This is a genomic window from Alteromonas sp. a30 (assembly GCF_026788005.1).
In the GTDB taxonomy this organism is placed as follows: domain Bacteria; phylum Pseudomonadota; class Gammaproteobacteria; order Enterobacterales; family Alteromonadaceae; genus Paraneptunicella.
In genome coordinates, this window is the sequence record NZ_JABEPE010000022.1 from 1 (window position 1) to 46,240 (window position 46,240).

43 protein-coding genes, 1 tRNA gene and 1 pseudogene are annotated in these 46,240 nt (G+C 41.9%); 22 read left to right on the forward strand and 23 right to left on the reverse strand.

All coding sequences use genetic code 11. The annotated features are described in order from the left end of the window. Window positions 1–23: 23 nt before the first annotated feature. Window positions 24–809, reverse strand: coding sequence for a hypothetical protein (locus HJG39_RS16545; protein ID WP_268410982.1), 786 nt, complete (start codon window positions 807–809; stop codon window positions 24–26). Between the two features lie 432 nt (window positions 810–1,241). On the opposite strand from HJG39_RS16545, the gene HJG39_RS16550 reads away from it, so the two are divergent. After that, window positions 1,242–2,060: a crotonase/enoyl-CoA hydratase family protein gene (locus HJG39_RS16550; protein ID WP_268410875.1), complete on the forward strand. Its 819-nt coding sequence runs from the start codon at window positions 1,242–1,244 to the stop codon at window positions 2,058–2,060. Window positions 2,061–2,124: 64 nt separating this feature from the next. On the opposite strand, the gene HJG39_RS16555 is transcribed toward HJG39_RS16550, so the two are convergent. Then, window positions 2,125–2,616: a GAF domain-containing protein gene (locus HJG39_RS16555; protein ID WP_268410877.1), complete on the reverse strand. Its 492-nt coding sequence runs from the start codon at window positions 2,614–2,616 to the stop codon at window positions 2,125–2,127. A 183-nt stretch (window positions 2,617–2,799) separates the two neighbouring features. Between HJG39_RS16555 and rpsT the strand changes: the two genes are divergently transcribed. The 6 genes from rpsT (at window position 2,800) to HJG39_RS16585 (ending at window position 12,406) form a co-directional block, all read left to right on the forward strand. Beyond that, on the forward strand, window positions 2,800–3,063 hold the full coding sequence (gene rpsT / locus HJG39_RS16560; protein ID WP_268410880.1) for a 30S ribosomal protein S20: 264 nt from the start codon (window positions 2,800–2,802) through the stop codon (window positions 3,061–3,063). A gap of 213 nt (window positions 3,064–3,276) precedes the next feature. After that, window positions 3,277–4,686, forward strand: coding sequence for a M20/M25/M40 family metallo-hydrolase (locus HJG39_RS16565; RefSeq protein WP_268410883.1), 1,410 nt, complete (start codon window positions 3,277–3,279; stop codon window positions 4,684–4,686). Between the two features lie 9 nt (window positions 4,687–4,695). After that, window positions 4,696–5,010, forward strand: coding sequence for a hypothetical protein (locus HJG39_RS16570; protein ID WP_268410886.1), 315 nt, complete (start codon window positions 4,696–4,698; stop codon window positions 5,008–5,010). 180 nt (window positions 5,011–5,190) lie between these two features. Continuing rightward, window positions 5,191–6,003: a UDP-2,3-diacylglucosamine diphosphatase gene (locus HJG39_RS16575; RefSeq protein ID WP_268410889.1), complete on the forward strand. Its 813-nt coding sequence runs from the start codon at window positions 5,191–5,193 to the stop codon at window positions 6,001–6,003. 106 nt (window positions 6,004–6,109) lie between these two features. Further along, window positions 6,110–7,831, forward strand: coding sequence for a lysophospholipid acyltransferase family protein (locus HJG39_RS16580; protein WP_268410892.1), 1,722 nt, complete (start codon window positions 6,110–6,112; stop codon window positions 7,829–7,831). Window positions 7,832–8,155: 324 nt separating this feature from the next. Beyond that, window positions 8,156–12,406: an alpha-1,6-glucosidase domain-containing protein gene (locus HJG39_RS16585; protein WP_268410895.1), complete on the forward strand. Its 4,251-nt coding sequence runs from the start codon at window positions 8,156–8,158 to the stop codon at window positions 12,404–12,406. A 118-nt stretch (window positions 12,407–12,524) separates the two neighbouring features. Here the strand turns inward: HJG39_RS16585 and dapE are convergent, their stop codons facing one another. Then, a complete protein-coding gene (gene dapE / locus HJG39_RS16590) occupies window positions 12,525–13,781 on the reverse strand; it encodes a succinyl-diaminopimelate desuccinylase (RefSeq protein WP_268410898.1) in 1,257 nt (418 codons plus the stop codon). A gap of 401 nt (window positions 13,782–14,182) precedes the next feature. Between dapE and HJG39_RS16595 the strand changes: the two genes are divergently transcribed. Together HJG39_RS16595 and HJG39_RS16600 are read left to right on the forward strand one after the other, a co-directional pair. After that, window positions 14,183–14,428, forward strand: coding sequence for a type II toxin-antitoxin system CcdA family antitoxin (locus HJG39_RS16595; protein ID WP_268410901.1), 246 nt, complete (start codon window positions 14,183–14,185; stop codon window positions 14,426–14,428). Next, window positions 14,428–14,745: a CcdB family protein gene (locus HJG39_RS16600; protein ID WP_268410904.1), complete on the forward strand. Its 318-nt coding sequence runs from the start codon at window positions 14,428–14,430 to the stop codon at window positions 14,743–14,745. Before HJG39_RS16595 ends, HJG39_RS16600 begins: the two co-directional genes overlap by 1 nt. A gap of 736 nt (window positions 14,746–15,481) precedes the next feature. Here HJG39_RS16600 and HJG39_RS16605 read toward each other — a convergent pair. The 9 genes from HJG39_RS16605 to HJG39_RS16645 all read right to left on the reverse strand — a co-directional run bounded on the left by HJG39_RS16605 (window position 15,482) and on the right by HJG39_RS16645 (window position 24,757). Then, the gene (locus tag HJG39_RS16605; RefSeq protein WP_268410908.1) at window positions 15,482–16,129 is read right to left on the reverse strand and encodes a hypothetical protein; all 648 of its coding nucleotides are present in this window, start codon (window positions 16,127–16,129) and stop codon (window positions 15,482–15,484) included. 94 nt (window positions 16,130–16,223) lie between these two features. Continuing rightward, window positions 16,224–16,715: a hypothetical protein gene (locus tag HJG39_RS16610; protein WP_268410911.1), complete on the reverse strand. Its 492-nt coding sequence runs from the start codon at window positions 16,713–16,715 to the stop codon at window positions 16,224–16,226. A gap of 166 nt (window positions 16,716–16,881) precedes the next feature. Continuing rightward, entirely contained in the window at window positions 16,882–17,904 is a 1,023-nt protein-coding gene (locus tag HJG39_RS16615) for a pentapeptide repeat-containing protein (protein ID WP_268410914.1), read from the reverse strand. Window positions 17,905–17,997: 93 nt separating this feature from the next. Next, complete coding sequence (locus tag HJG39_RS16620; protein ID WP_268410917.1) at window positions 17,998–18,756, reverse strand: NYN domain-containing protein; 759 nt, start codon at window positions 18,754–18,756, stop codon at window positions 17,998–18,000. A gap of 93 nt (window positions 18,757–18,849) precedes the next feature. Further along, window positions 18,850–19,194, reverse strand: coding sequence for a hypothetical protein (locus tag HJG39_RS16625; RefSeq protein ID WP_268410920.1), 345 nt, complete (start codon window positions 19,192–19,194; stop codon window positions 18,850–18,852). A gap of 107 nt (window positions 19,195–19,301) precedes the next feature. Continuing rightward, window positions 19,302–20,669 (reverse strand): hypothetical protein, encoded by a 1,368-nt coding sequence (locus HJG39_RS16630; RefSeq protein WP_268410923.1) that lies wholly within the window; start codon window positions 20,667–20,669, stop codon window positions 19,302–19,304. A gap of 848 nt (window positions 20,670–21,517) precedes the next feature. Continuing rightward, the gene (locus tag HJG39_RS16635) at window positions 21,518–22,645 is read right to left on the reverse strand and encodes a sodium ion-translocating decarboxylase subunit beta (protein WP_268410926.1); all 1,128 of its coding nucleotides are present in this window, start codon (window positions 22,643–22,645) and stop codon (window positions 21,518–21,520) included. 3 nt (window positions 22,646–22,648) lie between these two features. Beyond that, window positions 22,649–24,460 carry a sodium-extruding oxaloacetate decarboxylase subunit alpha gene (oadA, locus tag HJG39_RS16640; RefSeq protein ID WP_268410929.1) on the reverse strand — a complete coding sequence of 604 codons (1,812 nt, stop codon included), beginning with the start codon at window positions 24,458–24,460 and terminating at the stop codon, window positions 22,649–22,651. Window positions 24,461–24,496: 36 nt separating this feature from the next. Beyond that, window positions 24,497–24,757 carry an OadG family protein gene (locus tag HJG39_RS16645; RefSeq protein WP_268410932.1) on the reverse strand — a complete coding sequence of 87 codons (261 nt, stop codon included), beginning with the start codon at window positions 24,755–24,757 and terminating at the stop codon, window positions 24,497–24,499. A gap of 938 nt (window positions 24,758–25,695) precedes the next feature. Here HJG39_RS16645 and HJG39_RS16650 point away from each other — a divergent pair. After that, window positions 25,696–25,953, forward strand: a complete 258-nt coding sequence (locus HJG39_RS16650) for a helix-turn-helix transcriptional regulator (RefSeq protein ID WP_268410934.1) — start codon at window positions 25,696–25,698, stop codon at window positions 25,951–25,953. Window positions 25,954–26,273: 320 nt separating this feature from the next. On the opposite strand, the gene HJG39_RS16655 is transcribed toward HJG39_RS16650, so the two are convergent. Next, window positions 26,274–28,733 (reverse strand): TonB-dependent receptor plug domain-containing protein, encoded by a 2,460-nt coding sequence (locus HJG39_RS16655; protein ID WP_268410936.1) that lies wholly within the window; start codon window positions 28,731–28,733, stop codon window positions 26,274–26,276. A gap of 258 nt (window positions 28,734–28,991) precedes the next feature. Between HJG39_RS16655 and HJG39_RS16660 the strand changes: the two genes are divergently transcribed. Both HJG39_RS16660 and HJG39_RS16665 read left to right on the forward strand, forming a co-directional pair. After that, window positions 28,992–29,891, forward strand: a complete 900-nt coding sequence (locus HJG39_RS16660) for an NAD(P)-dependent oxidoreductase (RefSeq protein ID WP_268410939.1) — start codon at window positions 28,992–28,994, stop codon at window positions 29,889–29,891. A gap of 318 nt (window positions 29,892–30,209) precedes the next feature. Continuing rightward, window positions 30,210–30,286: transfer RNA gene (locus HJG39_RS16665), tRNA-Ile, on the forward strand. A gap of 323 nt (window positions 30,287–30,609) precedes the next feature. Here HJG39_RS16665 and HJG39_RS16670 read toward each other — a convergent pair. The 3 genes from HJG39_RS16670 to HJG39_RS16680 form a co-directional block, all read right to left on the reverse strand. Then, window positions 30,610–30,999 carry a hypothetical protein gene (locus HJG39_RS16670; protein ID WP_268410942.1) on the reverse strand — a complete coding sequence of 130 codons (390 nt, stop codon included), beginning with the start codon at window positions 30,997–30,999 and terminating at the stop codon, window positions 30,610–30,612. A 68-nt stretch (window positions 31,000–31,067) separates the two neighbouring features. Next, window positions 31,068–31,745: a hypothetical protein gene (locus HJG39_RS16675; protein ID WP_268410944.1), complete on the reverse strand. Its 678-nt coding sequence runs from the start codon at window positions 31,743–31,745 to the stop codon at window positions 31,068–31,070. A gap of 131 nt (window positions 31,746–31,876) precedes the next feature. Next, the gene (locus HJG39_RS16680; RefSeq protein WP_268410947.1) at window positions 31,877–32,290 is read right to left on the reverse strand and encodes a hypothetical protein; all 414 of its coding nucleotides are present in this window, start codon (window positions 32,288–32,290) and stop codon (window positions 31,877–31,879) included. Window positions 32,291–32,646: 356 nt separating this feature from the next. Between HJG39_RS16680 and HJG39_RS16685 the strand changes: the two are divergent. Continuing rightward, window positions 32,647–33,606 (forward strand): annotated as a pseudogene (locus HJG39_RS16685) (integron integrase). A 74-nt stretch (window positions 33,607–33,680) separates the two neighbouring features. Here HJG39_RS16685 and HJG39_RS16690 read toward each other — a convergent pair. After that, window positions 33,681–33,911, reverse strand: a complete 231-nt coding sequence (locus tag HJG39_RS16690) for a helix-turn-helix transcriptional regulator (RefSeq protein ID WP_268410948.1) — start codon at window positions 33,909–33,911, stop codon at window positions 33,681–33,683. 146 nt (window positions 33,912–34,057) lie between these two features. Further along, window positions 34,058–35,041 carry a hypothetical protein gene (locus tag HJG39_RS16695; protein ID WP_268410950.1) on the reverse strand — a complete coding sequence of 328 codons (984 nt, stop codon included), beginning with the start codon at window positions 35,039–35,041 and terminating at the stop codon, window positions 34,058–34,060. A gap of 1,272 nt (window positions 35,042–36,313) precedes the next feature. Here HJG39_RS16695 and HJG39_RS16700 point away from each other — a divergent pair. The 7 genes from HJG39_RS16700 (at window position 36,314) to HJG39_RS16720 (ending at window position 41,706) form a co-directional block, all read left to right on the forward strand. Continuing rightward, window positions 36,314–36,562: a hypothetical protein gene (locus tag HJG39_RS16700; protein WP_268410953.1), complete on the forward strand. Its 249-nt coding sequence runs from the start codon at window positions 36,314–36,316 to the stop codon at window positions 36,560–36,562. A gap of 230 nt (window positions 36,563–36,792) precedes the next feature. Next, window positions 36,793–37,053, forward strand: a complete 261-nt coding sequence (gene hxsD, locus HJG39_RS19445; RefSeq protein WP_442781036.1) for a His-Xaa-Ser system protein HxsD — start codon at window positions 36,793–36,795, stop codon at window positions 37,051–37,053. A gap of 2 nt (window positions 37,054–37,055) precedes the next feature. Next, window positions 37,056–38,459 (forward strand): His-Xaa-Ser system radical SAM maturase HxsB, encoded by a 1,404-nt coding sequence (gene hxsB / locus HJG39_RS16705; RefSeq protein WP_268410956.1) that lies wholly within the window; start codon window positions 37,056–37,058, stop codon window positions 38,457–38,459. Continuing rightward, complete coding sequence (gene hxsC / locus HJG39_RS16710) at window positions 38,452–39,552, forward strand: His-Xaa-Ser system radical SAM maturase HxsC (RefSeq protein ID WP_268410957.1); 1,101 nt, start codon at window positions 38,452–38,454, stop codon at window positions 39,550–39,552. Before hxsB ends, hxsC begins: the two co-directional genes overlap by 8 nt. After that, entirely contained in the window at window positions 39,549–40,112 is a 564-nt protein-coding gene (gene hxsA, locus HJG39_RS16715; protein ID WP_268410960.1) for a His-Xaa-Ser repeat protein HxsA, read from the forward strand. Before hxsC ends, hxsA begins: the two co-directional genes overlap by 4 nt. After that, window positions 40,109–40,474: a TIGR03982 family His-Xaa-Ser system protein gene (locus HJG39_RS19450; RefSeq protein ID WP_442781037.1), complete on the forward strand. Its 366-nt coding sequence runs from the start codon at window positions 40,109–40,111 to the stop codon at window positions 40,472–40,474. The genes hxsA and HJG39_RS19450 overlap by 4 nt, the downstream gene beginning before the upstream one ends. Further along, the gene (locus HJG39_RS16720) at window positions 40,474–41,706 is read left to right on the forward strand and encodes a His-Xaa-Ser system-associated MauG-like protein (protein WP_268410962.1); all 1,233 of its coding nucleotides are present in this window, start codon (window positions 40,474–40,476) and stop codon (window positions 41,704–41,706) included. The genes HJG39_RS19450 and HJG39_RS16720 overlap by 1 nt, the downstream gene beginning before the upstream one ends. A gap of 86 nt (window positions 41,707–41,792) precedes the next feature. On the opposite strand, the gene HJG39_RS16725 is transcribed toward HJG39_RS16720, so the two are convergent. The 5 genes from HJG39_RS16725 to HJG39_RS16745 form a co-directional block, all read right to left on the reverse strand. Beyond that, a complete protein-coding gene (locus HJG39_RS16725; RefSeq protein WP_268410964.1) occupies window positions 41,793–42,080 on the reverse strand; it encodes a helix-turn-helix domain-containing protein in 288 nt (95 codons plus the stop codon). Next, a complete protein-coding gene (locus HJG39_RS16730; RefSeq protein ID WP_268410966.1) occupies window positions 42,073–42,384 on the reverse strand; it encodes a type II toxin-antitoxin system RelE/ParE family toxin in 312 nt (103 codons plus the stop codon). The genes HJG39_RS16725 and HJG39_RS16730 overlap by 8 nt, the downstream gene beginning before the upstream one ends. 51 nt (window positions 42,385–42,435) lie before the next feature. Continuing rightward, complete coding sequence (locus tag HJG39_RS16735; RefSeq protein WP_268410969.1) at window positions 42,436–43,671, reverse strand: site-specific integrase; 1,236 nt, start codon at window positions 43,669–43,671, stop codon at window positions 42,436–42,438. A 607-nt stretch (window positions 43,672–44,278) separates the two neighbouring features. After that, window positions 44,279–44,773 carry a DUF2726 domain-containing protein gene (locus tag HJG39_RS16740; protein ID WP_268410973.1) on the reverse strand — a complete coding sequence of 165 codons (495 nt, stop codon included), beginning with the start codon at window positions 44,771–44,773 and terminating at the stop codon, window positions 44,279–44,281. Window positions 44,774–44,897: 124 nt separating this feature from the next. Continuing rightward, on the reverse strand, window positions 44,898–45,452 hold the full coding sequence (locus HJG39_RS16745; protein WP_268410976.1) for a hypothetical protein: 555 nt from the start codon (window positions 45,450–45,452) through the stop codon (window positions 44,898–44,900). Window positions 45,453–45,579: 127 nt separating this feature from the next. On the opposite strand from HJG39_RS16745, the gene HJG39_RS16750 reads away from it, so the two are divergent. Next, entirely contained in the window at window positions 45,580–45,828 is a 249-nt protein-coding gene (locus HJG39_RS16750; protein ID WP_140055900.1) for a type II toxin-antitoxin system Phd/YefM family antitoxin, read from the forward strand. Next, window positions 45,818–46,108 carry a type II toxin-antitoxin system RelE family toxin gene (locus HJG39_RS16755; protein ID WP_268410979.1) on the forward strand — a complete coding sequence of 97 codons (291 nt, stop codon included), beginning with the start codon at window positions 45,818–45,820 and terminating at the stop codon, window positions 46,106–46,108. Before HJG39_RS16750 ends, HJG39_RS16755 begins: the two co-directional genes overlap by 11 nt. Window positions 46,109–46,240: the final 132 nt, after the last annotated feature.

A 46,240-nucleotide genomic window follows, 5' to 3' on the forward strand; every position in this document is an offset into this window, starting at 1 on the left:
CTTTTTCATGTTCTGGCTCCTGCTTAGATGTCGTTACGGATGATAACGTCAAGATTGAAACAATCGCGACGAGACTGATGGTGGCTCAATGGCTCATCACCAGATGTACGCCATGTATCATAGAACCAAACACTCCCCGCGCCCGCTTGAGATGAGCAGTTTAAGAAGCCATCAGAACAGCCATCTAACCAGTTTTGCGTGGTTTCAAGACCGACCTGATACTGATAACCACCACAGTAGCTATCGCCATCGAACGGTGAAGATTCAACATCAGAACCCACAACCGATTTAAATGTTTTAGGTAACGAAGGACGACCAGACGTACCGAGTAACCAGTTAGCATTGTAATAAGCCATGTCTGCTTCACGTTGCATTTGTACCGCATCGCTCTGATAGCCTAAGATCCAGCCAAGTACATTTTCAAACACGTTACCGTCAATAACCGCATCAGCAAGAGGTGTTCCTTTGCTTGATGGCGCTAGCGCGATAACTTGTCTTGTTTTGCTGATGATGTTTGGATAGCGCGAATCCCACGTTGGGTTCGACATGATCCAGCGTACAACATTACCACCGTTAGAGTGAGTAATGATGTTTAGTGAAGTAATACCTTGGGCATTGATGAAGTTGGTCAACTGACCAGCTAAACAACCCGCTGCGGGATCCGTCCACATAAATTCTTCGAATTTACAGTTAACAACGGTGTAACGACTACCGTTACCTGACATAACAGAACGAACAAAATCGCCTGTCCAATAGTCATTATATGCATCCGTTTGGTTACCAGTACCATGTACGAATGCCACCCCCATGTTTGCACTACTAACGGCCGAGAAGCCTAAAAGTAGTAACGAGCCTACAATCTTGAAAATTTTCACGTTTTCACTCCAATCTTGTTGTGATAAACATGCCGCTAAACAAAAATAACGACAATATTTCACTTTTAGTTTTTAATGTACTCTACGCAGATAAGTGCCCGTCCCCAGCGTGTAATTCTCCCAATGCACCAGCGACTTAAAAAGCAACTGGTATGAGGTCCTATCTGGTAGAATATTAATTAAACATTAATTTCCAATTTTTACAAGATTTTTACATTCATATTAAACATAATTGATTACTTTTTTCTCTTAAAGGTGAGTTTTCGCTTAAACTAAAAGAGTGATTTACCAATAAAAAAATGGATTATTAAGGTTAAAATAAAAATTCAAATGCCCGTTTAAATCCTTTGCTCTGGAAGCCTAAAAATGAGCCACAAAAATACTGAAAATAGAACAAGTTGTGTTCTGCTTAATTTTGAGAATGATATTGCAATTGTTAGCTTAAATCGCCCCGACAAACACAATGCTCTGAATATGGATATGTTTTATCAACTTGATAAAATTTCTAAGCAATTGCGTAAGAATAAGAAAATTCGAGCCGTCATCGTGACAGGAGAAGGCGTCGACTTTTGCTCAGGCTTAGATATTAAATCCATCCTAAAAAAACCCTCTCGTGGTTTAAAACTACTGTGGAAATGGCTGCCTGGCCATTCCAACTTGGCTCAGCGTGTGAGCACAAATTGGCGCAAAGTACCTGTGCCCGTATTTATGTGCATCCATGGTCGTTGCTGGGGTGGCGGCCTTCAGATAGCACTTGGAGGGGATTTTAGAATTGCGACACCGGAATCAACACTTTCAGTAATGGAAGCTAAATGGGGGCTCATTCCTGATATGGGAGGCACCATTGGCATGCGTGAAGTGATGGCGTTAGATCAAGGACTAGAATTAGCAATGACAGCAAAAGTCATTGATGCTCAAGAAGCATTAGAAAACAAAATTTTGTCTTATATCAGTGATGACCCTAAAACAAAGGCAAAAAAAATAATTTCTGAAATAACTCAAAACTCGCCAGATGCAATTGCGAAAATAAAACAAGTATTCCATCAAGCATGGCATAAAAACGACGCTGCAATATTAGCAAGAGAAAGCTTTTGGCAATGGAAAATGCTATTAGGGAGAAATCAAAAAATCGCTGTTAAGCGTCACTCGGGAAAACCCGATCTTCCATATAAAGATAGATCCTAAAATCAAAATATAAAAAGTAGACAAACAGATATTTCAATGTATCTGTTTGTCCACATATACCAACCTAAACAAATTCAGAATTAATAATAAATAACACAGATGCCGCTAATTCTTTTAATACCATTAGGTCAACATCGCTAAATTCTCGAGGTACTCTGTCAATCACACACAAAGTACCCAGTCTGATATCTTGGCGCAGAATCAATGGTGCTCCTGCGTAAAAGCGAATGTAGGGTTCTCCAACCACCAGCGGATTAGTGGCGAACCGCACATCTTCTTTCGTATCGGGAACATATAACACATCATCGTGGTTGATAGCGTGTCCGCAAAAAGAAATATCTTTAGCGGTTTCAGACACAGATAATCCCTGTTTCGACTTAAACCACTGACGTCGGTCATCAACTAAGCTCACCAACGCAATTGGGAGCTTAAAATACGACTTAGCTTGTTCAGTAATATCGTCAAAACAAGATTCTGGTGGGGTATCAAGAATATTCAATTCATTAAGGGCACAGAGTCGTTCAGCTTCATTGCTGGGGACTTTAGGCTTCATCATACGCTGCATAAAATTAACTAAATAAGCTTAACTATACTAAAGGATTTACAAAATGAGTAACCTAAGAGCATTCAACTTTGTGCTAGCCTCACCTAAAAAGCAATAAAGCGATTGACAAATGTGCGGCGTCTAGGCAGAATTCGCACCCTTGAAATTATAGTGAATTGTTTTGGGAGTTATATCTTGGCTAACATCAAGTCTGCTAAGAAACGTGCGATTCAGTCAGAGAAGCGCCGTCAGCACAACGCAAGCCGTCGCTCAATGATGCGTACCTACGTTAAGAAAGTTCGTGCAGCTATCGAATCTGGTGACAAAGCGGCAGCAGAGCAAGCATATGCTGATGCAACACCAATTCTTGACCGTATGGCGACTAAAGGTTTGATCCACAAAAACAAAGCGGCACGTCAAAAAAGCCGTTTAGTTGCTCAAATCAAAGCTTTAGCCTAATCGTTATCGTTTCTAAAAAGCGCCTTAAGGCGCTTTTTTATTGCCTTTCATTTACCTTTATAGTGCCCAATTGGTAATAATCTCCACCACTTCATAACCTATTCTTCCCTAAATAATGCCTATATATTTTGTCACCAATTTTTTGCGGCATCGCGCTTCCTTTTTCTATACAATTCACGCACTTTTCACAAGTCTTAGGAAGTTTACAACAACATGGCAATGAAGTTCTCCTCTCTAACATCCATTCTCTTTACATTCGGGTTAATTGCCTCACCGTTAGGAGCTACTCTGGCAAATGAAGCCGATTTGCAACAGCTAACCAATGCATCAGAGTCTAGTGACCTCGCCTTTGACATTGTAAAATCGCTCACTATTGAAGTCGGTCCCCGTATCGCTGGTAGCGAAGGCGATAAAAAAGCGGTTGCTTGGGCAGAAGCTAAATTAAAGACTCTCGGTTTCGACAAAGTCTATAAACAACCTGTTCGTGTCCGCAATTGGTCAAGGGGCTTAGCGGAAGCCAAAATCATCTCACCATACGAACACAGCGTTGTTATTACCGCGTTAGGTGGCTCGGTAGCAACCCCAAAAGGAGGTCTCAAAGCCGAAGTGCTCATGGTCGAGTCGCTTGAAGCCTTGCAACAAACGCCCCCTGAAGATGTCTCCGGGAAAATTGTATTCATCAACAAGAAGATGCAACGAGATCGTGCGGGTAAAGGCTATGGTCCGGTTGTTGTAGGCCGTTCACAAGGCGCCATTGAAGCCGCTCGCGCGAATGCCCAAGCTATATTAATTCGTTCCGTTGGTACGGATAATTCACGTTTCGCCCATACCGGTGCAATGCGCTACAGCCCTGATGTGAAAAAAATCCCTGCGGGTGCTTTATCAAATGCCGATGCAGACACACTCGAGGCGATGTTTGACACTACCAACCCCGTCACTATGCATGTCAACATGCAAGCCAAAGAACATGGCTGGCAAACCTCTTATAATGTTATTGGCGAAATAACCGGTTCCGAAAAACCAAATGAGTTTATTCACTTAGCCGCGCATTTAGATTCATGGGACGAAGGTACCGGCGCATTAGATGATGGCGCAGGAGTCGGAATTGTTACAGCCGCTGCAACACTGGTAAAAAACACCCTTGGTCAACCAAAACGAAGCATTCGAGTTGTTCTTTATGCCAATGAAGAGTTCGGTTTAATTGGTGCCAAACAATACACCAAAGACAACGCAGACACGCTAGAGCAAATTATTGTTGCCGCAGAGTCAGACTTTGGCGCCGGTTCCATTTACCAAATTGATACTCGATTTGCAGCCCCGGCCCTACCTTTTGCTAAGAAGCTTGAAAAAGCGCTAAAACCTTTAGGTATTAAACTTGGTCCTAATACAGCAACAGGTGGACCAGACATTTATATGCTACCTGCGAAAGGCGTTCCTGTTGTATCTTTGCGCCAGGATGGAACCTATTACTTTGACTATCATCACACGCCCAACGACACCTTAGACAAAATTAATCTTGATGATATTCGCCAAAACCAAACCGCTTACGCTATTTTTGCCTATATGATGGCAAACTCTGATGTTGACCCTCGTCCAGCACCAGAACTTGAGCCAGCCCAATAAAAGGTCATAATGCGCAGATCTCACCTTATCAGCTTAATTACATTGGCGATTGTCATTCTGGCAATCGTCCTTGTTGTTCCAATGCCCCAATTACTCAAATACAAAAGTGCCAACATTGTCTCTGAAGCGATTTACTGGGACACCTTCGGGCAATCCGGTATATTATCCGACGCTCAAGCAGACTTCGTGAAATACGATAGAGACACTCAGCACCTCCATATTTGCTACGGGAAAAAAGAGCAAACCAATTGTCAGGACTACCGTGTAATTGAAAATAAAGGCGTAATTGCGGCACTCTTTCATTGGGTGAGCAAGCCCAATTAAACCTTCAAAGCTCATCTTCCCTCACAGTTAGACTCATCGCAAAACGTGTGCTGTCGCTCGCGTATGTCACCGTAGCTTCATACAAGATTCATGTGGTTGTCATGGCTGTTTTTTACGCTCTTTGCAGGCATTGCAAAGGTTTTGTAAAAGCTCAGTCAATAAACACATGGGGCAGCAGCCATGAAAACCACACAGCATTATCGCACCGTTTGGCTCTCAGACATCCACCTAGGGTATAAAGATTGTAAAGCAGAATACTTGCTAGATTTCTTGCAGCACACGCAAATCGACACCCTTTACCTTGTCGGTGATATTGTCGATATGTGGGCAATGAGCAAGCAGTTTATGTGGCCCAAATCGCACAACCAACTTTTCCATTATTTACTGAACTTGCCACAGGCTGGCACAAACGTGATCTACTTGCCTGGCAACCACGATGAACCCGCTCAGCAGTACGATGGCATGGTGTTTGGTGATATTGAAATCCATCGTCAGTACATTCATACCACCGCAGATGGTAAAAAGCTGCTGTTGCTACACGGCGATCAATTCGATGAAGAAGTCTGTTTTGGCCCAATCCATTCTTGGATTGGCGATAAGGGCTACGACTTACTGCTGTTTTTAAATCGATGGTACAACAAAGCAAGGCACTGGATGGGTTTCTCTTACTGGTCTCTCGCGGGCTACATCAAAAGCCGTATAAACGGTGCGAACAAAGCCATTGAGCGCTATCAACAAGCGTGTTTAAAACGCGCTCAAGAAATGGGGCTTGATGGTGTGGTTTGTGGTCACATTCATCACCCAGAGCAAATTGAACAGCAAGGTCGCACTTACTTTAATACAGGTGACTGGATTGAAAACTGCTCAGCGCTAGTTGAAGACCACCAAGGTCATATCCAATTGCAATTCTGGACTAACATTGCGACCACAGAAAATCCCACTAACGTGCTAAATATTAAAGATAAAAAAACAGTAAACAGCAAAGCGGCATAGTACCTTTTGGATAACGCATCGCTGTCACGGAATCGCCATATTTTTTGCATTTTTTCGTAATACGCAACCGCTACAGTTCGGCCGAAAGAGAATAAGGTGAGACCGAATGTTTACTGTTAATGATGTACTCAATAAGCATTATCCTAAACTGGCTGAGCGCCCGTGGCTTTATAAGTGCTCTGGCTTTATTTTGCGCCGATTACTGCATGAGTCAGAACTACGCGAATTTGGCGAACACTATCCTTACGTTCAAGGCGTTGATTTTGTTGAACAGGCGTTAGAATACTTCAATATCAGTTACACCGTTCGCGATAACGAGCGGCACAATATTCCCAGTGAAGGCCCGGTTGTCATCATCGCTAACCACCCGATTGGCACGGTCGATGGCTTGGCGTTAATTAAGTTGGTGAGCGAAATTCGCCCCGATGTCAAAGCCGTTGCCAACGAAATGCTAATGGCCATTGAGCCTATGCGCAGCATGCTATTGCCAGTGAACGTAATGACAGGCAACTCAAAACGCGAAGATATTCAGCGCATTCATGAACACTTAGAGTCCGGCTCGGCGCTAATTGTGTTTCCAGCAGGCGAAGTCTCCAGATTACGCCCGCAAGGCATCAGAGACACCAAATGGCATAGCGGATTTGTGCGTATGGCAAGTGCAGCCAAAGCGCCTATCGTTCCTATTTTCGTTGATGCTAAAAATTCCCCGACATTTTACGGGGCATCAATGCTTTACAAACCTTTAGCCACCCTGCTGTTGGTTAAAGAAATGTTCAAGCACAAAAACCGCAAAAGCCATCTTCCCATGCGCATCGGTAAGTTAATCCCTTATGAATCTTACGGTGACATGAAAATCTCGGCGCGCGCAAAAACCAAACTTTTCAAACGCCATTTATACAGAATTGCGAGCAATAAGCCCGGAATTTTCGAAACCCAAAACCCCATTGCAGGCCCAGAAGACAGAAAAGCGCTATGCAAAGCCATCAAAACCAGTTGCGAATTACTCGGCCATACATCCGATGGCAAAGAGATTCATCTATACCGTTACCAAGGTAGCTCGCCGCTATTAAGAGAAATTGGCCGCTTGCGGGAGATTGCGTTTCGCGCCGTAGGCGAAGGTAGCAACAAACGCCGAGATGTCGACCACCACGACACCCAATATTTGCACCTCATTCTATGGGATAAAGAAGATCTCGAAATAGTTGGCGCGTATCGTTTAGGCGATGCCAAATACCTCATTGAAAACAATGGGATGGACAGTTTATATTCTGCCAGTTTATTTAACTACGAAGCAGGTATGCAGCGCTACTTCGAGCAAGGCTTAGAGCTTGGGCGCAGCTTTGTACAGCCTAAGTATTGGGGCAAACGCAGCTTAGATTACTTGTGGTACGGCATTGGTGCGTTTTTATCTCGCTATCCACAATACCGTTATTTATTTGGCCCTGTCTCACTCAGCAACAATTTTCCTCAACCCGCTAAAGACCTGTTAGTCGAGTTTTATCAGTTATATTTTGGTTGCAGCCAAGATATTGCAAAATCTAACCATCCTTATCGCTTACCTAACGATTTACAGCAATCGTTTAGCGGCGAGAACTACAAGGAAGATTTCACCAAACTCAAGCATTTGTTGGCTAACATGGGCGTTGCCATCCCCACCTTGTACAAGCAATACACTGAGCTTTGTGAGCAAGGTGGAGTGCGCTTTTTAAGCTTTGGTGTTGACCCTGATTTCAACGACTGCATTGATGGTTTAATTTTGGTAGACCTTAGCAAACTCAAAGACAAAAAACGTCAGCGCTATATGCCTGATACATTGGCATCTGCATAACTGTATTATTGAAATCATCGGTAGAGAATTAAGCGCAAACCCTCAGCCGCAGGGAAGCTTCTGCGGAGCGTACATGGAAGTATTCACAGCGAGTTTGCGATAAGTTTCTACCGGTGACTTTAACGCATTCGCACAACGACTTAAGTGATTAAACGCCGCCCAATTCACTTCTATGACTCTGAAATTCACTCATTCGGCGTTATGCATACGAATTCAGAGCCTAAAAACTTGACCTCTAGCGGCAACAGGTTAGTTTTTAGCAATTTGTTAACATTTGGGTAACGCTTGTGAAACACATAGCGCCCCATCTATTAAGAGGTTGCTATGGATAACCATCCAGATACGCATAAGAATACGCCACGAGCATTTACGCGCGGGTTAAAAAGCAGTATAAAAATCGGCAGCATGTGTTTGTCGATATTGCTTGCAGGTTGTTTCGACAACAGCGCAAGTTTACCAGTAACGTTGCCGGAACCAGTTCAGCCCCCTTCACCAACAGAGCCGCCTGCTGAGCCACCTTCACTCACCTGTGAATCACCACAAGTTCCCAATGCAACAGGTGATGCTTGTATGATGCCAGAACCCGTGGTGTCTGCTCAGCCGGGCGAAGCCATTATTTTCTATAACCGCCCCGATGCCGAATACGATGGCTGGGTGTTGCACTTATGGAATAACGATGCTTGTCCAAACACGGTTGCTAACCCAACAACATGGCCCGATGGCCCGTCAATTGCTGGAATAGACCCAAACTACGGCGGTTATTTCATCATTCCGCTGTTAGAAGACTATTCCAACTGCATGAACTTTATTGTTCACGATGCGGCAGGTGTAAAAGACATTTCCCAGCAAGATCAACTGATGGACTTAACCGGTTCGCGCATGATTTGGACACTATCCGGCGTAGACCAACTGTTCACCGAGCCCACCATCGAAGTGCCCGTTACCCTAAGCGGCGCCGCAGCGCACTGGGTTAACCCCACCACGCTAGTGTGGAATATGGACCCAAGCATTGCCTCCGATGTGCGCTTGTATCATTCGATGCAAGGCGACCTGAATTTCACCGAGTCGGGCATTGATAGCGACAGTTTTATTGCCCTAAGTGCAGGCGAAGCAGAAAACGACCCAGCGGCAGTTGAAATTAACCAACCTAATTGGCAAGCCTTCCACCTTGAGCTTGCGCCTGAGCAAATGACAACCATGCTGCGCTCACAACTCATTGCCATTGCCTACGACGATGAAGGCGATGTGGTTGGCGCAACGCGCGTTCAAATTCCTCGCTTGTTAGATAACCTGTTTACGCAAGGTGAAAACGATGCCGACGAGCAAACCTACGGCATTCAATACGTGGGTGAAAACATTGAAGTGGCAACGTGGGCACCTACCGCGCAAAGCGTGACCTTAAATGTATACGATAGCAACAAAGCGCTGGTGCAATCTGAGCCCATGAGCTACCAAGCTAATACAGGCGCGTGGACAGCAACCCTAAGCGAAGACATGGACGAGCACTTCTATCGTTTTGCCGTGACCTTATATCATCCCGTTGCAGGCGAGGTGCGCGAGATTAACGTCACCGATCCGTACTCGGTGAGCGTATCCACCAATGGTCGTTACTCACAGTTCATTGACCTAAACGACGACAAACTCAAACCGCAAGGTTGGGATACCCATTCGATTCCTGAGATTGCCAACCTAGAAGACGCGGTGATTTACGAAGGTCATATTCGTGATTTCAGCATCTTGGACCCAAGCGTCACACCCGCACATCGTGGCAAGTATTTGGCCTTTACTGACGAAAACTCGGTTCCTATGCAGCACTTGAAAAAGCTTGTAGATGCGGGTTTGAACTACTTCCATGTGTTACCGGCAAACGATATTGCCAGCATTGACGAAGACGAAAGCTCACGCGTAAATTTAGACGACAAAGTTTCCGACTTATGCGCCGTTAACGCTGGTGCTGCCATTTGTGCTACTCACGAGGGCAGCGAAACCTTAATGGATGTTTTTGCTAGCTTCGACCCCGCCTCAGAAGATGCCCAACAACTTGCCAGCGATATGCGTAACTTCGACAGCTTCAACTGGGGATACGATCCGCATCACTTCAACACACCGGATGGCAGTTACGCCACCGATGCCGAAGGCAGCACCCGCATTAAAGAAATGCGCGCCATGATCATGGGCTTGCACAACATCGGCCTGCGCGTTGCCTTAGATGTGGTTTACAACCACACCAATGCCTCTGGCGTGAGCATTAACTCGGTACTCGACAAATTAGTACCGGGCTATTATCACCGCTACAACGCGGTAACTGGCGACATTGAGCGCTCAACCTGCTGCGAAAACACCGCCACAGAAAACCGTATGATGGAAAAATTCATGACGGACTCGTTAATGATGTGGGCGCAGCACTACAAGTATGATGCCTTCCGTTTCGACTTAATGGGTCACGTGCCGAAATCTGCCATTCTCGCGGCTCGCGATGCGGTACAAAGCATCGACGCTGACAACTACTTTTACGGCGAAGGTTGGGATTTTGGTGAAGTAGCAGGCGACCGTTTATTCGAACAAGCCACGCAAAAGAACATGGCCAATACCGAAGTCGGCACTTTCAACGACCAAATCCGCGAAGCCGTGCGCGGTGCCGCCATGTTCAGCGGCAATACCGCCACAGGCACGCTCAACGTACAGGACAAAATTCGGATGTCCTTAGCAGGAACCTTAGTGGACTACGAACTGATGAACGCCAATAACGCCTTTGTGAAAGCCAGCACACTTGGCGCCTACGCCGGCGATCCTGCCGACATCATCAACTACGTTTCCAAGCACGATAACGAAACCCTTTGGGATCAACTCAACTACACCTTACCTTCGGACATTTCTCTTGAGAACCGCGTGCGCGCACAAAATATCTCGATGGGCATTCCGCTGTTAAGCCAAGGCATTCCGTTCCTTCAACTTGGTGGCGACTTCCTGCGTTCAAAATCCATGGACAGAAACTCCTTCGATGCCGGAGATTGGTTCAACCGCGTGGATTTCTCCCTGCAAACAAGCAACTGGAATATTGGCCTGCCATCGCGTCAGGAGAACCAAGCCCGTTACGATGAGATCGTTGATATTCTTGCCGATGCGAATCGCGCACCAAGCGCAACAGACGTACAATTTGCCGCCGCTGTGTTTGAAGAATTATTACGCATTCGCTCATCCAGCAAACTGTTCCGCTTAACCACCGCACAAGACATTAAAAACCGCATTGGTTTTCATAATGTGGGCTCCAACCAAGCCAGCGGGTTAATTGTCATGAGCATTGATGATGGCGCAGGATTGGAAGACATCGACCCAACTGTTGATGCGATTGTGCTAATGATTAACGCTACCGATGCCGCCATCACACATAATGTGCCAAGTGCCACGGGCTTTAGTTTGCATCCGATTCAGCAAAACTCAGTGGATGCCAACATCCAAACCGCGCAGTTCACTGCCAATGCTGACGGTGGTGAATTTACCGTGCCAGCTTACAGCCTAGCGGTATTTGTGAAAAACCAAGGTTCGGCACAAGGCACAGGACTTTCGCCGTTTGCCACCATCGGCGAGCCAGATACCGCGCCTTATGGCGATACCACAATATACGTGCGTGGCACCATGAATGAGTGGAGCACAAACGATGCCTTGAACTACCAAGGTGAAGGTGTGTATCAAACGCGCTTGAGCTTAAATGCCGAGACGCAATACGAATTTAAAGTAGCGAGTGAAGATTGGTCTACGGTGAACTCTGGTGGCACCGATGGCAATGCCAACGTGATGCTAAATAGCGCCTTTAGCTTGGTGCATAACGGTGCCAACTTAACCTTTACACCAACCGAAACCGGCAACTATGTGTTTGTGGTCGACGCCAGCAACACCGATGCGGTCACGCTTACCATTCGCACAGAAGAACCTTACCCTAACAGCACAATTTTGCTTCGCGGCACCATGAATGGCTGGGGTGAAACTGACGCCTTTGATTACATTGGCGCAGGTAAATACGAGATTTCGATGCAACTTGCCGCTGGCGATTACGAGTTCAAAGTCGCCACAGCGGATTGGTCTACGGTGAACTTAGGTTCCGACTCCGCTCTTAGCGCAGGTTCAACGGTCAGCCTAGTGGATAACGGCGCCAACATTACGTTGAGCATTGCCACAGATGGCGATTATGTTTTCGTATTCGATGCAGCTAATCCGCAAAACGCCTTTATTTCCGTAGACCAAGCAGGCATGTTTGGCGACACCACGGTATTTGTGCGCGGCACCATGAATGGCTGGAGTACGGACAACCCAATGGTGTTTGATGGTAGCCACATCTACACGGCGATCCTAACACTTGCAGCGGGCAACTATGAGTTTAAGTTTGGCTCAGAAAACTGGGACGTAGTGGATTTAGGCGCTGGTTCAAACGGCAATCAACTTGGCTTTGGTAATGCCCTACAACTTGCTCCAAGCGGCGGCGATATCGGCTTTAGTATCGAACAAGCAGGTAACTACCAGTTTATGCTACGCGGCCCAAGCACCACCACACCAGAGGTAAGCATCACGCGCCAATAGCGTGAATTAGTATTAACACATTTTTACGCTTCCACTTTTGAGTAATGACGTTTTTGAAACAACTCAAAAGTGGAAGCTAACAGGTGTTGGACAACGCTAAACATCCATTTAACCAACCTCAATCAAGGTTACTAAACAACAACTCCCCTAATAAATCCGTGTAAATGTCTTCCAACGTCACCAAATCAGACACATTAATACGTTCATTCACTTGATGTATGGTTTGATTCGGTACTCCCACTTCCACCACTTGTGTGTTATCTGACGCAAAGAAGCGTCCGTCAGAGGTGCCGCCCGCCGTAGATAACACAGGGAATTTTCCAGTGTTTTTATGAATAGCACGTTCAACCGCACCAATTAAACATTGGCATGGTTTAGCTGGCGTGAAATAAGGTTCACACGCTCTTTCCCAAGTGATTTCATAATCATCAGTAATGCACTGAAGTTTGTCGTTAACCAAAGCTTCAAGCTCCGCTTGAGAGTAATGATGGCTATAACGAATATTAAAACGGATGGCGCACGTTGCCGGTACGATGTTATCGGTGAACTCTCCAGAGTCCACATGGGTGATTTGCAAACTGGTTCCCGGAAAATCATCGCTGCCTTCATCCCATTCAATAGCTTCAAGGATATTTATCACCCGCGCCATTTTATGGATGGCGTTGTCGGCATACTGCGGATACGCCACATGACCTTGTTTTCCAAACACATTTACTTTCGCCGAAATCGCCCCGCGCCGCCCCACTTTAATGGCATCACCGGTATATTGCTTCGCGCTAGGCTCACCAACAATGCAGTAGTCGATGTTGATATTTCTGGCATCTAAAAAGGCTTTAATGGCTTTGCTACCGTATTCGGCTTCGCCTTCTTCATCGCTAGTGACGAGCCAAACGAAACGTGCATTTAACTTATCCTGCTGGCGAAATGCCCTTTCTGTTGCTGCCAACATAGCTGCTAAGCCAGTTTTCATATCCGCTGCGCCGCGCCCAATGAGTTCATCATTAATAATTTGGGGGCGAAATGGGTCGGTTTTCCACTTTCCCAGAGGCCCTGCGGGAACCACATCGGTATGCCCTGCAAACGCGACAGTGCGTTCACCTTGCCCAATTTCCGCCACAAGGTTTTTCACGCCGTTCACTTCAAAATGATGACAAGTGAACCCGAGTGATTTCAGCTTATTCGCCAACCACTCCTGACAGCCCGCATCTAGCGGCGTAACGGACGGACGAAACATTAATTCATAGCTGTAAGGAATAGATTTTCCATACATGCCTGAGCTTTGGCTCTTTAGGCAGCTTTGCTCTGACGTTTGCTTAGCATCATAGGACTGAAAAACGGTAGATGAAGATAAAACAGAGTTAGATTTTAACGACATAACACTCAGCAAAATATTGAACTATTTTGCGATATTTGAGCAAAAGTGGATGACAGAGACATGGCAAATACACGACATATAGATGACATAAGCGTTGATGACTGCTACATTTTGCGCTATCGATTCAGCAAAGGACGACGCCTTGATTCAGCTACTTTTTATTGTTCCTCTTATTTTATGTTTTGGCTGGTTTTTGTATTTACGTCAGCATGAATATACCTTTGAACAAGGTAAGCAGGGTTTCTTATATATCTTGATTTTTTCTGGGGCAATTGCACTATTTTACACGGTGTTGATGTTTTTAACGCGAAGCTGATGCTGCTTCGTGCATACTCCAACCATGCTTTGCAGTGCGCATCTGTATGCGTATACTTGGTGGTAGAATTAATTGGAGTGATAAAATGCAAGATTTATATGACATCCATGCCCCCAAGAAAGCGACGAATCTAAGCGTAAACAGCGACTTATTGCAAAAAGCTAGAAATTTAAAAGTTAACCTGTCTGCGACCCTAGAGCAAGCACTTAGAGACAAGCTAAAAAGTGTTGAAGCAGAGAAATGGAAAAAAGAAAACAAAGCCGCCATAGCTGCCTACAACGAGTTTGTTGCAGAAAACGGTTGTATAGGTGATGAGTACAGGAACGTCTAATGGCGCAGTTCGATGTTTACAGAAACCTAAGCAAGAAAACGAATAAAGCTTACCCCTTTCTTGTTGATGTTCAAAACTCTGTAATTGACCAGTTGGCAACAAGGCTGGTTGTACCGTTAACAAATAGCAATACTAGAAACAGTCTTTACATGAAAAATTTGACGCCGGAGATAGAATTCGAAGGCGCAACATACTTATTTCTAGCCCAACAACTTAGTTCTATACCCGAAGACGTGCTCCATGATCGAATTGGTTCGCTGGAACAATCCAGAGAGCGACTGATAGATGCAATAGACTTCGCTATTACTGGAATATAACGCCGCATTAAACGGTGAAAAACAGTTGGCTATACTTAGCGAAGAATGAGCGCCAGCAAAGCTTTAGACGTCCCATCCATAATTGCCTTGTTATAAGGCTACTTTAGCCGCTCGAATATTAACCAGTAAGTGGATGAAACTGTAATAGAACAAACGGTAAATATACCAAACCAAGAAAGATACCACCTAAACTTATCACAGGAATCAAAGATATTGGACTAGCTAAATAGCTGTGTTTAATTGTCAGTCACCCATAGAGATTTATCGCAAACTCGCCGTGGATACTTCCATGTAGGCTCCACAGCCGCTTCCCTGCGGCTGAGGGTTTGCTCCTAATTCTCTACAGGTGACTAATAGTTTGGAACAGGTATTTAGAGTAGCCGCAATATTTCTCTTAAGGTGACTCGATAGCTTCATATAGTCTTATAGACACACGAGCATAGACTGATGAGAAGGTGCCACGGCGGATTGAGTAAGGTCAGCTCTGCTTATTCATTGAATAAGTAACCTACGATAAAATCATCGGGAATGATTTTGAACAGCCGCAGGCTGGCTACAAATGAAGGGCAGGAAGCCCAGAATCATACCAGCATGACAACCGACGACATTACTGCCTCATCCGGTGCGTTAGCTCATTTATTTTGAGTGAGAAAAAAGACTGATTATGGACTGAAAGAATGTCAGGGAAGCACTCGTTCAGGGTTGACAAAGGGAGGGAATCCTGTGGAGCTGATTGTTATGTGTATATCTGTACATTTTCTAATTTATTTACATTTACGACAACCTCAAACTCAATTGATTGATCGGAAAAAAGGACGTCATCTCTTGAGTATTTTGTTACCAGTACGGTTCGTTTATCTTTTCTAAACCAGTCTTGCCCTGCGTAATGAACATATGCGAAATCTTGAGCAATCTTCAATGAGGTTGTCCATGCTTGTCCGTACTTTCTATTTTTAAAGTCACAATATCCGCAACCACGATAGATGGTAATTACCTCATCGAGTGAATCAATATCATTTGGCATTAAAATTTCTGTTAGTACAATTCTAGGATACCAACCTTCATTTTCTTGCCGAGTATAAAGTTGACGAAGACCATTATATGCATATGAAACAAAGGCATGGCGCAAAGCATCTAGGACTTGATATATATTAGTGTCTTCCACATTTCCCAAATGATTCAATGCGTATGAATTAATATATTCCTCAGCTTCGTTATCAACACCGCTGTACAACTCACGTTTTTTGCCGGAGGCTTCAAAACCTTTGATTGCCTCAATGAAAGCATGGATAGACTCAATTGCTATTGATTTATATGCGGCAAAAAAAGGCTCAGATATTTTTGATTCAATAGATATGACATCTATCTTCATGTTTTCAGACATGAAATCGTAATCGGAAGATTGGAACAATAGTCAGGATCTCTTTTTACACATAACGTTGCGGTAAGCGGGACGATGTTTGACCGCCTCGTTATGTTTAATTTTTTGCGTAAACTTGTGTTACGTCGAGCTGGGCAAATTTTTGGAACGCCGACAGCTTCAACCTTGCATCTTTCATTAAATTGTCATTCAGATCTAATAGATCCTTACTGGAATTTCCTGCAATTGAATGGTCTTTATTACGTATAATAAAAACTGTAATTGCATTAAATGCTTCACTCATTACCTCACGCACTGAATCAGGAGCCAAAATTTGTATGCTATTAAATGATTTAAGATACTCTAAATAGTCCGAACCTGATGGATTGCAAGATATATAAGCGTATTTTTGAAGTAAGGTGTGAGACTTTACGGCAAATTCAACATAATGCGATTTTCGCTCTGCTTGATTGCGATACAATTGCTCTTCAGTTCTTTTACGTTCTTCGAAACTTTGATTTAACTTCAAAGTGAAATAGCTCGAAAAAGCAGCTATCAAAGCACCCAGGCCTATTTTTACTGCTGAATCTATAACTTCTAATCCAGTCAATTCCATTACCTCTATGGTTTATATAACGCTCAGCATAACCGGCCTGCCGTAGTGGTGTTATTCTTGTGCTAGGCTCTTTTAGCACAAGAATAACACCGCGGAGGTAGCTCCGGTTGATGCAATGGTTATGCGTGACTTATCTACCAAACCAGAAAGTGCAATTTATTTACCTCAGCCTTAAGGTGTTTCTGAAGCCTAACCCCATTAAAAAAACAAACAATAATGATAATGTAACTTGTATGCCTCTCATTATATTAAACATCATTTTTTCAATTTCGCTTAAACACTCGAGGTCAATAACACCAGTGCTCAATATTTTATTTGGGGAAACAAACGGTAACGAATTCGTAAATGATATATGAAATGATGTGAGCCAATCATTCACTTCTGAAAAAGACATATAGGCTAGGGAGAATATGACCCATACACCTAATAGGCATGCAAATGGTCTTACTACACTGTCGCCATAATTCGATACTTTCCGGTATATCCATATTAGTAGTTTAGTAGGTGACTTTGTGGTTTCTAATCTTGCTTTAGCCTCTAGTTCACGCCTAAAAAACTCCATTTCCATGTCGTGCATATGACGATCATTCATCTCTGCTTTTAGGTAACAATATGCATTTTTTATATTCGATATCCGCTTATACTCTCTGTCTCTAACCTCGCCGCTTAGTCCTTGCTCAATCTTTGGTGGTCTTGGCCAATCAATGCCATCTAAATTAATTATCCCCTCAATTGCTATTCCATTAATGAACGGGACTTCTTCAAAATACGACTGGTAAAAGGAAATTAGCATCAGAACCTTAGTATTTATAAAGCTAGCCTGGCCATAAAACCTCGTTTGTGCAAAAAGAGCTCTGTGTTGAAACTCGGCCCCAATGAAGTCACATCCTTTTTTAAACTCAGAACCTTCAAAGGTTATCTGTGATTTAAATATAAAACCCTGGAAGTCAGCCTTTTCATCCCATTCCGTTTCTTTAAAATCGACTTGGTCTTTGGGTTTAGGAAGCGTAGTGCCAGGCGGGCAGTGCTCGGATATATTAGAAACTATTTTGTCCTTTATACCCTTGTTAAGCTTGTCACTGCCAGATATATCCTTATCAGGAAACCCTGATAACCATTGATTCCAGATAGCGCTACCTTCGTTATATATCCAATAATGTGCCTTCGTGGTCGCTGGCTGCACCTTTATACAGACTCCCATTTTTATTAAGTTGGAAAACTTCGCTAAAACGCATAACGCCCAAAGCAGCGGTGCGAAGTCCGCTGCCTTTGCTTGTTAAGCATTTTTTGGTTTATAGGCAACGATATTCACAGTACCTTTACCTTTATATTTTTTCATTTCAAAGTCTTTACTGAGACTCTGAATTATTTCAGGTAACTTTGTTGCACCATAGCTTCTTGGATCAAAATCAGGTGTTGACCGCTTCACAAACGATCCCGCAGATGCAACATTTGACCACCCATCATCATCTTGGTACTGCTTCCAAGCCTTCTTAAGCAATGGCACTAACTCCGATGCATTCATTTTTTCTGAAGTGGTAGCTTGGTCAACTAAAGATTCCGGCACTGAAGATGGTGATGGGAGAAGCTCAGCACCAAGGTTTTCGGTGTAAATAAAGTCGTCACACGCATTCCTAAATGAAATTGGTGTCTTCTTTTCTCCCACACCGAAAACAAATATTTCTGACTCTCTAAGTCGAGAAGCCAATTTCGTAAAGTCACTATCACTAGAAACTAGGGCAAAAGCATCAAATTTATTGGAATAGAGTAAGTCCATTGCGTCAATAATCATTGATGCATCTGTTGAGTTCTTCCCTGTTGTGTAGGCGAACTGCTGAATCGGCTGAATTGCCAATTCATTTAAAGACTGCTTCCAATTCTTAAGATATTCGCTAGACCAGTCCCCATAAGCTCTTTTGATTACAATATGGCCATGAGCTGATATCTCATCCAATATAGCCTTAACTTTCGAATATTGGGCATTGTCTGCATCTATTAGTACAGCTATTTTTTTGTGATCATCCAAATCTTTCATTCAAACTCCAATCTTGATGCTGGGAATGCTTAACGTTTACAGTACGGGCGAGTGCAACGAGTCCAGCCCGCAGGGCAATCGTACCTGTGTTTGTTAAGGCTTTTCATCGTACTCTGCCCATCGCCACTCGTTGATGGCATCCAATTTATTTGTGGTGGCAAGATCTTCTATTACTTTGGCTGGTCCCTCAACACTACCTTCAGTCCAATTATCCCACTCGAAGATAAGCTTACAATCGGCGCATTGAAGTTTAACTTTTCCATAATCTATCCAAGCATCAAAGCCATCGTATACGTAGATTTTCTTCCAGCCAGAAGAAATTAACGACTCAATAATCTCATTAAACTGATCAGTTGGAATATCCTTGATAGTCGCGTGACCGAGTATTTTAAATCTCAGCTTCGAGCAAGCTCTTAGGACTTTGGCGATCATTTTCATTTGAGCCTTAACGCCCCAATCAGAGGCAACAAAATAGCTGGCTAAAATTAGCGACGAAGGAGCAAAAGCCAGCTGTTTTTTGTCCTTTGAATTGGCTTGTTAGGCTTTTATTTTGTCAATTTCATATTCATTGTTGTAGACGAATAAGGATGAAATTCAGGTAATGAGCTTACTATTTGTCCATCATCAAAGTGATGGTGGGCGATAGAAGGAAAAAGCTCTTCTGGCACTGGGAATTTAGCATTTGGATTATGAAACATTGATAAGCCTTCTGCCCATGTTTCTTGTGATTCCGTAGTTACCTGATACATAAATGTCTTTGGCAATGAAGCGTCTGGGTTATGGTCATGATACGTGCCGAAACGATACATGATAATGTTATCGCCACCAAAACCCGCCTGCTTACCGATACGGTTGAATTTCGATATTGTGCCACTTGCAGAAAATATAATTGCGCTCACATTTTCAGTATCTGGCTGAAAGAAATAGCCAGAAGGTATCTCTTTACCATTCAGCTCATGTTTATCAATTTTTAATGCTGAAATGACTAACTTCCCATCTTTATCATAATCAAATTCATGTTTAACGCCATAAAGGTAGTTAATCAATGCATTTGAACTCCACTGCATTGATTGATCATCATGAAAATCAGCTATAGCAAAAACCAGCGGGCTTCCTTTAACCTGTTCAAGATTCCAATATTCTTTTTTTAGTTTGGAATATAAAGGGCTGCCAAATTTTATTGGCATTTCATTTTCATGTTTCTCTTTGATTTCAGATGGATCTAAATATTTAGGTTCGACTTTAAAAGCTGAAACAGGATTGTCTGATTTTCTACCAACTATAACAGCTTCAATTGCTACTTTTTGTCCATATTTTTCAACAATAAAATCTGGCGCATTGTATTCTCTATTAAAGAATAATTGCTCCTCATTAAGGTAAGTGTTTAAGTAAAGCTCCCACAGTCTCGCATCAAAACCTGTACTTTGAAATTGTTCAACAAAGTTACCATCAACATCAACAAAGTGTGACATCAACTCATTAATAACGGTTTTAGCGGGTACAAATGCTTCTTCTTGCGATAATTTTGAGAAATATAAATGTTGTTTGTGCACAGGTACAACAGGAGTGAATAGATCTACATTTTTTCCATTGCCTCCTTGAGGAAACTCTTTTTTACCTTGACCGACGTGCCATTTTATTCCACCTTTCACCCAGTTGGTTGCGTCCTCTTGAGTTTCAATTGACGCTTCAACATCAAAAGCCCTAAATCTATCCCCTTCATCTCTTCCGAATAAAACTCCAACAAAATCGTTATCGATTGTATCTCTTAGAACAAGCCCTAAAACAATTTCATTTTCATCAGTATAATATGCTAGCTCTTCACTCATATATGCAGCAGCTGGACTTCTTGATTGCGCAGCAAGTGCATTAAACCGCTTGGGGTCTAAATCTAAAATTTTTATTTCATCCATAATTACACCAAACCTATAAGAAAGCCTAACAGGGTATTACTGCGAATTCTCGGTAATAACACGTATTGGTAACGCCCCAATCTCACCACTTCGCAAACATTCCCTAATTTTAACAGCACGATAGCCGAATTTTCTACTCTTAATTGAGTTGATTATTTTGGTGAAAGCGAGAATTGTAATTTACAGAGGTCTCTGTAAATCCAGCAAGTGTTATATTTGTACCTTTACTATCAAACATATAGAAAAATTACGCTGTTAAAAACGAGCCTTTGAGTGCGTGAAAGCGAGAATTTCCACTCTAAGTTCTATACCGTGAATCGACATCAAGCTATAAGAAACAACGGCTCGACAACATCAAAGCACTGAACACAAACACAGCTCTCAAGCTCCGTCGTTCTCCCCACGCCGCACCTGCGGACTTGATCTAGCGTTTTTTTATTCATGTGCAGAGTTGCTAAGAACCGCCGTAGAACTAGCTTAGAGCGCGTAATTAACATTATTGGGAATCTGCATATTTCACATTTTTATCGCCACAGAAAGCATTTTTGAATCTGGCTGAAATCATCACTGCAACTCAATGAATAGGGTAATGCTTCGGAAAAGGTTAATTTGGTGTGTTCAGAGCGTCTTTTAAGGTTATTGATGGGCTCTATTACCGATATTCGTTAGAGGTTTTAACTATTTGTAAAATATGAAATTTTCATGCTAAAAATAACGAATGGTATGCGAAAAAGAGAGGAGAAAAATAATCTATTAAAAACAATAATAAAATTAAGTGAGAGCGGGAGCTAACCTCCCACTCTGAAAGTGCGCTTTATTTGGAGTTGTGGCCTTAAACGCCTTCTGCTTTAACCGACTAGCGCCAGTAGTACGCCAGCGGCAACAGCAGAGCCTAGCACGCCAGCAACATTTGGCCCCATCGCGTGCATTAATAAGAAGTTATGTGGGTTGGACTCAAGCCCCACTTTGTTAACCACACGCGCTGCCATAGGTACAGCGGAAACGCCCGCAGCACCAATAAGTGGATTAATACCGCCCCACACTTTATTCATCAGCTTCGCCATCAATACGCCAGCCGCCGTGCCAATACCAAACGCTAATGCGCCAAGGGTAAGAATGCCAAGAGTTTCAACTGTTAAGAACTTATCCGCAGACAGTTTAGAACCAACCGCGAGCCCTAAGAAGATCGTCACAATATTGATTAGCTCGTTTTGTGCGGTATTACTTAACCTGTCTACTACGCCGCTTTCACGCATCAAGTTACCCAAGCAGAACATGCCAACCAATGGTGTTGCCGTTGGTAGAAATAGAATGGTTAATCCAAGTGTGGCGATTGGAAACACAATTTTTTCGCGCTGACTCACATGGCGTAACTGCTTCATTTCAATTTTGCGTTCCGCTTCCGAGGTCAGCAGCTTCATAATCGGCGGTTGAATAATTGGCACCAACGCCATGTATGAATAAGCTGCGACCGCAATGGCACCCAATAAATCCGGCGCTAAACGCGAAGCCAGAAAGATAGCGGTTGGTCCATCTGCGCCACCAATAATGGCAATGGCAGAGGCATCTTTTAAGCTAAACTCAAATCCGGGAATAAAGTTAAGCGCAATTGCACCAAATAAGGTGGCAAATATACCAAACTGAGCGGCAGCACCAAGCAACAGCATCCGAGGATTAGCAATGAGCGCACCAAAATCGGTTAGCGCGCCCACCCCCATGAAAATTAGCAGCGGGAAAACACCGGTATCAATACCCACTTTATAAACGTAGTAAAGCAACCCTCCCGCTTCGGAAAAGCCCGCCAATGGAATGTTCGTCAATACCGCTCCAAACCCGATAGGCAAAAGCAATAACGGCTCAAACTTTCTAACAATAGCAAGGTATAACAGTAGTAACCCGACAACAATCATCACCAGTTGAGCAGGCTGAAAGTTTGCCAGTGCTGTGGTCTCCCACAGAATCTTTAACTTTTCCATGATTTATCCTACCGATAACAATGCCTGACCTGCTTGCACGCTGTCGCCTTGTTTCACCATTACAGCCGCCACAGTGCCTGAGAAAGGAATGCGTACCTCGGTTTCCATTTTCATGGCTTCCATGATGATCACAACATCACCTTCATTCACTTGTGTACCAACTTGAACATTAACCTTAAAGATATTGCCTGCTAGCGGCGCATTTAACGGTTGACCTGCACTCGCTGCTGGTACGCTTGGCGTGGTCGCAGGAGTTGTTGGCGAAGCCTCCTGATTAACAGGCGTGATATTTTCCAAGGCACCGCTTTCAGCGACTTCCACCTGATACACCTTGCCATCTACACGAACCGAATAGCTTCCCACATCACTGCTAGCGACTTGTGTTTGAGAGGCTCCGATGACTTCTTCGGCAGATTGCGCATCCGTGCTCGGCGCCGGTTCAAAGGCGTCTGGATTATCTCGGTTTTGCAGGAATTTCAAGCCTATTTGCGGGAACAATGCATAGGTGAGTACATCATCAACCACTTCATCAGCTAAACGGATATTGCTCGCCTTAGCTTCTTCATGCAGCTCAGCGGTGAGCTTATCAAGCTCAGCTTGTAGCTTGTCTGCGGGACGGCAGGTAATCGCTTCTTGATTTTCTTCCAGTACACGAGCTTGCAACTCAGCATTCACTGGCGCAGCCGTTGCACCGTATTCGCCTTTTAGCACGCCAGCGGTTTCTTTGGTGATGCTCTTGTATCGTTCGCCAGTAAGTACGTTTAGTACCGCCTGTGTTCCCACAATTTGAGAGGTGGGTGTCACCAAAGGAATAAAGCCAAGGTCTTCACGAACGCGAGGGATTTCTTGTAGCACTTCATCTAGCCGATTTTCGGCCCCTTGCTCTCGCAACTGGTTTTCCATGTTGGTGAGCATTCCGCCCGGCACTTGGGCAATTAAGATGCGCGAATCAACACCTTTTAAACTACCCTCAAATTTAGCGTACTTTTTACGCACATCACGGAAGTAAGCTGCTATTTCTTCTAATAAGGTGAGATCTAATCCCGTATCTCGCTCTGTGCCTTCCACAATCGACACCATCGTTTCCGTAGCGCTATGACCATAAGTCATACTCATCGAAGAAATCGCGGTATCGAGCATATCAATACCGGCATCAATTGCTTTTTGGTAAGTGGCTGTACTTAGGCCAGTGGTCGCATGACATTGCATGGCAATAGGCACGCTCACGGTTGCTTTAAGTTTCGTGATCAGTTCTTCACATTCATACGGCTTAAGCAGCCCAGCCATATCTTTAATACAAATAGAATGAACCCCCATATCTTCCAATTGCTTGGCAAAATCAAGCCAAGTTTCCATGGTATGAACGGGGCTAACAGTATAAGAAATGGTGCCTTGTGCATGGGCACCAACATGAATAGCAGATTTAATCGCCGTTTCGAGGTTGCGCACATCATTCATGGCATCGAAAATACGGAATACATCCACTCCATTAGTGTGTGCCCGCTCCACAAATTTTTCGACGACATCATCGGCGTAATGACGATAACCAAGCAGATTCTGACCACGTAACAACATCTGCTGTTTGGTATTGGGCATAGCTTTTTTCAAAGCCCGAATACGCTCCCACGGATCTTCCCCTAAATAGCGAATACAGGAATCGAATGTGGCTCCTCCCCACGACTCCATCGACCAATACCCGACTTGATCAAGTTTCGCTGCAATGGGCAGCATGTCTTCTAAACGTAAACGCGTTGCAAGCAACGATTGGTGAGCATCACGCAACACCAGTTCAGTAATAGCCAATGGATTAGCCATAGCGTGCTCCTTCGAAAAAACTAAAAGCAAATATTGTTATTTTGATTGTCTGTGCTGATGCACCGCAGCGGTGATGGCTGCGACAACGTTAGGAGCAATTCCCTCAACAGCATTATCTGCGTTTTGTTGGTTTGCCGATAAATTCGGGGTTGTTTGAACTTTCGGCTCTTCATAACAAAGCATTTTAATAAGTTTGATAGCACCGATTAACAATGTAAGAAATAAAAACACCACGGCCATACCAATACACAAAAGCCAAAGTGATTCATTTAAAAGCGTGAAAACAGAGTCTTGCATAAGTGCTCATTCAAACGATTAATTTAAGAGATTCAGATAAGTACCACGGCGAGTTTTAAAACACAACGGGCGAGAGGGACAGGCATTAAAACGAAAGCTTCTTTTGAATACGGCAATGTTATAACTCTTTTTAAAAACTGGAATAACAAGCTCATTTGTAGAAAAAATAGTGAATATTACATGCATTTATTTGCACTACTGAAAACCGTAACTTTCTTGTATAAGAAAACGCAAAGTCGTAAATTTGAAAGTCATAACATAAGTATATTAAACCGTTAACGCGTTTCACTTCGTTACCTTTTTTACACATCTCACTAGACTTATCGGAATCACGACTTAACGTATAGGCATTACATACCTTTACCCGCCTTTAACCATTAGAAAGGGCTTTACCAATGATATAGCTCTCCTGTTTTTTATAAAATTTAGAAATATAAAAACATAAAAATCACAATTTAAAGAATATGAAATAATTTAACCGCCTCTCGCTCCATACTTGAAAGCCCTTTAAATATTGAGCTAAAACTCTCCTTCTGCATTCCATCGCAAATATTGGCAACTCGTCGACGGTAAAAAATGAAATCACATACCTAAAGACGGGTAGACATACTTAGGATTTAATGAGAACGTAACTCTTAAGTAATAAAAGAGGAATATAATTTACCTAAAAGCCAACAGAAAGGCCGATTTTTGAACGCTAAATGTAACAAAGTGTTAAAAATTTAATTTTTTTTCGGGTAATTAGCTAACCCAAAAATATCGCTGTAGGCTATGTCGCTCGGACCTTTCAGGTAAATTAACCTGCCCATTTTATTTTCAGATTTTGCAAAATTTCTGAAAAAACTCCTGCTGTACTCTTGTAAATCCAGAAACATCGGCTACTATTTTTACCTACAAGGACATTTGTGTTAGATCCAAATATTCAAGAGGGCCGATGCATGGAAACTGTCAATACATTTAGTGGAAAGTTGTTACGTGGAATTCGCAAAGAAGCAGGATTTACTCAAGCTGAGTTAGCTCGTCGAGTTAATATCAGTCGAGAAACAATTATCGCAATTGAAAATGAACACCCAAGAACCATTCAGTCTTTGGAATTGGATATTGTGCGTCGTTGGTGGAAAGCTTGTCATATAAAAGTTTCAAGCCACACTAAGCACACGTTTGTTGATTACATTATGCAATTTTTAAAACTGTAGTGTTGTCGACGGCCTCGTCCAAAATCAATAACCTTTGTTATTGAGCATAAGGTGAGCCTGTCTCAACGCTGCGGTACAGTGTTATCTGTGCTGCGACCTACTCTTAACTCAAGGCGCACCATAAGCGTTACTGTGACGACCTCACAACCCTGTCCCTGAGTTTTTTTATTCGTCGTATTCACTTTCTCTCTTTTAGCAACGTTGCTTAGCCTAACCCAAGCATTAGTTGCATTCTTAGATTCAAATCAAAGTTAATAAAAAAGCTCCCGAAGGAGCCTTTAAATATTGTCAATTTACTGTTTACAGTGATAGCAATTGATTTAGAACTTGTAAGAGCTTCTCAAGTACCAAGAACCACCTTCGTAGTTAGCAGCACTTCGACGAGGATATTGCAGGCCAACACCCAAGCGATTAGAGAAGTCTTCACCAATCTCATCTACGAATGAATCAAAGATGTTGGTTGCGCCAAGGCTGATAGTCCAGTTGTCGTTGTATTGATAATTCACTTCCATATCAACATAAACGATGGAATCGATTTCTGCACTTGGTTGAACTTCAGCGTCAATTGTACCGCGCTCATCGTAATGCTCACCGTAGAAGTTAGCTCGCACTAGATAAGACCACTTCTCGCCAATATGCGTTAATGCACTTAACACGAAGCGCTCATTCGGGAAGTTATTCTCAATATCTTCAATTGTTGCAGCGTTTACTGGAAATTCGCCACCAACTTCTCGCTGACCTACAATTTCAACTTCGTTGTAGTTGAACGCAAAAGAGAAATCTGTGCTGACGCTACTGCTCCAATCATACTCAGAGGTAAGCACTAAATCGAAACCTTTGTGCTCAACATCCAATGCGTTGGTGTAGAAAGAAATAGTCGTTTCTGGTGCGCCCTGCTCATCGCTTATCGGAACTTGGATGTCACCCGTACGGTAAATGCGGTCGTCTACTTCAATCTGATAGAAGTCTAACGTTAAGCTGGTGTTATCACCGAATCTGGCGGTAAAGCCAATACTATAGTTGTCTGACTCTTCTTCTTTTAATTCCGTTCCGCCAGCGCGTCTTGCAAGCTCACTTGTTGAAGGAACCAAACCTTCTTCAACCTGACGCCCTGTTGCACCATCAAAGGTAGTGATGGTAGTACGAACATTTGCCTGACCCGGCGTTGGAGCGTGGAAGCCAGTAGAAACGGCCGCACGGAAAATAAAGTCATCCGTGATGTTATAGCGCGTTGCCACTTTCCAGTTTGTCGTGTTACCAAAATCGGAGAAGTCTTCAAAACGCAACGCATATTGCATTAACCAATTATCAGAAAGATCATGGTCAACTTCTACATATGCACCCCAGTTTCTTCGGCTGAATTCACCTGAATCTTCTGGACGGAAACCACCTAGGCCGTTTGAACCTGCGCCAATGTATGAATTTTCTTCGCCGGGATTAACCGTGTAAGTTTCCTCACGCCATTCAACACCGTACGCCAACGACATATCCAAGCCTAGCGGCATATTAAAGTCGGCGTTAAAGTTAGTTTCTTCTTGCTCGTAACCACCCACATCGAAGTTACGCTGCAATGGTTCGCCGTCGCCACCTAAGCCAAGAGAAGGGTTAGTTGTGTTGTGCAGGAAGTAATCCAATTCGTTCAAGCCGTAAGAACCACTAAAATCGTAGTTAACCCCATTTGAGAATTGGCCTTCTACACCCACAACAAGGCTGTAGTCTTTTTGGTCGCCATCAAGGAACGGCGTATAACCCGTCAACAGTAAATCGCCACGGTAGCCAAAGTCTTCAAATAAGGTGGCTAAACTGCTGTGCAACCCACCTGGATTTCCAGCTGGATCCGCAAGCTCAGCAGCCGCATCGGTATTACCTGGACGGTAGAAGAAGCGGTATGTTCCTTCTGTATCACCATAGTTACTGTGGAGATATAGGTTAGCGTCTTCTGCTAATTTCATTCCTGCATTGATAAAGAGACGAGTACCGCTAGTTTCCGGTCGTCCCCACGTTTGTGCAAGTGGAGCATCGTCGAATGGAGAATCTGCCCCAACGCCTGTAATACCTGCATCAATTAGTGCTTGTGCGTCTGGACGCTGAATACCACGAGATAACGCATCGTTATCGGTATGCTCAAGACTCACATTAACAAAGCCATCATTCCCGAAAGCGAAGCCTTTGTTAGCTGCAAACTTGATGCTGTCTTCGCCCGCGTAATACTGACCGTATTGCAAGATAACTTCGCCACCTTCATCGTTATCTTTTATACGGAAGTTCATGACACCGGCAATGGCATCTGAGCCGTACTGAGCCGCCGCACCATCACGTAACACCTCTACGGATTTTAACGCAATACTTGGGATCATACCGATATCAGCACCGTGAGCACCGTTACCCGCCGCTGGTGCGAAAAAGTGAACTAATGCTGAGCGGTGACGACGCTTACCATTTACCAAAACAAGTGTTTGGTCTGGTGCCATACCACGCAGTGACGTTGGACGCACAAACGCGCTTCCATCACCAGTAGCAGGCGTTGCCGTATAAGAAGGCACCAAAGATTTGAGGTTGTCGGTAATATCTGCTGCATTTCCTAATGCATTAAATTGTTCGCCGGAAAAGACATCAACGGGAACCGGAGAGTCATCGACAGAACGAGGGGTTGGACTACGGCTAACAATTGAGATTGTTTCAATATTCTTGTCAGCGTTTTGTGCAAAAGCCATTGGTATTGGAGCAACCAATGATGCGGTAACAGCTAGCACTATTGGATTAAGCTTATAACGTACCATGTGTTCATCCTACTGTTGGTTAAAGTTAATTTTCTTTATAAAAATAAATACCTGGAATCAGTAAAATGTGCTTCAAAACTGAATATGAGCACTTTTTTTGCCAGCATTGTGCCATAGTCAACTTCTTTTTTCTCTTTTTTTAATAAATTGGGAACATTAATAAGGCAAACTGAACCATTTTATCAATAGGAACTAGGCGAACAGCACGAAGCCTGATACCTTCCTTTTCTCCAATTTCATAGCAGGCAGGAATCAATCATGAGCATGAAACTCGCATTTCTCGGCTTAGGTGTGATGGGATACCCAATGGCGGGATACCTTGCAAAAGCCGGACACCAAGTCACTGTGTACAATCGCACAACCGAAAAGGCACAAAAGTGGGTTGAAGAGCACAAAACACAAGGATTTGATGTTAAATATGCAACATCCCCAAGCCTTGCAGTAAATCACGCTGAAATGGTATTCGCCTGTGTTGGTAACGATGACGATTTGCGCGAAATTACACAGGGCAATGACGGTGCCTTTCAAAGCATGAAAGCGGGGAGTTTGTTTATCGACCACACAACCACGTCTGCGGCTGTTGCAAGAGAACTCAATGTCATTGCCAAAGAAAAAGGCATCGGTTTTATAGATGCACCTGTATCTGGTGGACAAGCTGGCGCAGAAAATGGCGCGTTAACTGTGATGGTTGGAGCATCGGAACACGATTACGCGAAAGCCGAGCCAGTCATTCAATGCTTTAGCAAAATGTGCAAGCGACTTGGTGATGTAGGCAATGGACAACTCACCAAAATGGTTAACCAAATTTGTATCGCCGGCGTATTGCAAGGACTCTCCGAGGCCATGCATTTTGCGAAAGCCAGCGGCCTAAACACAACAGACGTTGTTGAGGTTATTTCCAAAGGCGCAGCGCAATCGTGGCAAATGGAAAACCGCGCCTCAACCATGGTAAAAAACGAATTCGATTTTGGCTTTGCTGTTGACTGGATGCGTAAAGATCTAGGTATTGTGCTAGATGAATCCCGAAGAAACGGTACACACCTGCCATTGACTGCATTAGTCGATCAATTTTACGGTGAAGTGCAAGCCATTGGTGGCGGGCGCTGGGACACCTCCAGCCTTATTGCCGTGCTTGAAAAGCTGCACCACAACAAATAAAGCCGCCGCAGTAAGAAAAGAATCCCAACTCAAACAAATTATAGTGTTCAATAAACGCCTTGGTCGTCTCAACGACCAAGGTATAACGGTCAATTCGCCACGACATTAATATAGGAAGTCACTAAACAAAATTAACGTGGATTAGCGCACCATCGAGGCAGAAAGCCTCAATAATCGAATAACTAAAAAGTGAATTGATCACAAAATATGCAGTTGATACTAACATTGGTGACAAGTCGAAAAAAACTGCTTATACTTCGCCCCGCTTTGTTATCTTGTACAGCAAAATGCAAGTAAACAACAAACGCATCACAGAAAGGCCCTATAGCTCAGTTGGTTAGAGCGCACGACTCATAATCGTTAGGTCCCTGGTTCGAGTCCAGGTGGGGCCACCACTTCTAGCAATACTTTCAAGCGTAGTGAACACTAACAAAATCTTCCAAAAACATTATTTATAGCACATTTATAGCAGCGTAAAGGGCGTGATTTGGCTTAGTATGAGCTGTTAGGAAACTTTCATGTAGCAAATATGTAGCAGCCTTAAAACGGTTTTGGTGTAGCAGATGCAGCTAAATAAAGTTGAGAAGGTTTTTTAAAATGGAATATTAGGGAGCAATAACGCCGCAATATGCGGGCGTATTAAGCTTGGCTAAAATTGTGTAGCAAAGCGGAACCGAGCCAAGCTTTAGCAGTCCCACATGAATTTTTTGTTAGTTGCCTAGAATTCAGAACCTTCACGCCAATCTTTAAATTCACCAATTGCATCCGAGGTGTGTTTTAAAGCCTGTTCGTGATTTACTCCTTTGCCGTAGATTCCACAATCTTGGCATTCACATAGATAAAATTTATCACTAATTTTATAGGTATTAAGCTCTTTTAGCCCACATTGTGGACAGTCTTCAACTAAGAGTAACGAACGAGCTTTTGTATCCTTTTTAGCTTTTGCGATCATCGCATTAACTTCAGATGTAGCTGCTCTTGATGCTGTCTCTTGTTTTTGCTGAAGCTCTCTAATTTTTTTTGCTTCTTGAGGATTGAAAACCCCACCAACATAGTTAGCTGGATTTTCTTCCGGAAAGTCTTCGAAAAATTGTGACCATTCACCCATATTTATTCTCCTTAATTAATTGAATGCTCCATTGGCAACTAACGCTTGGTTCAGGTGCGCCGTAGGCGTCACCTGGAACCACTTGTTAGCTTCACTTTTTGCTCGGTTTCGGCGGCTGTCTTGGTGGAGGTGGTGGTTTGTCTCCCCTGACACTCCTTGCAGGTGGCGGCGGTGGCGGTGGTGGTTTTTGCGGCATTGTAACTTTCCTTGCTCTGCTGGTGAATGAAATTGTAATAGGGATAATAAGCAACTGCAAAAAGTGAAAATGCAATAATTAATGCTGTGATACTTTTGTATAAATTGTATGATTTTCGGTCATTGTTTACTGTGTTATGAGCGGCATAATCCCTAAAAGTTGAAAGTAAATATTCTTCGAAGGCTTCTTTTGACCATGTTTCAGCATGCTCCGCGTCCACTTCATTGTAATGTTCGCTAATTTCTTGGAAGTAGTTTTCAATTACAACTGCATTTGGAACCATTTTATAGGTGTATCCATACCAAGATTTTACGAAAAAGAAAATAAATACGACTAGAGCAACAACACCACCTCCATAAATTGTTAAGAAAAATGCGTCTGGTTCAAATGACTTTTTAACAATAATTTCATTGAACAAAAACAATACCATTGCAGTAACAATCGCAAAAATTGTCATTGGCAATTTAAGCCGACCTTCAAGCTTTTCCCTAACTTCAAGTTCATGGAAATATAGTTTTTCGTAAAACTCTCTTCTTTCCGTTGTATTCATAATACTCGATGATTGGTATGTGAAGTTAACACCCCGCTTAGGGGCAATAACACGTGGGCTAAAATTGGAGCGAAGCGACTGAGCCCACGTGTTATTGTCCCAGGGAGCTTGCGACCGACTACAGCGGTTTGTTATACGCGTTTTTCAACGAAGTGCATACCCCAACGATTTGATGCTGAAAGCATGAACCCGAAATAAACTATAGAAAATACGCAGCCGAAAAATGCTTCACTACCAACGTTAAACAGCAGGGATTTAAAGAAATTAATTAAGAAGCCGAACAGAGAGACAAACCAAATTGCTTTTATAACGTTATCGTAAACATGATTTTTTAAAATGCCGCTGTGTTCTTGGAAACTGAAGAAAAAGCTGGCAAGTTTGCTGGTAAGCCAAACTAGGAATAAGGACGCAATGGAAATGAAGATTGCTGCCGCTATTTCTTGAGTAAGAATGCCAATTGTAAGAGCCGATAAGCACCAAGCTAATGGTAATTTAAACCCTAACTCTTGAGTGACGAGAAGATATTTTGGTTTTTTAAACTGCATTTCAATCCTTGATGCTCATAGCGTATAACAGTATATTACTGCGAATTCTCGGTATGCCCACTTTTAAATCCATACCAAAAATTCAACATTCTAAAATTTTGCCAATACTAGCAACAGCTTAAACCAAGTTACTAGTATTTTATTAAAGCAAAATTTTGGAGAAAGCGAGAATTGGGATTTATACAGGTCCCTGTAAATTTTCACTTCAATTTTTACTTTATTTAAAATCAATAAGTTATAAATTTTTTGTTGATGAAACCGAGCACTGGATTGCGTAAAAGGAAGAAAAATAGTTGTTAAATACGCACTCACCCATTATAACTGTATATACATACAGAAATGTTGAAGGGAATCACATGTCGCTATTTATTGAGTCCGTGCGGGCAGAATTAAGAGTCAAGCACTACAGCCTACAAACCGAAAAATCCTATTTAGCGTGGATAAGACGCTTTATTCGCTTTCATGATCTGAAACATCCCAAAGACCTCTTTAACGCTGAAATTGAACAATTCCTCAGCCACCTCAGTTTGAACCGTCAAGTCAGTGCAGCAACACAAAACCAAGCCTTATGCGCTCTCATTTTTATATACAAATACGTTATTAAGCGTGAAATTATTGGGCTTAGCTATTCGCTTACTAAAAAGCCAAAGAGAATGCCAACTGTATTAGATGCTAATGAGGCTGGTATCATCATTAGCCTGATGAAAAGAAAATATAAATTGATCACTGCGCTACTGTATGGCTCTGGAATGCGGATCAATGAAGCTCTGCGCTTAAGAATAAAAGACATTGATTTTTCGAACAAAACGATATTTATATTTTGAGGAAAAGGAGGGAAAAATAGATATACCCTACTTCCTGAAAAACTCATAAAGCCAATTCAACAACAAATCGAACTTTCAAAACAAGTGCATAAAAGAGATATAGATGACGGGTTTGGATTAACCTCACTTCCACCTAGCTTGATCAGGAAATACGGTAACGCTGCAAAGGATGTAGCGTGGCAATATCTGTTCACGTCCTCTACGCGCTGTGAACATCCCCATGATGCTTATATTTGTCGACATCACATTCATCAAACTGCCTATAGAAAAAATCTACGCGCCGCTGTTATTGCTAGCGGGATTAATAAACGCATTACTGCGCATACGTTTCGTCATTCGTTCGCAACACAATTATTACGAAATGGGACAGATATAAGAACCGTTCAGGATCTGCTTGGTCATAGCGATGTGCGAACGACTGAAATTTACACACACGTTATTGGTACTCGATTCAATGGCACTAACAGCCCTTTAGATAAGCTTATCTGGTGATTAAAAGCCAATTCGGCATTCAAATTCTGATGTGCTATTCAAGACATGCTAATGGATTTTTGACAAAGGGAAGCTTAAGCTTCCCCTAAATGGCTTTGTTTAAAAAATCCATCAAGCCAGTTATCCAGATCTTCTTTTAAATACCGAACAGACCGCCCGATTTTAATAAACCTTGGTGCTGGTGTCCGGCTTTCCCTGTTACCTTCCATTCTGGATTGCCGTAGGAAGGATCGGCTCATACCGATGTAAAAGGACGCTTCAATTTCTGAATAGGCGCGTTTGTTTGTAGGTTGTTCTTGTTCCATCGTTTTCCTCGTGTTGTTTGAAATAGATTGTGAATCAACAACACCGAAGTTAACAAGACGAAATTTGCGAATAAGCTTTATCACAAGTCGAGGAAGCTTATTTGCAAAAATGATGATTTTGCGAATAAGCTAGATAGCTATTTGGCTTAAGCTGAAAGCCGCTTTCTCACCCGAGAAACCGCGCCATCAAAGGTTGAAAGCTTAGTAATAGAAGAATTGCCATACCGGCTTTGCCACGCGATCTCTGTATTCGATACATCTTTTAAAATGGCATCTACATCATAAAGTCGCTCGTCTATGTCTTTTGAAACTTCATCTTCCAACACGCGCCACGCTGCCTTTGCGCTGATTTTAGGGTTAGCTATTAATATTCGCTCTAAAAGTTCGGTAAGTTGGTTTGAACGCTTTTTCGGATTTGTAGGGGCTGGAAGTTTCTGCGCTTCATTTTCAGCGCTTTTTGCTTCGATAAGAATTGGTGCACTGCTGATAGTTTTTGGCTCTTTTTTAACAAAACCTAAGCGGACTAAATCTTGATGCAAAATCAAAATATCTGCTGTTTTGAGCAATTGATTTTGGTCTTTAATCTCAAATTTTTCAGAATCAGATTTTGGCTCAAAAGTAATGCTGCCATTCTTTTCAAGTGCGCTATATTCCTTCGCTTTCTGTGATACTTCCGCAACGCCTTCTATCAACGAACCAACCAGCTCTAGCAGGTTAATTGATTCTTTTGGGAAGAGCCGCGCACCAATAGGCTTTTCAAGTAACGCTTGTTTTTGCAAAGGCTCCCATGAATTCATAAAAGTATTCGGCGTAGGCGTTCGAAACGGGTAGGCTGTATTAATATGCTGCATGTTTTGCGGTTTAACCAAGCCAAACTCAAGCGCCCTAACCCGCCCTTCGTTAATTAACGTAAGCTGCGTATCGTGGTTAAGGTACACCAGCCCTTTATAAAAAACGCTTGCATGAGCCACAAAACCTTTGCCTTTAAACCAACTACCAACAATGTATTGTTGATTTTGAAGGTAAAAAACAGGAGTGATTTTAGATTCTTGGACTAGATATTTAAGATCTTCAAAACGCAGACCGAACCGGCGCTCAACTTCATCTAATCGGTAATATTCCTTTTCCATACTGCGACAACTCGAAATATTGGGTTAACAACAAATGCTCATAATTCAAACAATGGAATTAGAGAGGGTAAGACCTGAACAAAAGTGAACAAATTTCAACCATGAAGACAGTCGACCAATTTAAGTATCTTTAGAAATGATGATTTTCGGCCTAAACCGCTAAAAACGTGAAACTCAGGCCGATTGAGGTTTTAAATTTGATCCACCAAACAAGCCTACTAGGCCAAAGTGCGCAAACAGCCCTCTTAATTTCGGCCTAAACCGCTAAATACATGGGACTCAGGCCGATTGAAGTTTTAAATTTAGGCCGCCAAGCAAGCCTACTAGGCCAAAACGCTAAAACAGCCCTCTTAATTTCGGCCTAAATCGCTAAAAACGTGAAACTCAAATCGATTGAAGTTTTAAATTTAGGCCGCCAAGCAAGCCTACTAGGCCAAAGTGTGCAAACAGCCCTCTTAATTTCGGCCTAAACCGCTAAATACGTGGAATTCAGGCCAATTGAAGTTTTAAATTTAAACCACCAAGCAAGCCTATTAGGCCAAAGCGCACAAACAGCCCTCTTAATTTCGGCCTAAACCGCTAAATACGTGGAATTCAGGCCAATTGAAGTTTTAAATTTAAACCACCAAGCAAGCCTATTAGGCCAAAGCGCTAAAACAGCCCTCTTAATTTCGGCCTAAACCGCTAAATACGTGGAACTCAGGCCGAATGAAGTTTTAAACTTGAGCCACCAAGCAAACTTACTAAGCCAAAGCGCGCAAACAGCCCTTTTAGTTTCGGCCTAAACCGCTAAAAACGTGGAACTCAGGCCGAATGAAGTTTTAAATTTAGGCCGCCAAGCAAGCCTACTAGGCCAAAGCGCACAAACGGCTTTTTTAGTTTCGGCCTAAACCGCTAAATACATGGAACACAGGCCAATTGAAGTTTTAAATTTAGGCCGCCAAGCAAGCCTACTAGGTCAAAGTGCGCAAACAGCCCTCTTAGTTTCGGCTTCGCTTAAACCGTTAATCTTTGAAAAGCCGTTTGACATATCCAAAGGCCAGCGAGAGAATAAATGCGCCCGAGAAATCGGGTCGAGTTTGGAACCTCGAAGCGCACAAGTAACCGAGAAATACTCAGGTATTTCGCGGCGTACTTTCTATGGTAGGTCGTATCGGGCACCTTCGGGTGGCCGTCCCTTGTGCGCGGTAGTTCCAACTCGGTACGGCCTACCACCCAAGATTGGAACCTTGGGCGGTAGGCTCCCATAAAACTTTGCACAAGAGTAAAACTATGTCATTTAGTCATAATTCGCTTATTGAAGCTCACACAGAAGATACACTAATCAACATTCAAACCATTCTGGCCTTTATTCAAGACTTACACACAAATCTAGCCTTATCCGATGCACAGCCATCACCAGCACTACACCACGGACTATCATTGATTTTAAAATGTACCGAAGACGCGATAACACACGAAATAAACAAACTTGAAGGCATTAGAGCTAACGAGGGCGAAACAGTGATCTTTAAGGCTTAATAGGCCATTGTAGAATAATTAAGGAAAGCATTAAGCCGTTGCTTTCCTTGTTCAATCCACTTTCTCAAACTCAAACAAATAACCCCTTGAAAGGTAATTCATATTACCTATAAAATATCATTCATTATAAATAGTCCGAATCATTGAAATGATGTTCGAAATTTAACACTCGAACGGGATAATAGTGTTAGCTCACCCGAGCACCATTAACACACCAAATGGACAAACTAATGCTCATTACTCTACCTAAATCAAAATATTCTGAATTAGTTATTAGAAAATCTCTTTACTGGCTTAGTCGGGATTGTGAATGGATATTAGAAGAAAACAACGACGTATGGAGTATAAAATTGCTTATTGCGGATTCCGCGGAACTCACCGCAAAATTTCATAGACATCTTAATGACTACATTTTAAGAGAAAAATTAGACTCCCACTCCAATGAGTTGAAAGCCGCAATCATCAAAAAATCTCTTCAAGGTTTTATATAGGCATGGAAGACTATAAACAGCTTCCAATCAACTTCAGAAGGCTTAACGACGGTAAGACGGTCATTTCAAACTTAGCCAACATTTTTCATGTACTGCCTAACCAAAAATGCCTAGAAGACATTTTCCTTCATAAGACATGCTCTGATAAGGAACTATTAGAAGTACTTGAGCATAAGCTTTTTATATCTTCAACGGACGATTTTGAAAGCAAAGTACAATTAACTACTTCCGCATTTAGTAAGGGAATAAATAAGGATTTAAGATCCCCTAAACTCATCATGGTAGTTCCTACATTACGTTGTGATCATCATTGCTCCTATTGCCAAGTGAGTAGAGTCAACGCTGATCAAGAAGGATTTGACTTATCAAAATCACATATTCCTTCATTGATTAAATTTATCCAAGAGATTGAAAAACCACCTTACAAGATAGAATTTCAGGGTGGAGAACCTCTTTTAGCATTTTCATTCATTCAAGAGTTTTATAATCAATTATTAATGGCTATAGGTGCTAAAAATTTCAGTCTTGTTATTGCCTCAAGCTTATCCCTCATTAGCGAACCAATCATCACGTGGTGCAAAGGAAAAAACATCAGCTTTTCAACAAGCATTGATGTCGGAAAAAGAGCTCACAATAAACACAGAAAACTCAATACAAAAGACTCTTTTGAAACAGTTTTGGCAAATATCCAACGGATAAGTAATAAATTAGGGAAAGATAAAATTGGTACTGTTACAACAGTTACTAATGATGGCTTAAGCGATCACAACGAATTAGTTGATACACACATAGCCTTGGGGTTAAGAGGTCTATTTGTAAGGCCAGTAAGTTCCTATGGCTTTGCAATTAAGAAACAGGCTAAAGATCTATCAATAGAAGAATTCATGCAGTTCTATAAAAAACTGATTCATAGAATTTTACGTGAAAACTTATCAGGCCATACAATCATAGAGCATTTTTTGTTAATACATTATAAGAGAATCATGAATGCTGCGGGAGGGACTTATGTAGATTTAATGTCACCAGCAGGGTACTCAAAAAACAGTGTATTAATTGATTACAATGGCAATATATTTGGTTCGGATGAAGCTAGGATGGTTTACCGGAAGTATGGTGCGGACGAGCTAATTATTGGAAATATTAAAAGCCGCAAGTATGATTTAAAACTCTCCGAACACTTATTACAGCATTCCTTCAACGATGATATCCCAGCCTGTTCAGATTGTGTGTATCAAAATAGTTGTGGCTCTGATCCTATTTATCACCTTCAAGAATTTGGTGAACCTATTGGAGATAAAAGCTTATCTAGATTCTGTGAGCTACATAAAAGCATATTCGATTTCATTTTTGAACTAATACAATCGACTGAACATAAAAGAATACTTGATCGGTGGCTAAATGACTAAAGCATTAAGACCCGATGTATTTTATTTGGAAGAACTAAAGAACATTTTCGGCCCTGTTCAAATATTGAAACAACCTGCCCCCGAATTGAGCAATCTTCCAATACCAAAGTTAATCATCGACAGAAATAGCAAGACTGATGAATCAAGCACAGTGGCATGGTGTCCACTTATTGATAAATGGGCTGAACATGGCGACATCGCATTTGCAGATGGTCGAGGAAAAATTCGAATTGTTCTTAGTAAGAAAGCCAATGCAAACACTCTGTTAGTGACTGAACAATGTGACAACTTATGTCACTTTTGCTCACAACCCCCGAGAAAAATAGATGACAAAATCCTGTTTGCTTTTGCGGCTCAATCCATAGTTTCGTTTAACTCTCATCATGTTATTGGTATTTCAGGCGGCGAGCCCTTACTCGATCAAAGCTCTATTTTTAATTTCTTTAAGATATTGGATGAATTTAAAAATAAAACTCCCTTACACATACTATCGAATGGCAGAGCATTTAAAGATAAGGCTTTCACCAAGAGGTTTATAGAGTCGGCAAAATTAAGAGATGTAGAAATAGGCATCCCTTTATATTCAACGTCAAGCAGGATACATGATTACTTGGTGAACAAAGAAGGGGCATGGAATGATACAGTAAAAGGTTTAATTAATGCCGGAAATATGGGTCTACCAATAGAAATAAGAGTAATCCCAACCAAACAAAACTACTGTGAAATTTCCGCAATTGTCGAGATGGCATTAACATGCCTAAACTCTATAACTCGCATCTCAATCATGAATTTAGAGCAAACGGGGTGGGCTAAGAAAAACTGGAATAACTTGTACGTCAAACCGGATAAATATCTTGATGAACTAGAAAATGCGTGCCAATTAGGTAACAGGTTTGGCACCGAAATATCCCTATTTAATTATCCTCTTTGTCATTTAAATAGTTCTCTATACAAATACTCAAAAAAATCAATTAGTGATTGGAAAAACACATTTCCCAGTAACTGTAATTACTGTGTCGAAAAGGAACAGTGTGGTGGATTTTTCACTTCTACAAAAAATATAGAAGTTAAACCATTAGGACAGATATTATGAAAAAATTTAATAACCTTGTAAAAATGTTTACTGGTTTTGCGGCTATCAGCACCCACTCTAGCGACTCTATTGCGACAGAGCAAAATAGTAGCTTTAATTACATTAATGACATAGAAACCGCCCCTGTAAACACAGGTGAATTACCGATTTACCTCGCGGGTCATAGAAGCCATTCATCCCATGCGAGTCACGGCTCACATCGTTCATCTTCTGGAGGTTCATACAAAGCCCCCGTGAGATCTACTCCAAGTCCCAGCTCTCACCCAACACAGTCCCCATCAGATCCGCTAGGTCAACCTGCAAGACCAAAATCTACTATTCCTATCTCTGGCGGATCTGAACTAAAAACGATTATGTCTGATTCTGAAAAGCGCAAGAACATCATTCTAAGGGTTCAACTTACATTACAAGCACTTAATTTTTACTCCGGAAAGTTAGACGGAATTATGGGGCCGCAGACCAGAAAAGCACTGAATAAATACAGGGCTTCCGTAGGCCAAAATGAAAAAGAAACATTAGATATAGAAGTACTAAACTCTTTGGGTATTCTAGTTCAATGAGAGCTTTAAACGTTACCTTTAAAGTTTGTGTAATATTACTCACGATCGGATATCTATCAAACACATTCCTAATCCCTGAATATGTATTTCATACAAATAAATCGAGATATATAGAGTTAACATTAAAGTGCGCCCTAGCAATGGACAGCAATTGGTATATCGAACAGCAAAATAACAAGGCTCTCAAGAAATCAAGTGAACTTCAGCTAATAGATTGTCACGATTACGACAGAGTAAGAAAAAAATTGTTAGCTAGCGGCATATCTGAACATAGGCTATCGAGCCTTGGATTACTCGCCTTAGAAATCCACCAAAGACCAGCTGAAGAGCTTGCCATACATCATAAATTCAGAGAAAGATAATGAGATTATTTTTTAGTCTACTTCTGATAATTCCATTCAGGATATTTGCTAGTAGTATTGATTTTAAACTAGACAAAGTAATAGAAATTTACGGCCTTCAAGGCTTTAATTGCAACATCACTCAACCAAGTGATCCGTTACTTTCTCCGCTAGGGGAAGCTCTTTTTGAAAGTAAACTTTTAAGCGGTGGACAGGACACTTCGTGCTCTACATGCCATTTAAAAGAACTGAATAGAGTTGATGGTCTTCCAATCTCAGTAGGTGTTGGTGGACATGGGGAGGGAGTAAACAGATTAAAACATGGAAAAGGTATTTTAGTTCCACGAAACTCATTCACTCTCGCGGGGCGAGGACATTCTAACTATAAAACCTACTTTTGGGATGGGAAAGTTGAAGTGGAGAGTGAAAGAATCGTTTCAATTATTGGTGATGGGAAAGGAAAAGGTTTTCATTCCCCTCTAGCTCTCGCATCTGTACTACCAATCCTTGCTAGAGATGAATTCCTAGGGCTATTAGAAAATACTCAAGAAAATGAAATGATTTCGATTAATGATTCTTATTACGAAGATCGATATTTCAAAGCAACTTCTTTTCTTCGAAAACAAATTTCCACATCTGAAGGGGATGAATGGGACGAACTTAGGAAAATATTCATTGGTAGTAAAATTGAACCTGAAAATTTGAAACTCTCTGACATTGGGAATGCTATCAGCGCGTTTTTAATAGATAAAGAAAATTGCGTAGAAAATAAATGGTCTCAATATGTCAGAGGTAATAAAGAGAGTCTTACCGAGCAGCAAAAACAAGGCGCTTTTTTGTTTTATGGAAAAGGGCGTTGCGTTTCATGTCATCAGGGGGATTTATTCAGCGACTTCAATTTTCACTCAATCGGGACACCACAAGGAGAATTTGGAGTTAGTATTTATGGTCAGGACTTAGGCCGTTCAGAAATATCTTTAAATTATGAAGATAGATTTAAATTCAAAACACCATCATTGCTAAACGTATCAAAAACAAAACCTTATGGCCACAACGGAGCGTTTCAAACACTGGATGAAATAGTTCTATTCCATTTAAATCCCATGCCATTTTTCAAGAATAAAGAATGGACAGAAAAGGAGTTGTATAGCTACGGCAGGATATTATCAAGCAGATCTAAAATGCTATCTTATATTGATATGTTCACTAAAGAAGAATTCGATCAGTTAATATCATTTCTGGAAGCAATCTAGTATTTTATTAAAGACTAATATGTACTAATACAATTAAAGAGTAACTCTCTTTGATAGCTTTTATCATCCGCTTTGTCTATTACCATTTACCTCAAATCACTAAACACTTCAGGATGTTGTTCGGCTATTCTCAACAACGCTATAGCCGAACCCTGAGGGTTTCTTCTGCCTTGTTCCCAATCTTGCAAAGTTCTTAGGCTCACGCCGAGTAAGCCAGCAAAAGCGGATTGTGATAGGTTCATTTTCTTACGGATCGTTTTTGGCGGTGAAGGCTCCGAAAGCTCAGTTGTTTTTAGGCTCACTTGTCCCTTTTTATGAGCCTTGATTTCTTTTATACCTTCTAGTATTTCTAAACCAATATCTCTGTTACTCATCGTCGATTGCCTCAGCTATTTGTTTCAACACATGGCTTGCAATGGTTGCTCGCTCGGATTTGCTGTAAATGGTCAAAAGCCAAATTTCATCTTCAGACTTTTTCCAATAGTAAATAGCGCGAATACCACCGCTTTTGCCTTTACCATCGGCAGCCCACCTTACTTTTCTAACACCACCGGAACCTCTAACAATGTCACCAGCATCAGGTTTTTGCAGTAAATAGGATTGCAATCCCCTAAACGCCTCATCATCCAGATAATCCGGTAACAGCTTAGTAAAGTGACTAGTTTCAATAAAAATCACTAATATACTCCCTTAACTATACGGCAATGCCGCATGAAATTACAACTTAAATTAACCAATCAGATTAACCGCCGCCGCTTTATGCTCTGGTGCTAAGTGAGCATATCGAAGCGTCATTTCCAAATTGCCATGCCCGAGAAGCTCACGAACCGTATTAAGGTCAACACCTGCCATAACTAATTTGCTAGCGAAATGGTGGCGCAGATCGTGAAATCTAAAATTATTGATATTTGCGGCTTCTAACAGGTTATTCCAAGCCTTTTTAATATCCGTGATTGGTTTCCCCTGTTCCCCCTCAAAAACATAGGTAGATTGTGGATTAATCTCGCGCCATGAAGAAAGCGAAGTGTGGGCTTCTCCATTAAGTGGAATATGGCGTGTTTTACCGGATTTAGCTTTTTCACCTTTGATTGTGATCACTCTATTTGTTAAATCCACATTGAACCATTCAAGCGATAATAACTCGCCCCGCCTCATTCCGGTGTTCATGGCTAGTAAAACCAAGGGCTCCAAGTGATCAACAAATTGCCGCTTTTTAAGGTCTGGTAACAACGAGTAATTACGCGCTTCCCTAAATTGATTTCCGCTGTCTCTTTCAGCTTTTATTCGCGAGTCTCTTTCACGAAGCGCCTTTCGTATCGAGCATTCCTCATTCTCTGACAGAAAACGAACAACCGCATTATCAACTTTTAAAGATTTAACCTTATTCAGGTCATGTTCCTTAATAATTCCCCACTCCACAGCACGACTCATAGCCCCTTTTAGCGGATTAACATAGCTATTCACCGTAGCGGGTTTCATTCCAATTTTTCGCTTTTCGTTACGCCATTTTTCGATATCAAAAGCGGTGATCTCAGAAAGCGGTCGCTTTAAGAAGCTTGAAAAGCCCTTTTTAATGACTTTTACCGTTTTTTCTGCGGTGCGGGCATTGCGGGTCATCAGCCACGGAAGGTATTTTTCGTTTAGGAAAATCTCAAGAATAGCGCTTTTACCCTCTTTAGTTTCGCGCCTAGAACGTTTCATTTCCTTATGAACATCAATCCCATTTGCCACCTCACCGGCTTTTACTTTTGCAATGTCTCGGGCTTGGGCTGGCGTTATCTGACCATGAACGCCGATTTTATAATTTGCTTGCTTTCCGTTAACTCGGTAGTAGAGGTAATACGAGACCTTCCCAGCCTTAGATATTAACGCATGAAAACCGGGAATCTCTGTATCGTTCAAACGCCAATCTTCAGGGATTAACGCTTTTACGCTTGTATTCGTAATTTTCTCTCTCTTTGCCATTTCCCTTACCAAAAAATTATTTATAGCATATTTATAGCAAGAGAATTATGCCTACATGAACCGTGATGAACAAACAAGAATAAAAACAGACACATTAACTATTTGTTTTTAATGGATTTATAATTTCAACATTGTTCATCAAAGTTCATTGGCATTTATGACAAAAAGAATATTTTTATTTCTCATAATCGTTAGGTCCCTGGTTCGAGTCCAGGTGGGGCCACCATTTCTAGCAATGCTTTCAAGCGTAGTGAATACTAACAAAATCTTCTTCAACCTTCCCCATGTAGCAAATATGTAGCAAAATAAAAACGCTTTTTGCCGTGTAGCAGACGAGCTATTAACCACCCAATACATAAAACATCAGCTCTAACCCATCATCGAGAATGACCCGTAATCACACCAGCATGAAAACCGACGGCATTACTGCCTCATCCGGTGCGTTAGCTCATTTATTTTGAGTGAGAAAAAAAGACTGATTATGGACTAAAAGAGTGTCAGGGATACACTCGTTTAGGCTTTACAAAGGGAGTTATAGAAACGCCGCCAGCAACGGCCGAGTGAAACGAGGTCCAGCGACCGCAGGGAGCGATGCTGACTGGCCTTGTTAAACGCTTTTTGGTTCTGGAGGATTAATTGTGTTTTCAATAACTTCACTTACTTCGCTAATTACGTAACTGGCTTTGGCTGGAAAACGCACTAGTTTTAAATTTGCTGAATCACATGCTGACTCTAAGAATTTATCTCTGGTTTGCGATGACTTCTTTTTATGGCTTTTATCATCTAGTTCGATTACTGCAATTACTTTAAGAGTGTCTTTGCAGCACAAAACGTAATCGAAGTGTTTAGCTGATATTTTATTAAATGCTATTTGCCAGTTTTTACGGTCCATGCCTTTTTTAGGAGACATTACATCGGCAACTCTGACTTTACCAAATATGCGATATTTGTCTGAGACGGCTGAATCTAGTATGCCGAGAAACGAGCGCTCGGCAGGTGTAAATAGTGGGCCTTTAATTTGATATGAATGACCTTTTACAGCACCTTTTGAGAGTAACGCAATAACGATAATAATTATTGCGAGTATGATTATCCATTCCACGGAATCTTCCTTTTTATACGTTTAACGCCGCTGTAATTTGCAGCTATGTAGTTGATTGATTTTGCGTTAACGTTGCGAAAAGCGCAAAAACGAGCAACGGAATAGCTGTCAATTAACAGCCTTGTTAGCAGCCTTTAACTTCACATATATGTTGTTTATAACCACTTTCTTCAATTTCTTTTGGGTAAGAATTCAGATCAATCAGCTCATTTACCCTTGACGATATACTAGACTCTTCGTAACAAAACTGATTTTCAACAGTATCAATAAAACCTCTAAGAGCAACCTTTACTTGACTTGAATTAGTTTCTGCTCGAATAGCTATCTGAATAACATCAAGTTGATCAGTTAACCCTCGGTACATATCAATAGCAAAGTAGCTAGGTACTTTGTGGTGATTTTGATACAAATAAACATCACCTCGGCCACACTTTGTGTTGCTAAAAAATCGATCATAGAGATTGACGGGATCAATAGTAATATCTAGTAAGTTTAATGCCAAAACTAAATAAGGATTAGCAATACAATTTTCGTCTTCTTCCCCAGTCCAGTTAACAAGACCTGAAGCCGATATTTCGATTAAAAAGTCTTTACATTTATGGCTCATAATCTCAATTCCTTGGACTGCTAACGCTAAGCTAAGTGGCTGCAAACGCCCCACTGAACCTAAAATTACCACCGTAAACACATAAAACCAATTTAAACTAAAGCCGCCTCGCGTTTGCAGTCTGTCTTAAGCTCTCTTGTTATATCGCTTTATTGAAGCTAAAATAGCCCGAATAAAGACCATTTAAGAGACCGAATACATGACCACTAGAATTTTAGCCGATGTTGCTGCAAGCATTACTGAATTAAAAGCTAATCCTATGAAAGTTGCCACTAGTGCTTATGGCGAACCAGTTGCAGTACTAAACCGAAATGAACCAGCATTTTATTGCGTACCTGCTGAAGCTTACGAAATGATGATGGATAGACTCGAAGATCTTGAGCTGTTGGCTATTGCTAAAGATCGTGAATCTGAAGAAAGCATTTCGGTAAATATTGATGACCTATAAACTCGACTTTAAAAAGAGCGCACTCAAAGAATGGAAAAAGCTTGGCTCAACTCTGCAACAACAATTTAAGAAAAAGCTCATTGAACGCTTAGAAAATCCGCATGTTCCAGCATCAAAGATTTCTAGCGCTGATAACATGTATAAAATTAAACTTCGCCAATCGGGTTACCGCCTAGTCTATAAAGTTGAAGACGATGTCATCATTGTAACCGTCTTAGCTGTCGGAAAACGCGAACGTAGCGATGTGTACCAAAAAGCTATGAAACGACTAGATGATTGATCGCGATATAACAACGCTCAAAACAGCGGCGCGATTACGCGTCCGCCTGATTTTGCTTGTTAGCATTTTCCTCGGTTAGTAAACATATACCCAACCAAATAAACCAAACAATTTGTGATACGCCAAATATTT

Excerpts from the sequence above, each read along its gene's own strand:
- HJG39_RS16700 (WP_268410953.1), top strand. The coding sequence starts at position 36,314 with ATGTCATTTAGTCATAATTCGCTTATTGAAGCTCACACAGAAGATACA.
- HJG39_RS16750 (WP_140055900.1), top strand. The coding sequence starts at position 45,580 with ATGACCACTAGAATTTTAGCCGATGTTGCTGCAAGCATTACTGAATTA.
- HJG39_RS16690 (WP_268410948.1), bottom strand. The coding sequence starts at position 33,911 with ATGGAACAAGAACAACCTACAAACAAACGCGCCTATTCAGAAATTGAA.
- dapE (WP_268410898.1), bottom strand. The coding sequence starts at position 13,781 with ATGTCGTTAAAATCTAACTCTGTTTTATCTTCATCTACCGTTTTTCAG.
- HJG39_RS16655 (WP_268410936.1), bottom strand. The coding sequence starts at position 28,733 with ATGGTACGTTATAAGCTTAATCCAATAGTGCTAGCTGTTACCGCATCA.
- HJG39_RS16650 (WP_268410934.1), top strand. The coding sequence starts at position 25,696 with ATGGAAACTGTCAATACATTTAGTGGAAAGTTGTTACGTGGAATTCGC.
- HJG39_RS19450 (WP_442781037.1), top strand. The coding sequence starts at position 40,109 with ATGAGAGCTTTAAACGTTACCTTTAAAGTTTGTGTAATATTACTCACG.
- HJG39_RS16695 (WP_268410950.1), bottom strand. The coding sequence starts at position 35,041 with ATGGAAAAGGAATATTACCGATTAGATGAAGTTGAGCGCCGGTTCGGT.
- HJG39_RS16670 (WP_268410942.1), bottom strand. The coding sequence starts at position 30,999 with ATGGGTGAATGGTCACAATTTTTCGAAGACTTTCCGGAAGAAAATCCA.
- oadA (WP_268410929.1), bottom strand. The coding sequence starts at position 24,460 with ATGGCTAATCCATTGGCTATTACTGAACTGGTGTTGCGTGATGCTCAC.
- hxsD (WP_442781036.1), top strand. The coding sequence starts at position 36,793 with ATGCTCATTACTCTACCTAAATCAAAATATTCTGAATTAGTTATTAGA.
- HJG39_RS16605 (WP_268410908.1), bottom strand. The coding sequence starts at position 16,129 with ATGTCTGAAAACATGAAGATAGATGTCATATCTATTGAATCAAAAATA.
- hxsC (WP_268410957.1), top strand. The coding sequence starts at position 38,452 with ATGACTAAAGCATTAAGACCCGATGTATTTTATTTGGAAGAACTAAAG.
- HJG39_RS16755 (WP_268410979.1), top strand. The coding sequence starts at position 45,818 with ATGACCTATAAACTCGACTTTAAAAAGAGCGCACTCAAAGAATGGAAA.
- HJG39_RS16570 (WP_268410886.1), top strand. The coding sequence starts at position 4,696 with ATGCGCAGATCTCACCTTATCAGCTTAATTACATTGGCGATTGTCATT.
- HJG39_RS16625 (WP_268410920.1), bottom strand. The coding sequence starts at position 19,194 with ATGAAAATGATCGCCAAAGTCCTAAGAGCTTGCTCGAAGCTGAGATTT.
- HJG39_RS16580 (WP_268410892.1), top strand. The coding sequence starts at position 6,110 with ATGTTTACTGTTAATGATGTACTCAATAAGCATTATCCTAAACTGGCT.
- HJG39_RS16620 (WP_268410917.1), bottom strand. The coding sequence starts at position 18,756 with ATGAAAGATTTGGATGATCACAAAAAAATAGCTGTACTAATAGATGCA.
- HJG39_RS16545 (WP_268410982.1), bottom strand. The coding sequence starts at position 809 with ATGGGGGTGGCATTCGTACATGGTACTGGTAACCAAACGGATGCATAT.
- HJG39_RS16645 (WP_268410932.1), bottom strand. The coding sequence starts at position 24,757 with ATGCAAGACTCTGTTTTCACGCTTTTAAATGAATCACTTTGGCTTTTG.
- HJG39_RS16675 (WP_268410944.1), bottom strand. The coding sequence starts at position 31,745 with ATGAATACAACGGAAAGAAGAGAGTTTTACGAAAAACTATATTTCCAT.
- HJG39_RS16595 (WP_268410901.1), top strand. The coding sequence starts at position 14,183 with ATGCAAGATTTATATGACATCCATGCCCCCAAGAAAGCGACGAATCTA.
- HJG39_RS16575 (WP_268410889.1), top strand. The coding sequence starts at position 5,191 with ATGAAAACCACACAGCATTATCGCACCGTTTGGCTCTCAGACATCCAC.
- hxsB (WP_268410956.1), top strand. The coding sequence starts at position 37,056 with ATGGAAGACTATAAACAGCTTCCAATCAACTTCAGAAGGCTTAACGAC.
- HJG39_RS16555 (WP_268410877.1), bottom strand. The coding sequence starts at position 2,616 with ATGATGAAGCCTAAAGTCCCCAGCAATGAAGCTGAACGACTCTGTGCC.
- HJG39_RS16635 (WP_268410926.1), bottom strand. The coding sequence starts at position 22,645 with ATGGAAAAGTTAAAGATTCTGTGGGAGACCACAGCACTGGCAAACTTT.
- HJG39_RS16550 (WP_268410875.1), top strand. The coding sequence starts at position 1,242 with ATGAGCCACAAAAATACTGAAAATAGAACAAGTTGTGTTCTGCTTAAT.
- HJG39_RS16720 (WP_268410962.1), top strand. The coding sequence starts at position 40,474 with ATGAGATTATTTTTTAGTCTACTTCTGATAATTCCATTCAGGATATTT.
- HJG39_RS16725 (WP_268410964.1), bottom strand. The coding sequence starts at position 42,080 with ATGAGTAACAGAGATATTGGTTTAGAAATACTAGAAGGTATAAAAGAA.
- HJG39_RS16585 (WP_268410895.1), top strand. The coding sequence starts at position 8,156 with ATGGATAACCATCCAGATACGCATAAGAATACGCCACGAGCATTTACG.
- HJG39_RS16680 (WP_268410947.1), bottom strand. The coding sequence starts at position 32,290 with ATGCAGTTTAAAAAACCAAAATATCTTCTCGTCACTCAAGAGTTAGGG.
- HJG39_RS16565 (WP_268410883.1), top strand. The coding sequence starts at position 3,277 with ATGGCAATGAAGTTCTCCTCTCTAACATCCATTCTCTTTACATTCGGG.
- HJG39_RS16735 (WP_268410969.1), bottom strand. The coding sequence starts at position 43,671 with ATGGCAAAGAGAGAGAAAATTACGAATACAAGCGTAAAAGCGTTAATC.
- HJG39_RS16630 (WP_268410923.1), bottom strand. The coding sequence starts at position 20,669 with ATGGATGAAATAAAAATTTTAGATTTAGACCCCAAGCGGTTTAATGCA.
- HJG39_RS16660 (WP_268410939.1), top strand. The coding sequence starts at position 28,992 with ATGAGCATGAAACTCGCATTTCTCGGCTTAGGTGTGATGGGATACCCA.
- hxsA (WP_268410960.1), top strand. The coding sequence starts at position 39,549 with ATGAAAAAATTTAATAACCTTGTAAAAATGTTTACTGGTTTTGCGGCT.
- HJG39_RS16600 (WP_268410904.1), top strand. The coding sequence starts at position 14,428 with ATGGCGCAGTTCGATGTTTACAGAAACCTAAGCAAGAAAACGAATAAA.